49 protein-coding genes (1 of these 49 running past the window's edge) are annotated in these 57,671 nt (G+C 41.4%); 32 read left to right on the top strand and 17 right to left on the bottom strand.

Features of this window, described 5'->3' with window-relative positions; all coding sequences use genetic code 11:
• From nuoK to AC1W6K_RS03045, 10 genes are all read left to right on the top strand, one after another.
• Positions 1-241: the 3' portion of an NADH-quinone oxidoreductase subunit NuoK gene (gene nuoK / locus AC1W6K_RS03090; RefSeq protein ID WP_377983055.1), read on the top strand. Its footprint begins 89 nt before the window's first position; 241 of the gene's 330 nt are visible here — the last part of the coding sequence; its start codon lies beyond the left edge, outside the window; its stop codon occupies positions 239-241.
• Between the two features lie 30 nt (positions 242-271).
• The gene (gene nuoL, locus AC1W6K_RS03085; RefSeq protein WP_481946408.1) at positions 272-2,152 is read left to right on the top strand and encodes an NADH-quinone oxidoreductase subunit L; all 1,881 of its coding nucleotides are present in this window, start codon (positions 272-274) and stop codon (positions 2,150-2,152) included.
• Positions 2,153-2,173: 21 nt separating this feature from the next.
• Complete coding sequence (locus AC1W6K_RS03080) at positions 2,174-3,625, top strand: complex I subunit 4 family protein (RefSeq protein ID WP_481946407.1); 1,452 nt, start codon at positions 2,174-2,176, stop codon at positions 3,623-3,625.
• 21 nt (positions 3,626-3,646) lie between these two features.
• Positions 3,647-5,044, top strand: a complete 1,398-nt coding sequence (locus AC1W6K_RS03075; protein WP_481946406.1) for an NADH-quinone oxidoreductase subunit N — start codon at positions 3,647-3,649, stop codon at positions 5,042-5,044.
• A gap of 12 nt (positions 5,045-5,056) precedes the next feature.
• On the top strand, positions 5,057-5,548 hold the full coding sequence (locus AC1W6K_RS03070) for a GtrA family protein (RefSeq protein ID WP_481719313.1): 492 nt from the start codon (positions 5,057-5,059) through the stop codon (positions 5,546-5,548).
• Positions 5,549-5,755: 207 nt separating this feature from the next.
• Positions 5,756-5,929 (top strand): hypothetical protein, encoded by a 174-nt coding sequence (locus AC1W6K_RS03065; RefSeq protein WP_377983060.1) that lies wholly within the window; start codon positions 5,756-5,758, stop codon positions 5,927-5,929.
• A gap of 60 nt (positions 5,930-5,989) precedes the next feature.
• Entirely contained in the window at positions 5,990-6,610 is a 621-nt protein-coding gene (locus AC1W6K_RS03060) for a hypothetical protein (RefSeq protein ID WP_481946405.1), read from the top strand.
• The gene (porU, locus tag AC1W6K_RS03055) at positions 6,582-9,812 is read left to right on the top strand and encodes a type IX secretion system sortase PorU (RefSeq protein WP_481946404.1); all 3,231 of its coding nucleotides are present in this window, start codon (positions 6,582-6,584) and stop codon (positions 9,810-9,812) included. The genes AC1W6K_RS03060 and porU overlap by 29 nt, the downstream gene beginning before the upstream one ends.
• A gap of 102 nt (positions 9,813-9,914) precedes the next feature.
• Positions 9,915-11,087: a type IX secretion system outer membrane channel protein PorV gene (gene porV / locus AC1W6K_RS03050; protein WP_481719316.1), complete on the top strand. Its 1,173-nt coding sequence runs from the start codon at positions 9,915-9,917 to the stop codon at positions 11,085-11,087.
• Between the two features lie 77 nt (positions 11,088-11,164).
• Positions 11,165-12,436 carry a M16 family metallopeptidase gene (locus tag AC1W6K_RS03045; RefSeq protein ID WP_481719317.1) on the top strand — a complete coding sequence of 424 codons (1,272 nt, stop codon included), beginning with the start codon at positions 11,165-11,167 and terminating at the stop codon, positions 12,434-12,436.
• On the opposite strand, the gene AC1W6K_RS03040 is transcribed toward AC1W6K_RS03045, so the two are convergent.
• Together AC1W6K_RS03040 and AC1W6K_RS03035 are read right to left on the bottom strand one after the other, a co-directional pair.
• On the bottom strand, positions 12,433-13,341 hold the full coding sequence (locus tag AC1W6K_RS03040; RefSeq protein ID WP_481719318.1) for a PfkB family carbohydrate kinase: 909 nt from the start codon (positions 13,339-13,341) through the stop codon (positions 12,433-12,435). The genes AC1W6K_RS03045 and AC1W6K_RS03040 overlap by 4 nt on opposite strands.
• Positions 13,342-13,352: 11 nt before the next feature.
• On the bottom strand, positions 13,353-14,522 hold the full coding sequence (locus AC1W6K_RS03035) for a hypothetical protein (protein ID WP_481946403.1): 1,170 nt from the start codon (positions 14,520-14,522) through the stop codon (positions 13,353-13,355).
• Between the two features lie 128 nt (positions 14,523-14,650).
• Between AC1W6K_RS03035 and cysS the strand changes: the two genes are divergently transcribed.
• From cysS to typA, 5 genes are all read left to right on the top strand, one after another.
• Positions 14,651-16,141: a cysteine--tRNA ligase gene (gene cysS / locus AC1W6K_RS03030; RefSeq protein WP_481946402.1), complete on the top strand. Its 1,491-nt coding sequence runs from the start codon at positions 14,651-14,653 to the stop codon at positions 16,139-16,141.
• A gap of 2 nt (positions 16,142-16,143) precedes the next feature.
• Entirely contained in the window at positions 16,144-16,884 is a 741-nt protein-coding gene (locus tag AC1W6K_RS03025) for a rhomboid family intramembrane serine protease (protein WP_481719321.1), read from the top strand.
• Between the two features lies 1 nt (position 16,885).
• Entirely contained in the window at positions 16,886-17,737 is an 852-nt protein-coding gene (locus AC1W6K_RS03020) for a rhomboid family intramembrane serine protease (RefSeq protein WP_481946401.1), read from the top strand.
• Between the two features lie 58 nt (positions 17,738-17,795).
• Positions 17,796-19,754 (top strand): 1-deoxy-D-xylulose-5-phosphate synthase, encoded by a 1,959-nt coding sequence (gene dxs / locus AC1W6K_RS03015; protein ID WP_481946400.1) that lies wholly within the window; start codon positions 17,796-17,798, stop codon positions 19,752-19,754.
• A gap of 114 nt (positions 19,755-19,868) precedes the next feature.
• A complete protein-coding gene (gene typA / locus AC1W6K_RS03010) occupies positions 19,869-21,677 on the top strand; it encodes a translational GTPase TypA (protein WP_481946399.1) in 1,809 nt (602 codons plus the stop codon).
• A gap of 16 nt (positions 21,678-21,693) precedes the next feature.
• Here typA and AC1W6K_RS03005 read toward each other — a convergent pair whose 3' ends face one another.
• The 8 genes from AC1W6K_RS03005 to AC1W6K_RS02970 all read right to left on the bottom strand — a co-directional run bounded on the left by AC1W6K_RS03005 (position 21,694) and on the right by AC1W6K_RS02970 (position 28,251).
• Positions 21,694-23,580, bottom strand: a complete 1,887-nt coding sequence (locus AC1W6K_RS03005) for a ComEC/Rec2 family competence protein (RefSeq protein WP_481946398.1) — start codon at positions 23,578-23,580, stop codon at positions 21,694-21,696.
• A gap of 84 nt (positions 23,581-23,664) precedes the next feature.
• Positions 23,665-24,237, bottom strand: coding sequence for a nicotinate (nicotinamide) nucleotide adenylyltransferase (gene nadD, locus AC1W6K_RS03000; RefSeq protein WP_481719326.1), 573 nt, complete (start codon positions 24,235-24,237; stop codon positions 23,665-23,667).
• Position 24,238: 1 nt separating this feature from the next.
• Positions 24,239-24,805, bottom strand: a complete 567-nt coding sequence (gmk, locus tag AC1W6K_RS02995; protein WP_481946397.1) for a guanylate kinase — start codon at positions 24,803-24,805, stop codon at positions 24,239-24,241.
• Positions 24,806-24,820: 15 nt separating this feature from the next.
• Positions 24,821-25,093, bottom strand: coding sequence for a phosphohydrolase (locus AC1W6K_RS02990; protein WP_395783032.1), 273 nt, complete (start codon positions 25,091-25,093; stop codon positions 24,821-24,823).
• 77 nt (positions 25,094-25,170) lie between these two features.
• Positions 25,171-25,755: a sigma-70 family RNA polymerase sigma factor gene (locus tag AC1W6K_RS02985; protein WP_481719329.1), complete on the bottom strand. Its 585-nt coding sequence runs from the start codon at positions 25,753-25,755 to the stop codon at positions 25,171-25,173.
• 89 nt (positions 25,756-25,844) lie between these two features.
• Complete coding sequence (locus tag AC1W6K_RS02980) at positions 25,845-26,354, bottom strand: hypothetical protein (protein WP_481719330.1); 510 nt, start codon at positions 26,352-26,354, stop codon at positions 25,845-25,847.
• 1 nt (position 26,355) lies between these two features.
• A complete protein-coding gene (gene mreC, locus AC1W6K_RS02975) occupies positions 26,356-27,195 on the bottom strand; it encodes a rod shape-determining protein MreC (protein WP_395783038.1) in 840 nt (279 codons plus the stop codon).
• Positions 27,196-27,225: 30 nt separating this feature from the next.
• Entirely contained in the window at positions 27,226-28,251 is a 1,026-nt protein-coding gene (locus AC1W6K_RS02970) for a rod shape-determining protein (protein ID WP_481946396.1), read from the bottom strand.
• Between the two features lie 322 nt (positions 28,252-28,573).
• On the opposite strand from AC1W6K_RS02970, the gene AC1W6K_RS02965 reads away from it, so the two are divergent.
• Positions 28,574-29,500 (top strand): AraC family transcriptional regulator, encoded by a 927-nt coding sequence (locus AC1W6K_RS02965; RefSeq protein ID WP_481719331.1) that lies wholly within the window; start codon positions 28,574-28,576, stop codon positions 29,498-29,500.
• 53 nt (positions 29,501-29,553) lie between these two features.
• Here the strand turns inward: AC1W6K_RS02965 and AC1W6K_RS02960 are convergent, their stop codons facing one another.
• Entirely contained in the window at positions 29,554-31,119 is a 1,566-nt protein-coding gene (locus AC1W6K_RS02960) for a pseudouridine synthase (protein WP_481946395.1), read from the bottom strand.
• A 124-nt stretch (positions 31,120-31,243) separates the two neighbouring features.
• On the opposite strand from AC1W6K_RS02960, the gene AC1W6K_RS02955 reads away from it, so the two are divergent.
• Positions 31,244-33,250 carry a CHU_0125 family OmpA-like outer membrane integrity protein gene (locus tag AC1W6K_RS02955; protein ID WP_481946394.1) on the top strand — a complete coding sequence of 669 codons (2,007 nt, stop codon included), beginning with the start codon at positions 31,244-31,246 and terminating at the stop codon, positions 33,248-33,250.
• A gap of 1 nt (position 33,251) precedes the next feature.
• Positions 33,252-34,589, top strand: a complete 1,338-nt coding sequence (locus AC1W6K_RS02950; protein ID WP_481946393.1) for a dihydroorotase — start codon at positions 33,252-33,254, stop codon at positions 34,587-34,589.
• Here AC1W6K_RS02950 and AC1W6K_RS02945 read toward each other — a convergent pair whose 3' ends face one another.
• Positions 34,590-35,258, bottom strand: a complete 669-nt coding sequence (locus tag AC1W6K_RS02945; protein ID WP_481946392.1) for an outer membrane beta-barrel protein — start codon at positions 35,256-35,258, stop codon at positions 34,590-34,592.
• An 81-nt stretch (positions 35,259-35,339) separates the two neighbouring features.
• Between AC1W6K_RS02945 and AC1W6K_RS02940 the strand changes: the two genes are divergently transcribed.
• Together AC1W6K_RS02940 and AC1W6K_RS02935 are read left to right on the top strand one after the other, a co-directional pair.
• Positions 35,340-35,948 (top strand): ribonuclease HII, encoded by a 609-nt coding sequence (locus tag AC1W6K_RS02940; protein WP_481719336.1) that lies wholly within the window; start codon positions 35,340-35,342, stop codon positions 35,946-35,948.
• Positions 35,949-35,973: 25 nt separating this feature from the next.
• Positions 35,974-39,927, top strand: coding sequence for a S8 family serine peptidase (locus AC1W6K_RS02935; protein ID WP_481946391.1), 3,954 nt, complete (start codon positions 35,974-35,976; stop codon positions 39,925-39,927).
• Here the strand turns inward: AC1W6K_RS02935 and AC1W6K_RS02930 are convergent.
• From AC1W6K_RS02930 to fcl, 3 genes are read right to left on the bottom strand one after another with little or no spacing between them, the layout of a single operon-like run.
• Positions 39,917-40,903: a YhdH/YhfP family quinone oxidoreductase gene (locus AC1W6K_RS02930; RefSeq protein WP_481946390.1), complete on the bottom strand. Its 987-nt coding sequence runs from the start codon at positions 40,901-40,903 to the stop codon at positions 39,917-39,919. The two genes, AC1W6K_RS02935 and AC1W6K_RS02930, sit on opposite strands and share 11 nt — an antisense overlap.
• A gap of 5 nt (positions 40,904-40,908) precedes the next feature.
• The gene (locus AC1W6K_RS02925) at positions 40,909-41,649 is read right to left on the bottom strand and encodes a class I SAM-dependent methyltransferase (RefSeq protein ID WP_481946389.1); all 741 of its coding nucleotides are present in this window, start codon (positions 41,647-41,649) and stop codon (positions 40,909-40,911) included.
• On the bottom strand, positions 41,649-42,587 hold the full coding sequence (gene fcl / locus AC1W6K_RS02920; protein ID WP_481946388.1) for a GDP-L-fucose synthase: 939 nt from the start codon (positions 42,585-42,587) through the stop codon (positions 41,649-41,651). The genes AC1W6K_RS02925 and fcl overlap by 1 nt, the downstream gene beginning before the upstream one ends.
• Before the next feature lie 124 nt (positions 42,588-42,711).
• Here fcl and AC1W6K_RS02915 point away from each other — a divergent pair, with 124 nt between their 5' ends.
• The 4 genes from AC1W6K_RS02915 to can are packed head-to-tail and all read left to right on the top strand — an operon-like array spanning position 42,712 to position 46,151.
• Positions 42,712-43,638: a toxin-antitoxin system YwqK family antitoxin gene (locus tag AC1W6K_RS02915; RefSeq protein WP_481719341.1), complete on the top strand. Its 927-nt coding sequence runs from the start codon at positions 42,712-42,714 to the stop codon at positions 43,636-43,638.
• Complete coding sequence (locus tag AC1W6K_RS02910) at positions 43,638-43,961, top strand: hypothetical protein (protein WP_481946387.1); 324 nt, start codon at positions 43,638-43,640, stop codon at positions 43,959-43,961. The genes AC1W6K_RS02915 and AC1W6K_RS02910 overlap by 1 nt, the downstream gene beginning before the upstream one ends.
• A 37-nt stretch (positions 43,962-43,998) precedes the next feature.
• Positions 43,999-45,519: a SulP family inorganic anion transporter gene (locus tag AC1W6K_RS02905; RefSeq protein WP_481946386.1), complete on the top strand. Its 1,521-nt coding sequence runs from the start codon at positions 43,999-44,001 to the stop codon at positions 45,517-45,519.
• Positions 45,520-45,521: 2 nt separating this feature from the next.
• Positions 45,522-46,151, top strand: a complete 630-nt coding sequence (gene can / locus AC1W6K_RS02900; protein ID WP_481946385.1) for a carbonate dehydratase — start codon at positions 45,522-45,524, stop codon at positions 46,149-46,151.
• 51 nt (positions 46,152-46,202) lie between these two features.
• On the opposite strand, the gene aspS is transcribed toward can, so the two are convergent.
• Positions 46,203-47,966, bottom strand: coding sequence for an aspartate--tRNA ligase (gene aspS / locus AC1W6K_RS02895; protein WP_481946384.1), 1,764 nt, complete (start codon positions 47,964-47,966; stop codon positions 46,203-46,205).
• Between the two features lie 105 nt (positions 47,967-48,071).
• Between aspS and crtD the strand changes: the two genes are divergently transcribed.
• Together crtD and AC1W6K_RS02885 are read left to right on the top strand one after the other, a co-directional pair.
• Positions 48,072-49,541, top strand: coding sequence for a 1-hydroxycarotenoid 3,4-desaturase CrtD (gene crtD, locus AC1W6K_RS02890; protein WP_481946383.1), 1,470 nt, complete (start codon positions 48,072-48,074; stop codon positions 49,539-49,541).
• Between the two features lie 24 nt (positions 49,542-49,565).
• Positions 49,566-50,045: a DUF4293 domain-containing protein gene (locus AC1W6K_RS02885; RefSeq protein ID WP_481946382.1), complete on the top strand. Its 480-nt coding sequence runs from the start codon at positions 49,566-49,568 to the stop codon at positions 50,043-50,045.
• A 1-nt stretch (position 50,046) separates the two neighbouring features.
• Here the strand turns inward: AC1W6K_RS02885 and AC1W6K_RS02880 are convergent, their stop codons facing one another.
• Positions 50,047-51,012, bottom strand: coding sequence for a KpsF/GutQ family sugar-phosphate isomerase (locus AC1W6K_RS02880; RefSeq protein ID WP_481946381.1), 966 nt, complete (start codon positions 51,010-51,012; stop codon positions 50,047-50,049).
• Positions 51,013-51,099: 87 nt separating this feature from the next.
• Between AC1W6K_RS02880 and AC1W6K_RS02875 the strand changes: the two genes are divergently transcribed.
• From AC1W6K_RS02875 to AC1W6K_RS02850, 6 genes are all read left to right on the top strand, one after another.
• Positions 51,100-53,415 carry a RecQ family ATP-dependent DNA helicase gene (locus AC1W6K_RS02875; RefSeq protein WP_395783078.1) on the top strand — a complete coding sequence of 772 codons (2,316 nt, stop codon included), beginning with the start codon at positions 51,100-51,102 and terminating at the stop codon, positions 53,413-53,415.
• Positions 53,416-53,419: 4 nt separating this feature from the next.
• Positions 53,420-54,706: a phosphoribosylamine--glycine ligase gene (purD, locus tag AC1W6K_RS02870; protein WP_481946380.1), complete on the top strand. Its 1,287-nt coding sequence runs from the start codon at positions 53,420-53,422 to the stop codon at positions 54,704-54,706.
• A gap of 23 nt (positions 54,707-54,729) precedes the next feature.
• The gene (locus AC1W6K_RS02865; protein WP_481946379.1) at positions 54,730-56,112 is read left to right on the top strand and encodes a PSP1 domain-containing protein; all 1,383 of its coding nucleotides are present in this window, start codon (positions 54,730-54,732) and stop codon (positions 56,110-56,112) included.
• Positions 56,113-56,118: 6 nt separating this feature from the next.
• Positions 56,119-56,601 (top strand): gliding motility lipoprotein GldH, encoded by a 483-nt coding sequence (locus AC1W6K_RS02860; RefSeq protein ID WP_481946378.1) that lies wholly within the window; start codon positions 56,119-56,121, stop codon positions 56,599-56,601.
• A 2-nt stretch (positions 56,602-56,603) separates the two neighbouring features.
• Positions 56,604-57,086: an Lrp/AsnC family transcriptional regulator gene (locus tag AC1W6K_RS02855; RefSeq protein ID WP_395783086.1), complete on the top strand. Its 483-nt coding sequence runs from the start codon at positions 56,604-56,606 to the stop codon at positions 57,084-57,086.
• Between the two features lie 75 nt (positions 57,087-57,161).
• On the top strand, positions 57,162-57,671 hold a 510-nt coding region (locus tag AC1W6K_RS02850), incomplete at its 3' end, for an efflux RND transporter periplasmic adaptor subunit (protein WP_481946377.1).

The raw sequence follows: 57,671 nt of genomic DNA, 5'->3' as shown, positions 1-57,671 counted from the left end.
AGTTTTGACCCGCCGCAATGCAATTATTGTATTCATGGCCGTTGAACTCATGCTGAATGCTGTCAATTTATTGTTGGCCGCATTTTCATCTTATTTTTCAGATCCAGCAGGTCAAATTTTTGTCTTTTTTATCATGGCAGTTGCCGCGGCTGAAGTTGCTGTAGGCCTAGCCATTATTGTTATGATTTACCGAAACATTCAAAGTATTGATATCGGTGTGCTTAATAAATTAAAAAATTAATTCCAGCACACATTCAATCAGCCTAATCATATGTCATTATTCTATTTAATTCCCTTGCTTCCGTTTATTGGTTTTCTCATAAATGGACTCGCATTCCCCAAATTGAATAAGCAATTAGCCGGTATAATCGGAACCATTCCACCTGTAGTGGCATTTGCTTTATCCTTGCAATTATTTTTAAATTTTGACGGTCAAACGCAGATTTACACATTAGCCGAATGGATGAAATTAGGCGAATTGTCTATTCCATTTGCGTTTCAAGTGGACCAATTATCCATTTTAATGCTCCTTATTATCACGGGTGTTGGAACGTTGATTCATGTGTATTCGATGGGCTATATGGCACATGATGCGGGTTTGGGCAAATTTTTTGCTTTCCTAAATTTGTTTATCTTCTTTATGTTGATACTTGTTTTAGGCGCAAATTTCGTCGTCATGTTTATTGGTTGGGAAGGTGTAGGATTATGCTCCTATCTATTAATCGGATTTTGGAACCAGAAAAATAGCTATGGTGATGCGGCGCGTAAAGCGTTTATCATGAACCGCATTGGCGACTTGGGATTCTTGGTGGGTATTTTCTTATTGATACAAAATTTTGGCACAACAGATTACACCTCCATTTTTACATCCATTAACGAGGGCAATGTACCTGATAATGTAGGATTAATCGCCTTCTGCTTGTTTGTTGGCGCAATGGGTAAATCAGCTCAGATTCCATTATTTACATGGCTACCGGATGCCATGGCGGGCCCTACACCGGTTTCGGCATTAATTCACGCGGCAACCATGGTAACGGCAGGAATTTACATGGTTATTCGAGCCAATGTGTTGTTCGAATTGAGCCCAGAAGTATTGCATTTTGTAGGATGGATTGGACTTGCTACCGCTTTACTCGGTGCAGCTATTGGTTTATTCCAAAACGACATCAAAAAAGTATTAGCCTATTCTACCGTATCCCAATTGGGCTATATGTTTATGGGACTCGGCGCCTCAGCTTACACGGCTTCTTTCTTTCACGTCATGACGCATGCATTCTTTAAGGCATTGTTGTTTTTAGGGGCGGGTTCGGTTATTCATGCGATGTCCGACGAGCAAGACATTCGGAAAATGGGTGGATTAAAAAGCCACTTGCCTATAACTTACGTCACATTTTTGTTAGGCACAATTGCCATTGCGGGTATACCTCCTTTTGCAGGTTTCTTCTCTAAAGATGAGATATTGGCTAGCTTGTATCATCACGATCCAATCATGTGGTGGTTGGCGATTTTAGGTTCAGCCATGACGTCATTCTACATGTTCCGCGTATTTATTTTAACATTCTTTGGTGCATTCAGAGGTTCGCAAAAACAAGCAGATCACTTGCATGAATCTCCATGGACAATGACACTGCCATTAATTATTTTAGCCATATTCTCTGTGGGAGGTGGAATCATCAACTTGCCTCATTTTGCTGGCGGGAATGAATTCTTAGCTCATTGGTTAGCCCCACTGCTTCCTGCAGCTGGTGAGGCAGCTGAAGTTAATTTCTTAAGTTTAGAAGGTGGCGCGCCATTATTGGCCGCATTTTTACCTGCGGCGCTGGCAATCTATATTTTTGGTATGCAGAAATCTGTACCAGGATCGGATGCATCAGTTACTGGAATTCAAAAGGTTATATACCATAAATTCTACATCGATGAATTGTATGATATGCTTATTGTTCGGCCAATTAGCCTCTTGAGTAATTTCTTGCATCAAATTTTCGAGTTTTTAGTTTTGGATCTACTAGTAGAGGGTGTGGGTAAAATTGTCCAGTATGCATCCTCAGAATTCCGACGGATCCAAACGGGAAACGTAGGCTACTATATTTTTATGATTGTTATTTCGGTAACTGTCATTTTATTTTTGGGTCTAAAGACTTGGATTTTATAATCTTTAATCGACGCTAAAGGCATGTATTTACTTTTTATACTTTTATTTCCACTTGCATTAGGTAGCTTTTTACTAATCGCCAAACCTAAAAATGCATTTGTCATTTCCCTAACTGGGTCGATCATTGAGGCGATTATAGTTGCTTATGTGTTAATTCAATCAAGTCAGTCCGCTAATGCCATCGCTATTTCCTATCCATGGATTCCAGAAGCAGGGCTTTCGTTTTCACTTTGGGTGGATGGAATTAATGGGATATTGATTGGTTTAATAGGTTTATTGATTCCGTTTATCATTGGGAGCACGGCAAATACGGACAGAGCTAATAACCCCGTCTACCAAGGGTTGATTTTGACAATGCAGACTGCTTTGTTGGGTTCATTCTTAGCGAAAGACGCATTCTTATTTTATTTTTTCTTTGAAGCTTCTTTGTTGCCCATCTACTTTCTATCTGCACAGTTTGGCGGGGAAAATCGAATCGCAATCACGTTTAAGTTTTTTGTCTATACCCTTTTTGGTTCGCTATTCTTATTAATTGGTTTAATCTACGTGTATCTGCGCACACCAGGAGCAGTAGGTTCCGCTGATATTGATGTCTTAGTTGAGACGGCGCGTAGTTTACCTGCGACTTCTCAAAACTATTTGTTTCTAGCATTCTTCATTGCGTTTGCAATCAAGATGCCTATTTTCCCTTTCCACACTTGGCAACCAGATACCTACACGACTTCCCCAGCGCAAGGAAGTATGTTGCTGGGCGGAATCATGTTAAAAATGGGGACTTATGGTGTGATTAGACTCGTATTGCCCATGTTTCCATTGGGAATGATTACGTGGGGAACTACGGTAACAATACTTTCGGTGATTGGTATTATATATGGTTCAATCATCGCAATCCAACAAAAAGATGCGAAACGCCTCATTGCCTATTCTTCTTTTGCACACGTAGGACTTATGTCGGCAGGGATATTAACCGGCAGTTTAGCTGGAATTCAGGGTTCATTATACCAAATGCTTTCGCATGGTATTAACATTGTAGGATTATTTTTCATCATCGAAATTATTGAGCGTAGAACAAAAACACGCGAACTAGCCCAATTGGGAGGAATAACGCAGGCATCTTTTGTTTTAAGTGTTGCCTTTGTTGTACTAAGTTTAGGTTCGGTTGCCTTGCCGTTAACGAATGGATTTATCGGCGAGTTTCTATTATTGAAAAGTGTCTTTGATCTTGACATGTGGATTGGGATTATTGCCGGAATTACCATCATTTTGGGAGCGGTTTACACGTTACGCTTGATTCAAAAAAGCATGTTTGGTAATGTTTCACGCATCACAAAAGAATTTGAGGATTTAACATCAGCAGAAAAAATGGTCTTAGTACCGCTAGTAATACTTGTACTTGTGGGTGGAATTTTTCCGCAAACCGTACTTAATTACAGCGCTGAAAGCGTGGAGAAATTAACGCAATTACTTAACTAAGATCTATATAACGCATCTATTATGACGGCTATTATTGCTTTATCAATTTTTGGAATTAGTAATTTATTTTTGGGCTTTTGGCTTTCACGAAAAACCATTCAAACATTCACGTTAGGTTTTTTAGCCCTTAGCATGGGCTTAACAGTGGCGGATTGGAATCATGAATATCTGTGGTTCGGTAATATGTTCCGCTCGACGAACACCTCTATTAATTTTAGTATTATTATTCAATTAGCTGCGTTTTTTGTGGTCGCATTTTCGAATGCCTTCGGACAAGATGACGAGCATACTCACCCGGCTGAATACTATGCCATCATGTTATTCTCGGTTGTTGGTGCCATCTTAATGGTTTCCTTCGACCATTTAATCATGCTGTTCGTTGGCCTGGAAATCCTTTCCGTTTCCATGTATGTTTTGACGGGCTCCGACAAGCGTAATCTTCGATCCAATGAAGCAGCGATTAAGTATTTATTAATGGGTGCTTTTGCCACCGGAATTTTACTATTTGGCATTACCTTAGTTTATGGAGCTACGCGCTCATTTTATATTGCCAATATTGCAAACGCAATTGCAAGTACCCCTAAAGAATCCATGCCAACCTTCCTGTATGCAGGAATTCTTTTGATGCTTGTAGGCATGCTATTTAAAGTTTCAGCGGCTCCTTTCCATTTTTGGACGCCAGATGTATACGATGGCGCACCAACAATCTTTACGATGTTTATGTCGACAGTCGTAAAAACAGCTGGATTTGCAGCTCTTTTCCATGTTTTTTCAGGTATGTTCGGTGCTTTGTATGCAACGTGGGCATTACCGGTATATTTCATCAGTATGTTAACGCTGGTGATTGGTAATGTGACGGCGGTGTACCAACAAAGCATGAAGCGCATGTTAGCCTATTCGAGTATTTCGCATGCGGGATATATGCTGATGACCATTTCAGCGAATCAATCATCGACAACCTCCACCATTTTATATTATTCGTTGGCTTACACCCTAGCCACAGTTACCACCTTTGCGATTTTTAAAATCGTATCGGAATATCAAACAGGCCGCGTTGAAAAACCAGAAAATTTTCAAGCATTTGAAGGTTTAGCGAAACAGAATCCATTGTTGGCCTTCTGCTTGACCATATCACTATTATCGCTTGCAGGCATACCATTGACGGCTGGCTTTTGGGGAAAGTTTTTTGTTTTTGCAGACACATTCCACCGCAACATTACCTATTCAATTATCGTAGCCGTATTAATGTCGGCCGTAGGTATTTACTATTATTTCAAAGGAATCATTGCCGCATATTTTAAAAAGAGCGAGATGGAAGTAATTCATATTCCTAGATTGTATCAAGTAGCCTTAATCATGAGTACCTTGGCGACATTGGTACTCGGTATTTATCCAACAATTGTGAAATCGTTATTTTAAGACGCCAAAGATTTGAAGAAGCAATCAAGCCTATTTAATCGAAAAGATTTAGTCGCATATTTTATTATTGCGGGGATTGGGGCATTGATTCAGCTTTTAGCAGGTGGTTTATTAAAGGATTGGTTTCGCATGTCGTACGAGTCCACCATTTTACCCGCGTATTTTATTTCTTTAATTGCGGGCTTTATCCTTACCAAATTATTTGCCTTTAATGCCCGGCAGACGAAACAAACCCAACGCGAAATGATTAAATTTTTGCTCGTTGCTACCTTTTCCGGATTTGTAACTTGGTTTTTTAGCGTTACACCCTATTCGGTTATTTCGCGCAACTACGCAGATTATTTTATTCAAATACCTTATTCGATTAAACGCATCAATGTCACACAGGTTTCGACCACGGTAACTGGCATGGGATTTAGTTTTGTGTCAAACTATGTTTTACACAAATCCTTCACCTTTAAAAGTAGTGGCTTTTACGACCGATTTAAGGATTTAATTAAGTAAAACACCGCATTTCTGAGGGATACCTGCCCAACACCTTAATTTAAACTTAATTTTCCAAAGATTGAATGTGGCCATTAGGCCGCAAAAGGGGGATTTTTGATAAAAAATTATCCAAAACTTAAAATAATCTTAAAATTTTAAGCAATTCTTTGGGTATTCTAATTTTTCCTACTACTTTTGGGACTCAAACCTTAAAATATTACAAAAATGAAAAAAGTATTCGCTTTAGCTTTCGTTGCTGGTATGGTAACTTTAGCATCTTGTGGTGAGAAAAAAACTGAGGCTGCTGCTGATTCAGTTGCTGTTGATACTGCTGCTGCTGCACCAGTTGATTCTGCTGCTGCTGACACTGCTGCTGCTGACACTGCTGCTGCTAAATAATTTTAGCCAAGCTACAGAAAAGAGTCCTTCACTTGTGGAGGACTTTTTTTATTCCCTCGAATGACGAAAAGCAAAAAAATAGAATCATTCTTTGATCACTTCCCTCCTGAAGTGGCCGAATATTGCTTTCAATTATGGCAAGACCATCCATTCAACTTTATCGTCTCGAAAGCACGCGGCACAAAGCTTGGCGACTTTCGCTACTCGCCTACAAAAGGGTATCAAGTTACAGTAAATCACAACTTAAACCCGTATGCATTTTTAGTCACCTATATCCATGAAGTGGCACATCGAGTAACTTATGATATCCACAAAAGCAACGTAAATCCGCATGGGATCGAATGGAAACGGAATTTCTATGAACTATTTGAGCCTATTTTAGATGAGGAATTATTACCTGCCTCGCTCGTTCACGTACTTAGGAAATACCTTCAGAATCCGGCGGCTACCTCTACGGGTTATGCCCCACTTGTTACCGTATTAGCATCATTCGATACACAACCAGCGATAGGCACTCGGCTTATTGATTTAGAAGAAGGATCTGTGTTCCAACTAAAAAACCTGATCCTCATCAAAGGGAAACTTCGCAGAACACGTTACATTTGTCAGGATTCTCAGTCAAGAAAAAATTATTTAGTTGCCAAAAACGCATATGTACAACCGCAAGAACCTTTGGTCTAAATTCCGATTTATCGGCATTTTACTCATTGGCCTCCCGCTTGCTTCATTTGCCCAATCTATATTAAAGCAAGGCACTTGGCACCGGATAGCGATTGCTAACTCCGGATTCTATCGAATCGATCAAGCGTGGTTGAAAAAACATCAAATCACCGGCAATTCACAAAATTTCGGTTTGTACACCTCTGCACCAGGCATGCTTCCACAAGATCCAGCCAAAGCTCCCACGAATAACTTATTTCCGGTTCCGATTGCAATAGAAGGAAATGGCCAACTGATATTTTGGGGAGAATCCCCGAACCAACTTCAATTTGATGTAAAATCCGCTTCCTGGAACCAAGAAACGAATACGTATTCAGACTCAAGCTATTATTATTTACGTATAGACGACCCAAAGCCGCTTCGCATTACCACGCTAAAACCACCAAAAGGAATCGGGAATCCATTAAACTTCGCCCATACCTTATCCCACTACGAACCTGAAAAATATAACCTAATTCAATCTGGACGGACATGGCTTGGAGATGCATTTTTCGGAACAGGAAATTTAGCCCTGCAATATGTGATTAGAGATGTCCTAGATGGTACATCTGCTGAATTAAAAGCACGTTTTTATGCTGGCGGAACCACCCCAAGTAAATTCACGCTCGCCATTCCAGGTAATTCCCCTATATCAATCGAAATTCCTGCTATTTCAGGAAATAGGTATGACCAAAAAGCATTTTTTGCGGATGTAAAGCAACCCATAAAGATGAATTCTTCCGGCCCAAACTGGAATTGGAACATCGCGTATCAAACTACTTCAGGAGCTGGATATATAGACTACATTCAATTTGCCTACAAACGAAAATTCAATGCGACTACTGACCAGCCTCTATATTTATTTGCCAATTCCCGTGACACAACGGCTAATGTGCAAATACCAAATTTACAAGCTTCGAGCCTTCTTTGGCTGAAAAATGGTCAAAATGAATGGCAACAAATACAACCTCCCGGAGCAGAAATGGAAATTCGTTTTTCCCCAGGCAGCCAATTAGCCCTTGGAAATTCAAGCCTAACAGCATATCCTGTTTGGCGAGAGCGGATTTCGAATCAGGACCTCTTAGCCCAAGACCCCAAGTTGCAGCTTATTATTATCACAAGTCCACCTTTGCAACAAGCAGCAGAAAAACTAGCAAAATTCAAGTCGAACATCCAAAAAATACCCACTCAAATAGTCTCAACAGCTCAAATTTATCACGAATTTTCAGGAGGCAAACAAGATGTGAGTGCTATTCGAAATTACCTGAAGGCTTTGGCAAGTCAGACGACCTTGCGTTATGTGTTGATTTTAGGAGATGCATCCATCGACTACAAAGGTAAGTCTACCGTAGCTAGCGCCTTAGAAAAAAATAGCTACGTCCCTACCTATCAAAGCCTAGAATCCACACAGCCCTTAGTAAGTTATTCGTCTGACGATTACTTTGGCATCATAGATTCGCAAGCGGGAGATTGGGAGAATACACAACCGAATCTCCAACTAGCCATCGGCCGAATTCCAGCAAAAAATCCGATTGAGGCCAACATGTTTATTCAAAAATTAATTGATTACCAATCTAAACCTTCACCCGCAACTAGAAGACCCTACCGGTTTAGTTGGGTCGCTGATGACGGCGATTTCTCCATTCACATGCAGGATGCGGAGGATTTTTCGGCTTACATCCAAGCAGGAAAATTTGCAATTGATTATCAAAAAACCTATTTGGATCAATTCCCGATGGAGGTTTCCAACGGCCAATACACCTCTTCCGCTGCAAAAAAACAAGTTCTTTCCTTATTTACACAAGATGCTGATTTCATCCACTTCATCGGCCATGGGTCAGAAAGTGGTTGGACAGATGAAAAGATCCTGACAAACAATGATATCATTGGCCTAAAAAATAGCCAACACCTTCCTATCCTGTTGACCGCAACTTGCCAGTTCGGTCGGTTCGATGATCCGAATCAACTTTCAGGGGGAGAACTCGCCTTACTTTCTCCACAAGGGGGCTCCATTGCGCTAATCAGTACAACAAGACCTGTATTTCAAAGTAGCAATTACATTTTCGGAAAAGCCTTTTACAAATATGTATCCGCTAATATGAAATCTTCTAACTACCGATTGGGGGATTTATTTCGAGATACAAAAAATGATAGCAAAACGGGAGTCATTAACCGCAATATAAGTTTGTTGGGCGACCCGAGCAGTCCATTACCCTGGCAAAGTAATGCCTTAACAATTGCGCCTGATGGGCCAAATTATTTGGTCAAATCAGAAAGCGAAACGGAAGGCCCATTAATTGCTTATTATTATGCAGCCAATACGGGTGCAAAAACCTTGGGAACGAAAGGCGCTGCATTTAGCTATGAATTACCAGGAAAGCTTATTGGAAAATCCACACATGCGCTAAAACAAGGAATTTCGTCCATTTTCGCTAACAGTCTACCCACATCGAAAAGCCAAATGGAAATGAAGCTTATTGGTCAAGCGAAATCAGGAATTGCTATTTCAGGGCACCAACTAGTCCAGCGAAAACAGATGGAATTGACAGATACAAAGCCTCCCGTAATTCAGATTACGTTTCCGGATGAACCAATTCAAGGGGTCTTTTCGGCAAATCCAATTTGTCAGATTACTATTTCAGATGACCAAGGGCTACAGTGGCAAGGGCCAAAAAATGAAATTGCTTATTTAACTTTGAACGATACATTACAAATCCCCATGCTACCGTATTGGGAACCCAGATTGGACACACCCAATCAAGGCAGTTTGCGTTACATGTTTACAAACCTGAAAGCTGGCTTATATGATTTACGGGTGAATTGTTGGGATAGTAACAATAATGCGAGCCTACAATCGTTTAAATTTACAGTTGGCGAAAATGCTTCTACTTCCCAGCGTTGGAAATTATACCCCAATCCTGCACAAGATAAAATGACATTCAGGACGCAACTTAATCGAGTGTGGAGCTCAGATCGATATGAACTTGAAATTTATAATTTGGTCGGTGAGCGAATACTTCAGCAAACAGGTGATTTGATTCCAATGTCGGATCAAGAAGCTGGATTTGAATTTTCAGTGAATACGCTTGGTACAGGTGGAATAGGCTTTGTTAAGCTAAATGTACTTGATAGTAAAGGTAAAATCATCGAAACCGTTAAATCTAAAATATTGACCCTAAAATAAATTTTGACAAAGATTTTTTTTAAATTTCAAACATTTACCTTAAAAATAACTATTTTTGAATCTAGCTTTAATGCTAAGAGACTCTCTTATAAATTTTATACAATGACAACGAATTATTCGATCATCCAAAAAGTAGTTTTTACTTTAGTTGCTGTATCTATTAGCACGCTAACCTTTGGGCAATTACCAACTACCGTTTTAGGCCAAACGAACGCAGGTCGCGTTCCTACTCCAACCATGTTGTTTTTAAATGTTTCTCCTGATGCACGTTCTGCAGGTATGGGAGACGCAGGTGTTGCCATTTCATCCGATGTTAATGCAATATATTGGAATCCGGCCAAATTAGCGACAGCAGATAAAGACCTAGGATTCGCTATTTCATACACCCCATGGTTACGTAATTTAGTAAATGACATGGCATTGTATAACATTGCGGGTTACAAGAAAACATCGAAAGATCAAGCTTTCGGATTCTCAATCAACTATTTTGATCAAGGCCTTTTCCAAGCTACTACAGCAAATGGAACAAGTGCTGGTAATTTCAATTCCAAAGAATACGCACTAACCTTAGCGCATGCTCGTAAATTATCTAATGCATTATCGTTGGGTGTTAATTTAAAATATATCAATTCAAATTTAACTGGCGGCTACCAAGCGGTTAGTTCTCAGATGAAGCCTGCTCAAACAGTTGCTGCTGATTTAGCATTATATTGGAACTCCGTAACAGAGAAAAATTGGAACTTAACTTATGGTTTAGTTTTATCTAACATTTCAGGTAAAGTTTCTTATGGTGGTTTAGATAAAAACTTCATTCCAACAAACCTGCGTGCTGGAATTGCCGGAGTTAAGAATATCGATGAGAAAAATAAGTTAACCTTGACGTTAGATTTAAACAAATTAATGGTTCCAACGCCACAGTCGGTTGATGCAAACGGAGCCATAACAGGTACAGATCCTAACAACACAACAGCTATCGGAGGAATTTTCGGTTCTTTGTTTGATGCTCCGGATGGATTTGGCGAGGAGTTAAAAGAAGTAACGGCTTCATTAGGTGCTGAATATCTTTACAATAATACATTTGCAATTCGTGGTGGTTATTTCAACGAAAGTGCCATGAAAGGTGATCGTAAATATTTCACGATGGGTATAGGGTTTAAATTAGACCAAAAATATGGTTTTGATTTTGCTTATTTAGTTCCTACAGGATCTAGCAGCCCACTCGCTAATACATTACGTATTTCTTTATTGGCAGCAATCAATCAAGAAAGAAAATAAATTAACGCTATTCATTCATCAAATGACATCTCTCGGGATGTCATTTGTGTTTTAAGCCTACCTCCAACTTCCCCTACATGCTTGATCGGACACTTGCTCCCCCTGCCTATCCCATTGATTGGATTCAGTTTCCTACCACAAATACATACACAACTAAACAAGGTGTACCTATCCATTCGATATCATTAGGAGAGCAGCCCGTATTTAAATTCGAGTATACAATTCATGCAGGCGCGAGCGAAGCAACAAAGGCTGGCGTGGCAAGTATTACATCCATGTTAATGAAGCGTGGAACGCAACAACATACGGCACAAGAGCTAAATCAAAAATTTGATTTTTATGGCGCATTTTGGGATGTTCAATCAAGCTTAGATCATGCGACCTTCACCGTATTCGGATTAACCAAGCACTTCGAATCATTGATGCCATTGGTTTTTGAAATCATTACCCAAGCCACCTTTCCGAGAGATGAGTTTGAAAAAGAAATTGCCATTGAAATTCAAAAGAATAAATTGAATTGGCAAAAGACAGCTTTTAGCGCTAGTCAAATCTTTCGCTCACAATTGTTCCCCAACGACCCCTATGGGCGCGTAAGCAATGCGGAAAGCCTACAAGAAATTACACGAGAAGAATTAGTGGGGTTTCATCAGACTAATTGGTTAGGCCAACAACCAACCATATTCCTTTCGGGCCAAATAAGTGCGGAGGCCATAGCATGTGTCGCCTCGTTAGTTGACCTATCCATTACGCCAAAAACAGCCCTTTTTGAACGCCCAGTACTAGTTTCACCACGTGCCACACGCACGCATGAATCACGTGAGCAGGCACTTCAATGTTCGATTCGAATGGGTCAAGTGAGCATGAATCGCCAGAATCCAGATTATTACAAATTCAGTGTTTTGAATACGATTCTAGGTGGATTTTTCGGATCGCGATTGCAAAAAAATATTCGTGAAGAAAAAGGATTCACGTACGGAATTTCTTCTTCATTAGTCCCCTTAAAGCGAGCAGGATATTGGGTAATAGGCACTGATGTCAATAAAGAAAATGCGGCTGAAACTTGCAGTGAAATCAGAAGAGAAATCCAAGAACTTCGTACAAATTTAATCCCATCAGACGAACTTGAGATTGTTAAAAGCTATTTGATGGGTAGTTTTACAGGAGAGCTTACGCAGGCATTTGATATTGCCGACAAGCTAAAAATTATCTATTTGGAAGGACTGCCAATTGATTTTTATGATCATTTCCAGCATCAAATCATGGCATGTACCTCAAAAGATTTGAGAGAACTAGCAAATCAATACCTAGATCCCTCAAATCTTCACGAAGTTATTGTAGGTGCAATTTAAAAACGCGCTAATTCACGGAACTCATTCACCCGACCATCTAAATCCTGGTCAGTGATTTCCAACAAACGTTCCGTACCAAATTTCTCCACACAGAAAGATGCCATGGCTGATCCATAAACGATCGCCTTACGCATATTCTCAAATGAGATATCATCTGTTTTTGCTAAGTAGCCAATAAAGCCCCCTACAAACGTATCGCCAGCACCTGTTGGATCAAATACCTCCTCAAGTGGTAAAGCTGGGCAGTAAAACATGTCCGAACCTTGGAACAATAGCGCACCATGTTCTCCTTTTTTGATGATAAGGGTTTTAGGTCCCATCGCCATAATTAATTTCGCAGCAGTGCGCAACGAATATTGCTCAGATAATTGGCGTGCCTCCTCATCATTAATACAAAGCACATCAACCATCTTAAGCACACGTTTTAAATCATCCATCGCTACGTCCATCCAAAAATTCATGGTATCCATCACCACCAACTTAGGTCGTTTTGAAAGACCTTCTATTGCTTCGATTTGAACTTGAGGCGTTAAGTTACCCAACATCAAGTATTCACAATCTTGATAGCTAGCAGGAATCACAGGTTTGAAATCAGCTAATACATTTAAGTCGGTCACCAACGTATCCCGAGAATTCATGTTATTATGGTATTTGCCAGCCCAGAAAAAAGACTTTTCCCCAGCCTTAATTTGAAGACCATCTAAGTTAATTCCTTTGGACTCCAGCGTATCCATGTATGCTTGTGGAAAGTCGTCGCCTACCACAGCTACCACATTTACTTTGGGTTGGAAAAATGCGGCTGATAATGCAATGTAAGTACATGATCCACCGATAATTTTATCCGTTTTGCCATAAGGCGTTTCAAGCGCGTCGAACGCTACAGTTCCAATTGTTAATAAACTCATAAGGGATGATTTTAGCCAACTTTAGCACACCGACTAAACGGCTGATTGGGGTTAAAAAATAAACGATAAGTAATATATGTTTTATCGTTTGTCGCGCCTAACTGCGAAACAAATCGAAGCATTTTCGGATTAAAATCCCCGACCCAATTCATGTCCATGGTTGTGTAGGGATAAAATGGATTTTCACGTGCAGCCGTACGAAAACGTAGTGCAATGGCAGATTCGACGCCTTTTCCCTGATGTTCCGGAACCACACCAAAAATCAATCCACATGTACGGGTAAGCGTACCGCGGAGCTTTAACAATACGAATTTGATCATCCCCCAAACATTTAATTTACCATTTAAATGTTTAACGATTTGATTCAAATCTGGGATTACAATAAAAAAGGCAACTGGCTCTCCGGCTGGCCCATAGGCGAACCAAAGTAATTGTTCGTCGATGATGGGTTTCATTTTCTGCACTAGTTTCTGTGCTTGTTCGGAGGACATGGCAGAAACGCCTGGAAACTTAGACCATGCTGCATTAAAAATGATTCGAAAATCTTCTGCATATTTAGGCAGATTCGACTTCTCGATATGTTTAAACGTATAATCCGGATTCTGATAAATTCGTTCTGCTTTTTCTTCGATTCCTGCAGTCACATTTGCTCCCGTGATGGAAGAAACAAAAACATGCTGCTTGAAATAATCTTGAAATCCGTAGGCTTCAAAATATTCAATGTAATAAGGCTTCGTCCAAGGCATTTTATACGTTGGCTCATACGCCCAGCCCTGAACCATCAAGCCCCAAAAGCTATCACGTTCCCCAAAGTTAATCGGCCCATCCATGCCCTCCATCCCCTTCGAAATCAACCATTGCTTGCAGGCATCAAATAATTTAAACGCCGCGGTCTTGTCTTCGATACATTCAAAAAATCCCATCCCACCCACGGGTACTTCATCGGAGGATTTCGAATAAAATGCTGCGACACGACCAATGGTTTTTCCGGTGTCATCGAGCAATATCCACCGAATAGCCTCACCGTTTTTAAACTGTGTATTTTTTTTCGGATCAAATATTGACTCAATATCATTGTCTAACGGACGAATCCAATTCGGATCTGTCGCATATAGGTTGACCGCAATTCTTAAAAATTCTAGTCTAGAAGCTCTATCGTCCCCTATTTCCTTTAAAACCATATTGGCGAAAGTATTTTTTTACCAAAAACATACAAAGATAATACAATTCACAAGCCCCTCATTTGTTTGGTGAATTAAAAGAATCCGATTAATTTTAATCCCTTATACAGAACCCACATCCGGTATTCATGCAGCCACTCAAAATATACAATACCCTAAGTCGAGAGAAGGAAGTTTTCGAAGCGATCAATGCGCCACATGTGGGGTTGTATGTCTGTGGACCTACCGTCTACAATTATGCGCATTTAGGCAATATTCGAACATTTACATCCTTTGATATTCTTCACCGATACCTCAAAAAAATCGGTTACTTAGTGCGCTACGTACGCAATATCACCGATGTCGGCCACTTAGTGGGTGACGGTGATGAAGGCGAAGATAAAATTGGCAAAATGGCCAAATTGGAAAAGTTGGAGCCCATGGAAATCGTCCAACGGTACACAAATGATTTTCATGAAGTTCTGCAGAAATTCAATTTATTACCTCCTAGTATCGAACCTACTGCTACGGGACATATTGTTGAACAAATTGAAACAACAAAATCCTTGCTTGACAAAGGCATGGCTTATGAATCCAATGGTTCTATTTATTTCAATATTGAAGCTTACAACAAACAAGGGGGCGATTACGGTAAATTATCTGGACGTATTTTAGATGACCTTTTAACTGAAACACGTGATTTAGACGGCGTAGGCGAAAAACGTAGCCCACTCGATTTCGCACTTTGGAAAAAAGCATCCCCCGAACACATCATGCGTTGGCCATCCCCTTGGGGTGACGGATTTCCAGGCTGGCACTTAGAATGTACCTGCATGAGCCACAAATATTTAGGTGACACCTTTGATATTCACGGCGGTGGCATGGATTTGAAATTCCCGCACCACGAATGCGAAATTGCCCAGGCTAAAGCCGCTTATGGCCGCGCACCAGTCCGCTATTGGATGCATACAAACATGCTGACGGTTAACGGGCAGAAAATGAGTAAGTCGCTTGGTAATTCATTTTTGCCGAACGAATTAATTACAGGAAACCACCCATTATTGGAACAGCCATATAGCCCGATGACGGTCCGTTTCTTTATGCTGCAATCACAATACAGAAGCACGTTAGACTTCTCAAACGATGCCTTAAAAGCCGCACAAAAAGGATATAGGAGAATGGCGAATGGATTGCGCATCATAAAATCAATGGAGTTCCCAAGCGATACAATTGAAGCCGTGGATACGTCAATCGAAGCTGAAATACAGGCCGATATACAAGGATGCTACGACGGGATGAACGATGATTTAAATACTGCTGTAACAATTGCCAACCTATTTTCGTTAGTAAAGAAGATTAATCAATTGCACACGGGACAATTGAGTTTTGCACAATTGGGAGCTACGAATTTTGATTTGATGAAGTTGCATTACATCAGTTTCATGGAAGATGTTTTAGGCTTGTTGGAAGAGTTTCCTGCACAACAGGATCAGCTAATTAATGGCATGTTGAAATTGTACCAAGACTTTAAAGCTAATCGTCAATACGATAAAGTAGATGAGATTCGGGCTAGTTTTAAGTCCATGGGGCTACTTATTAAAGATATGAAAACCCGCATCGACTGGGGATACGAAGAATAATTATGTTTAGAGAATTAACACCAAACGTCCGATTACTAATTCTAATTAATGTGGGCATGTTTCTTGGCAAATCGTTTTTGCCAGACGAATACTTAAGCCTTCATTATTTTGGGGCCAAAGATTTTTACATCTTTCAGGTGGTAACCTACATGTTCGTTCATGGAAGTTTCATGCATTTATTAGGGAATATGTTTGGCCTGTATATGTTCGGATCATTATTGGAACGCATATGGGGTGCTCAGCGGTTTCTTTTCTTTTATTTTTTCTGCGGTATAGGCGCCGGATTACTTTATGTTGGCATCCAACATTTTGTAGATTTCGCAGAAATCCGTCGAGCGACGGAATTAGTTCTCAGTAATCCAAGTTCATTTAATTTAATGGACTATGCACAGCATTACGCCGTCATCGGTTCTCCACAGGGTGTAGCGTTAAATACGGAATGGATTCATGCCAATTATGACGAATACATTAATCGAAGTATTTTAGGGGGAGCCTCAGGATCTATTTTTGGCATATTAATGGCGTACGGGTACCTATTCCCAAATTCAGAAATGTTTTTGTTCCCACTTCCCATTCCCATCAAAGCCAAATATTTTGTCAGCTTCTATGGATTATACGAGCTCTATCAAGGCATACAACAATATGAAGGAGATAATGTGGCGCATTTCGCACATATTGGAGGGATGATTTTCGCGGTGATACTTTTAAAAATATGGGGCACTAAACGAACTAATTTTTATTAAAATGCAAAGCATTTGGAGTGATATAAAATTAATTTTCCAACAACCCAATCGGGGGTTGATGCAACTCATCGTGATTAATGTTGGGGTATACATTGCCTTAATGTTGACGAAAGTAACTCTCATACTGACAGGTAAATCGGATTTTTTTGAAGGCTTTCTTGAACAACTAAGTTTATCCTCCAGATTCGCAGAATTCAGCCATAAACCGTGGACTTTTTTAACCTATTTTTGGGTGCATGTGGACCTGATGCATGTGGTGTTTAACATGCTTTTCTTGTATTGGTTCGGTCAAATTTTACAAGATTTTTTAGGTCAAACGAAGACGATTCAATTGTACTTTGTAGGCGGCTTAGCAGGCGCAGTAACCTACATTGTTGTTTTGAATACCATCCCATTTTTCATCAATCAGGGTCCAATGTATTTAATAGGAGCCTCTGCAGGTGTATACGCAATCGTTACAGCTGCCGCGACATTACGGCCAAATTATACGGTTCATTTATTTCTAATCGGACCGGTTGCTATTAAATATATATCTGGATTTTACGTGATATGGTCTGTTCTTGAAAGTGTTGGATCTAATGGTGGGGGAAATATTGCACATCTCGGAGGGGCACTAGCAGGTGTTTTTTTCGTAATTTACACCAAACGTGTACAAAAACCTTCCCAACGAATGGAAAAAATAATGTCCTATGTTACGGTAGCCGCTCAAAAAACAGTTAGCGTAAGCACATCAGAAATCGTTGAAGAAGAGGAACTTAACCAAATTTTAGATAAAATATCCAAATCAGGTTTTGATAGTTTAAGTAAATTAGAAAAAAAGAGATTATTTCAGGCTAGTCAAAAAAACGAATAAGCCTGAAAAACATTTTTACCTTTGTGTTGTTAAACTTTCACTTGAATAAATTATTATCGTGTCTACCCAATTCCCAGCAGGGCCTTTACTGAGTAAGATTCAATCTCCATCGGATTTGCGCAAGCTTTCCGCGGATCAGCTACCCGCTGTTTGCCAGGAATTGAGACAATTCATTATTGACCATGTTTCCGCCAATGGAGGGCACTTCGGAGCTTCTTTGGGTGTAACTGAGTTAACCGTCGCACTGCATTATGTCTTCAATACCCCAGATGACCAGTTGGTGTGGGACGTAGGCCACCAAGCGTATGGACATAAAATTTTAACGGGCCGACAGCCTGTTTTTCATACAAACCGACTGTTTGGAGGCATCAGTGGTTTCCCAAATCGTTCGGAAAGTAAGTACGACGCCTTTGGAGTAGGACATTCGAGTACGTCCATTTCTGCAGCACTGGGAATGGCAGTGGCATCTCGTTATAAAAAAGAATCGCAACGCCAGCACATTGCCGTAATTGGAGATGGTTCAATGACAGCAGGTATGGCATTCGAAGCCATGAATCATGCAGGCGATATTCCTAACAATATGTTAATCATCTTGAATGACAACTGCATGGCGATTGATCCCAATGTAGGTGCACTAAAGGAGTATTTAACAGACATTACAACATCTCATACCTACAATAAAGTAAAAGATGACGTTTGGAATTTGTTGGGTAAAATGTCGAGCTTCGGTAAATCCGCACAAGAAATTGTATCGAAAATCGAGAATGGATTAAAGGCTACATTGCTCCAGCAGAGCAATCTATTTGAGTCCTTAAATTTGCGGTATTTTGGCCCAATCGATGGACACGATATTGCTAACTTAACGACCGTTCTTAACGATTTAAAGGATATTCCGGGTCCCAAAATTTTACATTGCATCACAACGAAAGGAAAAGGATATTCCTTAGCGGAAAAAGATCAAACCCTTTGGCACGCACCGGGTAAGTTCGACAAAGTGACCGGCGAAATCCATAAAAAGACATTTGATAATCCACAGCCTCCTAAATACCAAGAGGTTTTTGGTCATACGTTACTTGAGCTTGCAGAAAAAAATGACAAAATCATGGGAGTGACACCTGCCATGCCGTCAGGATCTTCCCTAAATATTATGATGCGCGCAATGCCAGACCGCGCATTCGATGTAGGAATCGCAGAGCAGCATGCCGTTACATTTTCTGCCGGTTTAGCAACCCAGGGATTAACCGTTTTTTGTAACATTTACAGTTCATTCATGCAACGCGGATACGACCAAGTCATTCATGATGTATGTATCCAAAAACTACCTGTCATTTTTTGTCTCGATCGAGCAGGACTTGCTGGGGCAGATGGTGCAACGCACCATGGTAATTTAGACCTCGCCTACATGCGCTGCATTCCCAACATGGTTGTGGCAGCGCCACGTAATGAGCAAGAATTACGCAATATGATGTACACGGCCCAGCTCGATTCATTTAAGGAATTAGGGACCGCCATGACCATTCGTTACCCCCGCGGAGAAGGCGTAATGCCAGTATGGAGGACTGATTTTGAAGAAATAGAGTTAGGTAAAGGCCAACAAATTTTAACTGGAAAGCAAGTGGCCGTATTGTCCATTGGTCACATTGGGAATGAAGCCGAAAAAGCTTGTCTTTTACTACGCGAACAAGGCTTAGAACCAGCTTTATACGACATGCGTTTCGTCAAACCACTCGATGCAGCCCTATTACACACTATTTTTAAGTCATACCCCCATGTTATCACCGTAGAAGACGCCTCAATCGTAGGTGGTTTCGGGTCAGCCATTGCTGAATTTATGGTTGATAACCAATATACGAACCAATTAATCCGTTTAGGAATTCCAGATACCCTTATTGAGCACGGAGAACAATCCGAATTGTATCACCTTTGTGGCATCGATTCCAAAGGAATTGCACAAAAAATAGCTGAACTATTTCAAGCTAAATCCACCCAAAAGGTCTTCCAGTCCGTGACCCACTAAATTCACTGTCTCTGATTTTTAATCAATTAGCACTTTTCAAAGAAATTATACATACCTTTGCACCTTGAATTTCCCAATTAAAGGATTTTCGTTTCATTCAACGAATACATTTTTATGCAAAGCATTCGCAACATTGCCATCATTGCCCACGTTGACCACGGTAAAACGACCCTAGTTGACAAAATCATTCATGCTTCTAAGATTTTTAGAGAAAATCAAGAATTTGGAGATTTGATCCTTGATAATAACGACTTAGAGAGAGAAAGAGGAATTACGATTACGTCCAAAAACGTATCTGTTCGTTATAATGGAGTGAAAATCAACATTATTGATACACCTGGTCACGCCGACTTTGGCGGTGAGGTAGAACGTGTTCTATGTATGGCAGACGGTGTTATCTTGTTGGTGGATGCCTTCGAAGGCCCAATGCCTCAAACACGTTTTGTATTATCAAAGGCCATAGCTTTGGGATTAAAACCAATCGTTATTGTCAATAAAGTAGATAAAGAGAATTGCCGTCCAGACGAAGTTCACGAAAGTGTGTTCGACTTGATGTTTAACTTGGAAGCATCGGAAGATCAATTAGATTTCCCATGTATTTACGGTTCTTCGAAACAAGGATGGATGAGTACTGATTGGAAACAACCAACAGACAATATTATCCCCTTATTGGATGCAATCATCGAGCATATTCCAGCTTCTAAAGTTCAAGAGGGTACTCCTCAAATGCAGATTACTTCGTTAGATTATTCTTCATTCGTAGGTCGTATTGCGATCGGTCGTTTAGAGCGTGGTACTTTGACAGAGGGAATGCAAATCGCGCTTTGTAAAGCAGATGGTAGTACGAAAAAAATGCGAATCAAAGAGCTTCAAGTTTTTGAAGGTCTTGGTAAAGTTAAAGTTGACAGGGTAGAATGTGGTGAAATATGTGCCATTACAGGTATTGAAGATTTCGAAATTGGTGACACCGTTGCTGATGCAGAAAATCCAGAGGCTTTAGCACGTATTGCGATCGATGAGCCTACGATGAACATGTTGTTCACAATCAATAATTCCCCGTTCTTTGGTAAGGAAGGGAAATTAGTTACCTCGCGTCACATCCGTGATCGTCTGTTCAAAGAGACGGAGAAAAACTTAGCCCTAAAAGTTTTAACCACAGAAAGTGAAGATAAATTTTTAGTTTTTGGCCGTGGAATTCTACACTTATCGGTGTTAATTGAGACCATGCGTCGTGAAGGATATGAGTTACAAGTAGGTCAGCCGCAAGTTATCTTCAAAGAAGGTCCAAATGGTGAGCGCTTAGAGCCTATCGAATCATTAGTCGTAGACGTTCCGGCTGAAGTGGCTGGTAAAGTAATCGAATTAGCGACGCAAGGAAAAGGCGAATTGTTGATTATGGAACCGAAAGGTGACTTGCAACACTTAGAATTCAATATTCCATCACGTGGTTTGATTGGATTGCGCTCGAAAGTGTTAACTGCTACTTTTGGTGAGGCAATCATGGCCCATCGATTTATTCAATATGAAGAGTTTAAAGGTGCGATTCCTGGGCGTATTAACGGGTCTTTAATCTCGATGAATACAGGTCCTGCGATTCCATATGCAATCGATAAATTACAAGACAGAGGGGTATTCTTTATTGATCCAGGTGAAGAAATTTATACAGGGATGGTTGTAGGCGAGCATAATCGTCAAAACGACATCGAGGTAAACCTTCAAGCAGCGAAGCAATTAACAAATATGCGTGCTTCGGGTACGGATTCAAATACCAAAATTGCTCCTAAATTAAACTTCTCATTAGAAGAGTGTATGGAATTTATCCAAAAGGATGAATACTTAGAAATTACACCTAAATCCTTACGTATGCGTAAAATTTGGCTAGATCCAAACGAGCGTAAACGTAACGAGAAGAAACCTAGCTAATTCAATTCAGGCTGCCTCACAAGGGCAGCTTTTTTTTGAAATTAACCGCAGGGCCTTCACTCAAAAATGTTACCCCGCGAGAAGGTAAACCTCGGATTTGACTCAACCGATAGATACTTGGCCTACGTACAAAATACCAATGAGACATCGGCCAAAATCTTAACCATCGCAAATCTTTATTTACTTGATCAGGCTCGATAATCAAGTCGGTGACGACATGCGAACCCGGCGCACAAGGTTTGCTCGCCACAAAAAAGCTTCGCCCCGCATACTTCCAAGCACGCGGTAGATTCCGCGATATGGTGTCTTGAACGTGCGAGGATGCCAGCAAAGGAACAATGTTCGATTGCACCCAAGACGGAGCTATCTGTCCATAAGGTACCGCATGCGCTCCAGCTACCTGAACAGCTATAGCCCGATTCTCATGAACTGTAACGAATAACTCATCTTTAGGCAACCAACTTATTCGCTGAAAAGTTAAACATAGAATCACCGCCCCCATCAAAAAAATCACCCCAATTGCACGCCTATACCACCAAATCGCGAGTAAACATACCAAGAAAAAATAGGCAATAACCTCCCAAAAACTTAGTTGGAGCAATGCGATTACCGGATGAAAATAATCGGCAACAAAAAACAGTAGCCCATGAAAACATTGGAAACAAAAGGAAAGTAAATAACCCAACCAAGAGAAATTAAATGGGCTTAATACCAGAAATATAAAACCGACAGCTAACGTGATACTTGATAAGAGTATTAAAAGCGGGTTGAGTAGAAAAAAATAGAATGGATGTGGGAATTGATGAAAATAATACAAAACCAAAGGCCAAGTAAGTATTTGAGCCGCAATCGCCACACACGTAACTTCCCATAATTGATTGACTAGCCAGTATTTACTTGTATACCCATTTTTCATCTTAGACTGAAACAGGATCAACCCAAGAACTGCAGCATAGGACAACTGAAATCCAGCATGAAAAATGAATTGAGGATCCCAAGCCAAGAGAACTAAACAAGAAAATGCAAGCGTATTGACGGGGTGATGATTTTGACGAAATGACTTAGCCCCCAAAATGACAGAAAACATCCAAGCGGAACGCAAAACAGGTCCAGAGAAGCCCGTCAAACCAGCATAAGCCCATAGAAAAAGCATAATCATCAAAAAATGTATCCACGGCCAGCGGCGTAAAAAGCCAAAAATAAATGCTAAACCTAAATACAGAAAACCAACATGTAACCCCGAGACCGACAAAATATGTATTGCCCCTAAAGAAGCATAGCGCTGCATCGTCTCAAAATCAATGGTAGATGCTACACCCAAAAACATCGCCTCCGCAACATCGCGATCGACTCCCACGGGAAGGGCACGCTGAAGGGCCCTTTGAAAATATTTTTGACTACGCGTCAACCAATCCCACGAATTTCCTACGATACCCCATTGCTCCCATTGGTCGTTTTTGACATATATTTGCCCGCCTACCCCCTTTTGCGCAAAGTATGCCGACCAATCCATACCGCCAGGAAATATAGGTGCTGGCATAGGATTTAAATAACCAATGACTAAATAAGTAGCTCCGCGCTGGGGTGGGCGTGCCGACTTCTCAAAATAGACGCGCCAAAATCCGGAAGCGGAATACCATGTGCCCTGATCACGCAAAGCGAGCGCACGACCTACAACTAACCATGTTTTCGCCTTTTCGATGGGTGCCTCCACTACCTCCACCACACATGCACGCATGGCTGGATCGGGGGCTAGGGAACAAGGAATTTGTACTTGATCAAAACGAAAAATACTGAGGGTAATTAATGCGAGTGCGAACAAAAATTCAGCTTGAACAAGACTTAAACAAAGGCCTAACGTGGCTAAAGGAGCCCAAGCCCATTGCGGACAAAATTGTGCCATCAGCGTTCCGAGAACCCAATAAATCAATAAACGAACGTAAGGAAACGGACTAAAAAATGAATACAAGACCTGAGGCGAAAAGGCCTAAAGGTAGAATTTTTTAATATCGATTTGTTGCTCCACTTGATCAGGAACTAGATATTTTATGGATTTCCCACGTTGAATACACGCGCGAATATAAGTTGCCGAAATCTGTAAAACAGGTGCATCAATTCGTGTAACATGTTTGTGATGCCACAAATCACTCATTTGTTCCTCCCCTCTTGGATAAACGAAAAGACCATAATAATCAAGTATTTGGTTATAGTTTTTCCAGCGGGTAAACTGTTCTAAGTTGTCGCCACCAAGTATAAGCGTAAATGTATGATTTGGGTGCCGTTCTGACAGATGCGTGAGTGTATCAATCGTATACGATGGTTTACGCAGATGAAACTCAATATCACAACTCTTAAAATTAAAATTCGCCTCAATTGCACGCTCTACCATATCAAGCCGATCAAATTCATGCAATAAAGTCTTACTTTTCTTAAGCGGGTTTTGTGGTGATACAACAAACCAAATTTGGTCCACATCCGTTTGATTCAATACGGCTTGTGCAATGATTAAATGGCCATGATGAATGGGATTGAACGAACCAAAAAATAGGCCAATTTTCATACTATTTCGTAAGATTGTCAAATAGGCGTTGGGCTTCTTCCACCGCATTTTCTAGCACATCGTTTACCAAAACAACGTCAAATTTATCCTGAAAAGCCCATTCAAACTTCATTTTAAATATACGCTTGGAAAGCGATTCTTCTGTTTCAGTCCCGCGCGAACGAAGCCGCTCTTCCAAAATATCTAGCGAGGGCACTTTAACAAAAACTGCCAAAGCCCGCCCTTTATAATATTTCTTAAGTGCTAGGCCTCCACGGACATCAACATCAAAAATAACATGTTTCCCTGACGCCCAAATACGTTCAATTTCAGATTTCAAAGTACCATAATAGGCCCCTGGATACACCTCTTCCCACTCGACAAAAGCTCCTTCATTAATTTTGTCACGAAACTCATCGGGTGTTAAAAAATAATAATCTTGTCCATCTGTTTCTGCACGACCTCGTTTATCTCGGGTACACGCAGAAATAGAAAATCCCAGATTGGAATTATTTGCGAGTAATTGTTTAACAATTGTTGTTTTTCCCGAACCGGAGGGCGCAGAGAATATGATTAATTTACCTTCCAAGGTTATTGATTTAAGCTAACAAAATAAGGGAATTAAGATGGAAATAAGGATTAAAACTAAAAAAAGTTTTGCCTCAATGCGCGTAAATAAGTCCGATGGACAAGAGACGGAACATTTAGTTTTAATCGCGTTTTTCAAGGATTGTTCTAAGTTGTACCCTTCTTGACAAGGTAAACACTGATCTTTATTAGCCAAAAATTGCGCCTCTTCGGCTGATGTTGCTTCCTTATCTAAGATTCGTTGAATCACCTGAAGGCATTCTTTATGATGTGTGCAACTCGTTTTCATACCCTATAGCTTACATTTTGGACTCATACCTAACAATGGTCAAGGTCATTTTAGTTCGTTTATTCAATGACAAAGTGTCATACATATCCTTTTGATCTAGCATAGGTAGTCAAAGCCTCTTTAAGTAAAGTCCGCGCACGATGAAGTCGCGAACGCACGGTGCCAATCGGGATATTCAAAATTCGAGCCATTTCTTCATAGCTAAATTCTTCAAGATCACAGAGTATAATGATCATGCGAAAATCGACAGGTAGGGCTTGAATCGCCGCCGTAATTTCATCGCCAAGCATTTCATTAACAGTTTCTGCCTGCAAATCAGCTTGAAAGGCAGGTTCCGAATCTTCATCCCCTGTGATTGATTGCTCAACCCATTCAAACTCAACTTTGGATGGCCCCCGTGATTTTTTACGGTAATCATTAATAAAATTATTCTTAAGTATGCGAAATAACCAGGCTTTGGCATACGTCCCTGGCTCGAAGGAATGAATAAAGCGGAAGGCTTTCATGCAGGTATCCTGTACCAAATCACGCGCCTCATCCACGTCATTCGTTAATTTTAATGCGAAATTGTACATCGCATCCATGTGTGGAAAAAACTCTCGCTTAAAAGTAGCATGCGCCACAGTTGGAGAAATTTTAGAATTTTCTACTAGAATATCCATAAGTTAGGCATTTAGGCAAAATTTTGCGTGCACTAACTCTTGCAATTCCGTATCCAAAAAAATTCGAAGAAATAATCTGCCAAAAAGACTTATTGGTCCCGATTGAAAAATTCCAATAACCCAAATACGAGTAACCCTAAAATAGCTGAACTGAAGGCGCGAACTAAACTAAGGCCAAACATTGCAAGGTCACTCGCTTCAAAAAGAAACAAAATCAAATGATGCGATACGAGCATTAAACCTACATACGGAAAAAACCACAGCCATTTCATTTCAGATAACGAGATTTCAGACCGTTCATCATAGCCATTTGCAGGTGTTAAAATCCGAAAAAAAGTAGGCCGTAACAAGGCAACTAGAACCGTCCCAAAGGCGTGTAGTCCATGGGTATTATAAAACACATCTATGATCCAACCAGAAAAAAAAGCAACCACAAGTAATAATGGAGTGGCAATACGCATGGGCGCTTTGATAATTCCCCACACGTAAATAAAGCAAAAAGCTACATTGGCAAACGCAATATCCCGCAAAAATAAAACCTGCAAAGCCATTGCTGCCATTGCCCCCAAAAACCACTTCACCGATAAGCTCGTATTCATGCTATTCCGCTTTAGGTTTATTTTGCTCCAATTTAGCTTGTTGGTAAGCTAGTCTGTTCTTTATCACATACACATATGTCAACGTAGAAAACTGTGTGAGCAACATTACTTTTATGTCATGAAATGTATCATCCTTTTCAATCCCTACTTTCGCAACGATCCCAATGGGGACGTTGGGAGGAAAAACGGCATTGTAATCAGAAGTAACAACAGTATCCCCTTTGACCACTTTCTTATATTTTGATACATCCATTAATTCACCTACTTCCGCTTGGTAGCCAGACCACTTCATATAGCCCAATTCCCCTGAAGATTTCAATTTAGCAGAAACGGTATTACTCGTATGTAATACGGAAACAATCAGCGACAAATTTTGAGTACACGACATGACTTTACCCACAATTCCCGTGGATGAAATCACCGCCATTCCTGGTTTAATTCCATCCGCAAGTCCTTTGTCGATTGTCAAATAATTTTGAGCCAACTGCGTCGTTTGATCCATCACTTTGCAGGCAACAGCTTGATAGCGATTTAATAGCGCCGCACTCGCAAAATAAGGTATTTTCCCAGTTGGTTGCTGCTGACTACGCAACTGCAATAATTGCGTGTGTAATCGTGCATTTTCCGCGGCTAACTGCGCGTTTACAATACGTAATTGGTGATACTTTTTAACCTCCTGAGTGGTAGATAAAATCGAAGCAGCCCACTGATTAGTGGTATTAAAATACCAGGTATGCTGGTATGAATTATAACTAAAAATCGCCCAAAGATTCACAATTTCCAACACCAAAAACAGGAGGAATGTCCGCTGTCTCAGTAGGAATTGGAACAATTGATTCATGCCAAACGCAATTAAAAATGAATGGAAAATCTAGGTAATTAAAACTGCTTTGTATTTTTCCAAGTTTTTCAAGATTTCTCCCGTACCGCGTACTACCGCCTTCAACGGATCATCAGCCACGTGTACTTTTAATTGAGTCTTCTTTTCTATACGCTTATCCAATCCGTGTAACATCGCTCCTCCACCGGCTAAGTGAATTCCATTATGGAATATATCCCCCGAAAGTTCAGCTGGAGCACGTTGCAAAGTTTCCATGATGGCTACCTCAATTTTCGTAATCGAACTATCCAATGCGTAGGCAATCTCCGAGTAATTAATTAAAATCTCCTTAGGAATACCCGTCATTTGATCACGTCCACGAATCTCAAAATCTGCTGGAGGATTATCTAATTCCGGTAATGCAGCGCCAACTTGTATTTTAATTTGTTCAGCAGAACGCTCTCCGATAACCAACTTGTGCTCACGCAATAAATAATCTTTAATGTCACGTGTGAATTCATCTCCAGCAACACGAATCGAATTTTCAACGACAATTCCACTTAAGGATATGATCGCAACTTCGGTTGTTCCACCACCAATATCAACTACCAACGAGCCATTAGGCTGCTCAATATCAATACCAATACCAATAGCTGCAGCAATAGGCTCATGAACCATGTAAACCTCGCGAGCGCCCGCATGTTCAGCTGAATCCTTTACCGCACGCTTCTCAACTTCCGTGATACCTGATGGTATACAAATTACCATGCGCAATGCTGGAGTGAAAAAGGAATTACCCTTGTCCATCATTTTAATTAAACCGCGCATCATTAACTCTGCCGCTGTAAAATCAGCAATAACGCCATCCTTTAAAGGACGAATAGTTTTAATATTATCGTTGGTTTTTTCGTGCATCATCATGGCTTGACGACCAACAGCCAACACTTTATTTGTGTTCCGGTCGAGCGCAATGATGGATGGTTCATTCACAACCACTTGATCTTTGTGAATAATCAAGGTATTTGCAGTCCCTAAATCGATTGCAATGTCCTTGGTAAGGAAATTAAATAGTCCCATGGTGTTTCAAAAAAGGGCGTCAAAGCGCCGCCTAATTTCATAAAAAACAAATTTACAGATAAAAAATGACCTAATAATTTATTTTATTTCAATTTTCTGCCAACTCTAAAAATAATTATAAAAAACAGTCTGGCATTGATTTATAAAGTTCCCAAAGCCCTTAAACGAAGCTTATAGGTATATTACAATAATATACCTCAAAAATGATTTCTCATTTTTGTAAAATATTACGCTAAATATTTTGGAATTATTATCTGATTTATTAGTTTTGTCCAAGTTTTGAAAATCAAAGTAGCGTTTAGAGCCATTAATTCAGCATTTTATGGAAGATTATAATAAGATCATTGAGTCCCTTGGAGTTAAATTTATCAAGGCTCGTAACATTAGAATATTACAACCTATTCGCATCAAAAATTACTATGATGTAGAAAACTCCCTCTTGATTTTGTACAAAGGGGAGGTTTCATTTGGCGAAGAAGATACTCCTGTAGAAGAAGGTGACATGCTTTTTATTCCAGGCGGTAAGATGGTTAGCGTAACCTATGGTAACGCTGAAAAACCAAAGGCTGTCAATAACGAGGAATTCATGACACACCGTGAATTATATTTTGATCTGAATATGGATTCTTCCCTAATTGGGTCACATCATAATTCATTTGGTATGGTTGCTTTTGAGGCAAAAGTTTTTGATTCGGTCAATTTCTTTACCTCCTTAGATATTCCTCCTTTTTTGATTAAGAAGGACGAAAAACTAGCACAAACGATCAAGGAGATTTTGCTCGAAGATTTATCGGATGAAATCGGAAAAGGCCGTATTATAAAAATTAAAACGGAAGAAATTGTCATCGAAGTTATTCGCTACATTATCCAAAACCGTTTGTTCGTCGAGCAGCTAGCAACGAACAGTACGTATTTCAAAGATCCACGTTTAATAGATATTTTTGCGTACATCAAAGATCATATTGGTGGTGACTTATCCAACAAAGTGCTCGCAAATGTTGCGAACGTTTCCGAAGATTACGTTGGCCAATATTTCAAAATGTTGACCGGAATAAATCCACAAGATTATATTGAATACCAACGCATGGAAGCGGCCGTTGGCCTACTTCGCACGACTAAGAAATCCATCCGTGCGATTGGTTCTGAAGTTGGGTACAAAGACACGGCCTATTTCTGCCGTCGATTTAAAATGATGTTTGGTATTCCTGCAGGAAAAATGAGACGCCGCGAATCATTGATGAATATTTAATATATACTTCCAAATCAAAGAAAAGGCCCGATGAGAATCGGGCCTTTTCTTTGTTATAATAGGTACTTCAACTTCACTAACTCGCGCTCTGTTAGGTAGCGCCAACTTCCTCGAGGTAGATCTTTTTTAGTTAACCCTGCAAAAGTTGTTCGGTCCAATTTAGTCACTTCATAACCCAAGTGTTCAAAAATACGACGAACAATGCGGTTTTTACCTGAGTGAATTTTCACGCCAACGACATAGCCATCGGGAGTTACTTTCGCCAAATCATCTACTTTAACTTCACCATCTTCTAAAGTTAAACCGGCCTTAATTTTCTCAAAGTCCTCATCCGTAAGCGGTTTATCTAATTCGGCTTGATAGATTTTTTCAATCTCATTTGATGGATGCGTCAATTTATCCGCTAATTCGCCATCGTTTGTCAATAAAATTAAGCCTGTTGTGTTTCGGTCCAAACGACCTACTGGATAAATACGTGCTTCGCCCGCATTTTTCACTAATTCCATAACAGTCTTACGATCTTGAGGATCTTCCGTCGTCGTTAAGAAATCTTTAGGCTTATTTAATAATACATAGGCTGGCTTCTCACGGTTTAATCTACGATTTCCATATTTCACCACGTCAGTCGGGTTCACCTGATAACCCATTTCCGTTACTACTTTGTTGTTCACTTTGATTTCACCCGCCTCAATCAACTTATCCGCATCTCGTCGCGAACATATACCCGCATTGGCAATGAAACGATTTAAGCGAACCTCATCTCCTCTTCGCTCCGTTTGAGCAATTTTCTTTTGAATTTTGGCAGGAGCGCGCTCCTTATAACGATCTAATTTATATTGTGGGGTAAATGCAGGAGCTTCATCATGCCGATTTCTACTTTTGAATGTTTCTCGTTGCGAAAATTTAGTTTTTCTAGCACCATCTTCACGTGGGGTAAAAGAACGACTTTCCTCTCTTGGTTCAAAACTTGGTTTTAATTCGCGCGTAGGTCGAGGCTCGAAATCTCCCCCGTCGCGGCGGTATGGTGTAGGCGTATTTTCTCCTCCGTCAAATTCTTGTTGTGGCGTCCTAGGAGTAAAAGGTTTTCCATTATATGCACGGCGCTCACCACCTTCCTCACGTGGTGCGCGAGGCGTGTACGGGCGATCACTAGATTCTTCCCGGTTGTAAGGACGACGTCCCCCATCATCTGCACGTGGTGCACGAGGTGTGTACGGACGATCACTTGATCCTTCCCGGTTGTAAGGCCGGCGTTCGCCACCTTCTGCACGAGGTGCGCGAGGTGTGTACGGACGATCGCTTGATCCTTCCCGGTTGTACGGTCGGCTTTCTCCACCTTCTGCACGTGGTGCGCGAGGTGTATACGGACGATCGCTTGATCCTTCCCGGTTGTACGGTCGGCGTTCGCCACCTTCTGCACGTGGTGCGCGAGGTGAGTACGGACGATCGCTTGATCCTTCCCGGTTAAATGGTTTACGCTCTCCTCTTGACTCGCTACGCGGGCCTGTCGAACTATCTCCAAAATTTCTTGCTGATGATCTACCTTCAGATCTTGATGCGGATGCGTTACGCGCTGCATCTGAACGACGGTTGTCGTCCTTTTGAATTCTTTTTCTCATAAAATATGCAACATCACTGCTGTATTAATTCGGAATAATATTCCTTACCTATTTGATAATTTCTACAAATGTACATGAAAATAATGAGCATAGCTTATTACATTTGAAAGTTCTTATTTAAGCTATGCCTCGATTCATATCAAATTTAGCCCTTCCATTGATTTATGTCCTGATTATTTCAATCGGGTCCGGCTGCAGTTTCATGCAATCAGTTACACAAAAAGGACAAAACTATTTTGAACGAGGAGAGTACGATTGGGCGATTCAAACTCTAAAACCTTTAGCCGCCAAAAATAAGCTTGATAATCAATCCGCGTATATAATTGGCGAATCGTACCGCCTCTCTAACCGCATAAGTAACGCGCTTCCCTATCTCGAAAAAGCTTTAACAGCCGGAATACCAGACGATTTACTCAGCTATCATATCGCCATGGCCGCTAAGTCTACGGGTGACTATGCCAAAGCCAAAACTTACCTTGAAAAATTTTTACTCGCTAAACCCAGTCGGCCTAATCAAATAAAAGCCGAAATGGAATTAGAAAACCTAAGCAAAATTCCTGATTTAATTAAGCAAAAAAGTCTTGTTCAGGTTTATCCAATCATTGGAAATACAGCTCAAACTGAATTTGCTCCGGTTTTACAGGGGGCCAACTTACTTTTTACAAGTTCTAGTAAGCCGCTGATTTACAAGAATAATGGATTACCCTTTTTGGGTTTAGTGACTGCCCCTTTAAAATCCGAGCTTGAGATTGGCACACCCACATTTTTCAGTAAACAAATCTATTTAGAAAATGCGAATGATGGCACCCCAGCCTTTTCAAACGATGGTAAAAAAATGGTTTTTGCGCGCGGAAATACGGGCAAAAAAGATGCTTCACCAGATGTAGATTTATTCATTTCTACCAAAATTGGGGATTCATGGTCAACACCAGAACGACTGGCTATATCTGATTCCGTCGCCTGGGATGGTAGTCCGTGCTTTTCAACCGATGACCGGACCCTATATTTCAGCTCAAACCGAAGAGGTGGAAAAGGTGGGCTCGATTTATACCGCGTAAATATTGATAATTCGGGGAGGTTTGGCCGGCCGATCAACATGGGATCGACCATAAATACCCCAGGAGATGAAGCATTCCCACAAGTAAGTGATGCCGGTAAATTATATTTTGCCTCTGACGGACACCCTTCGATTGGAGGTCTGGATTTATATGTGGCCAGTCGGAACGAAAATGAAATCGTTGTTGAACACCTTGGCACACCTCTGAATTCCATTGGGGATGACTTTGCCATTTGCTTCTCTGATTCTACTTCTGGATATTTTAGTTCAAACCGACCAGGTGGCAAAGGAGACGACGACATCTATTATTTCAAATCACCTCAAGCTGAGAATACGTGGTGGGGAATCGAAGATCCCCAAAAACTCAAAGAAAGCCCCATTAACAAAACAGTCGCTTATCATTTAAAAACGCGTGTCGTAAATTTAGAAGGGCAAGCAATTCCTGGTGCGAGCGTTAGCATCAAACGCGAAAATGAAGAAGCTCAGGTATTCAGCTCCGATAAACAAGGGTATTTGCCCATTTTTGACCTACTGGAAACAGATGAGCTGAACTTTAAAGGATCAAAAGAATCCTACCTAACCGTTCGAAACGCATTCTCCATGCAAGGTCGCAACATTCCTGTAAGCAAGCTCACAAAGGACCAAACAGATACAACGTATACATTCGAATTAGCGATGGACCAACCGGAAGTAGGCCAAGAAATTTCCCAATTATATGGAATCTCTTCCATCTATTACAATGTAAATAAATCAGATATTAGGCCAGATGCCGCACAGGAATTAGATAAAGTCATCTATTTTCTAAATGATAATCCACAAATAAATTTAGAATTAGGTGCGCATACAGATGCTAGGTCAACAAAAACCTACAATCAGAAATTATCGCAAGCGAGAGCTGAGTCTGCAGTTAACTATATTTTAGCTAAGGGAATTAGTCAAACACGCATAAAACCTAAGGGTTTTGGCGAAAGCCAATTGCTGAACGCGTGTGTGGATGGCGTAGATTGTCCGGAAGAGATGCACCAACAAAACCGTCGGACCGAATTCAGAATTACCCAAATCAAAATCGATTAACATGGCTCAGTATCTGTTGCAGAATGCCCAAATAGTCAACGAAGGAAAAATTACTTCGGGAGATATCCGAATTAAGCACGGACGTATTGAACAGATTGCATCGCAAATTAGTGCCACACCTGCCGATTCGGTAATTGACTTGACGGGCAAATATATCTTTCCCGGGATGATCGATGATCAAGTTCATTTTCGAGAGCCTGGTTTGACACATAAGGCGACAATTGCGACTGAAGCGCGTGCCGCAGTGGCTGGTGGCGTAACTTCCTTTATGGAAATGCCCAATACTATTCCCAATGCATTGAATCAAGAACTTTTAGCTGATAAATACCACATAGCACACGAAAATTCGTTGGCCAACTACTCCTTTTTTATGGGGGCGGCGAATGACAATTTAGAGGAAGTTCTTCGGACCAATAAACAAAATGTGTGTGGAGTTAAGGTATTTATGGGCTCAAGTACGGGAAACATGTTGGTGGACAACATGAAAACACTTGAAACCCTATTTGCGAGTAGCGAAATGTTAATTGCGACACATTGCGAGGATGAGTATACCGTGCGCGCGCGTTTGGAATTGTTTCGTTCGAGGTATCCGGAGGATGCTCCATCCTTCATTCATCCATTGATTCGAAATGAAGAGGCATGCTATTTATCGTCCTCTATGGCTGTGGACTTAGCTAAAAAGTCAAACACCCGCTTGCATATTCTGCATATCAGTACTGCGGAGGAGCTTGCCTTATTTGAAACGGGAAAAGCAGTCAAAGATAAACGCATCACTTCCGAAGCCTGTGTTCACCACCTGTGGTTTGATGCATCGGATTACGAAACCTTAGGTGACTTAATCAAATGTAATCCGGCTATAAAGGAAGTGCGACATCGCCAAGCAATTCGGGCAGCATTGCAATCCGGAGCAATTGATGTTATCGCAACGGATCACGCGCCACATACGTGGGAAGAAAAACAACAAGGATATTGGAAATCACCTTCAGGTCTGCCTTTAGTACAGCATCCACTTTTGATGCTACTCGAAATGTCCAAAGAAGGTGTCTTGAGCCTAGAACAAATCGCTGAAAAAACGGCTCACCATGTGGCAGAATGCTTTCAAATAACGGAGCGAGGATATATTCGCGAAGGTTATTGGGCTGATTTAGCCATCGTCGATATGCAAACTCCATATACCGTTTCTAAGTCAAATATTGAATACCAATGTGGATGGTCGCCCTTGGAAGGACACATTTTTCCGCACAGCATCAGCTACACATTTGTATCCGGCCATTTAGCATACCAGGCAGGCAAATTTGATCTTTCGAAAAAAGGGGAACGTTTATTATTTACGCGTTAACTATAAGATCTCGTCGAAAAAGACACGCATGTAAAAACCAAGTGATTGATTGCGCAATTCGCCGGGTTCAGTAGAAATATTCATTAAGCCCGTTTGATACGTAAGACCAAAGGAAACAAAGTTTTGTGTTACCACACCAATACCCACTTTAAAGCCCATATCTAAACGGCGAATATCCCGAGAAAAACTTTCACCGGTAGTTGTAACCGTAGCAAAATTTCCTGCCGCTGTCTGTGCACGCTTCTCATACGTTGAATTATCCCACAAACCTATGCCCAAATAAGGGCCTCCCCAAATAGAATAGCCACTACCAAACTCAGATAAACTACCTAGCTTGAACTCGAAATTTGGGCTTACGTCTAAATATTGGGTGGTAATGTTACGTTTGGTATATGCCGAATCAGAAAAACTGGTCTTACCACTGAAACCTCGCTGTGATAAGGTTAACTGGGGGCTAAAATTCACTCGGGATGTGATTGGATACTGAATACCAATTCCTAACTCCAATGAGGGCTTGAAATAGTAAGATTCATTTGAAACGCCGCTGCCTACAAATCGCGCCGACTTTGCCTCTAAATGGAAAATCTTTTTCGGCTTGTATTTTTGAGCGGAGATTTGGCCAACGAATGCAAAAATGACAATAGTAAGCAGTGTAATTTGACGTAACATAAGGATACCTTTGGAAATAATCTTCAATTTTAACCCATATTTATGTAATCACCAAGTATTTTTGATTAATGGGTACATTATATGCAAAATAAAGTGAGTACGCTTTTATCATATTATTCACCGAATGGGATTGAGGCTGGACTTGACGAAGCGGGTCGAGGGTGTTTAGCAGGCCCTGTAGTCGCGGCAGCTGTTGTTTTACCCAAAGACTTTTATCATCCCTTATTGACCGACTCGAAAAAACTATCAGCCAAGCAACGAGAAACGCTCATCGAAGTTATAAAAACAGAATCCATAGCGTATGCAATCGCCGAAGTAGACCATGCAAAAATTGATGAAATCAATATTTATAAGGCCAGCGTACGCGCGATGCACCTAGCGGTAGAACAGCTTTCCATTCGTCCCGATCATTTGTTGGTGGACGGAAACCGCTTCATCGAATATCCATTTATCTCACACACCTGCATCGTTAAAGGGGATTCGAAATTTTTTTCCATTGCAGCCGCTTCGATATTGGCCAAAACCTACCGCGATCAATGGATGCGCGAGGCAGCACTCCAATTTCCAGGATATGGATGGGAACGAAATGCAGGGTATCCAACCTTAGAACATAGAAAAGCTGTACTAAAAAAAGGATTTAGTCCAATCCACCGAAAAACCTTTCGTGTGGAAATAAAAGAAATAAGCTAAATTAGAACTTTACTTTAGTAACAACATGCAGTCGAAGGCCTCGCCTCAATACCTAATCTGGTTGCTTTTTACCCTACTCTTGGTCGGAAATAGGCCACTTTTTGGTCAAGCCAAGTCGCTTTATCGGCTAGATGATCAGTTAAGTAAACGACAAGCCAATGCAACAGCATTCAGTAAATCGAGCGACAGTTTATTCCAAAAAAGTCAGGCACAAGCTAAAATTAGGGGGCTTCATTTGAGTGAGGACCTCGGTGAAGGGATGAAAATTGTGTTCCAGCAATTTAATGAAATCGGTGAAGCCATGTATATGACCCACCACTCCAACCGGTTCGCGGGGCAGATGACACGAACGGATCAGCTCTATCGAGGTGGTTCATTAGGCCTCTCTTTAAGTGGCGGATCAGATACACTTTCGGGATGGCTGGGGATTTGGGATGGAGGAACACCCTTAACTACCCACCAAGAATTTACCGGCCGAATCACGCCACAAGAATCGGCAATCAACTCTGATTCGCACGGCACACACGTAGCTGGGACATTAATCGCGTCAGGAATTAATAGCTCAGCACGGGGCATGGCTTTTGGGGCTAATCTAAAAGCTTGGGATTACACGAACGACAATTCCGAAATTAGCGCCGCATCCCTCAAATTATTAATTAGTAATCATTCCTATGGGTATCAAGCTGGCTGGGTATACGATTCCACGAAATCCAAATGGCAATGGTGGGGAAAAGATGAGGTTAGCTCATCTGAGGATTATAAGTTTGGTTTTTATGATAGCAATGCACAAGCCCTCGATCGCATCGCATACAATGCTCCCATGTACCTAATGACCAAATCTGCGGGGAATAGCCGCAACCAAACTGGTCCTGCCCCTGGCACCTTTTATTTACTCCGAAATACGCGGGATTCATCGTCTGTTTCACGAGCAAAAAATGATGGATATGACATCATCTCAACAACAGGAAATGCAAAAAATATTTTAACAGTAGGTGCAGCTGAGCTAAGTACGCAAGTGCCAATGTATGGCTCAGATGTTCAAATCAGCGAATTTTCAAGTTGGGGCCCTACAGACGACGGACGAATTAAACCAGACGTTGTAGGCATAGGGACCGATGTTTTATCCACAACAAATACAGGTAATTCTTCATATGCCTCATTGACTGGAACCTCCATGGCATCTCCACAAGTTGCCGGATCACTCTTTTTATTACAACAATTATACAATCGTCTAAATAAAGGGGTATTCATGCGTGCCGCAACACTAAAAGGGCTAGCGATACATACCGCGTTGGACATCGAAAATGTGGGCCCAGATTATAAAAGCGGTTGGGGTTTGATTAATGCTGAAAAAGCTGCCATGGCCATCCAAAACAAAAATGGTGCATACCGCATTACTGAGGGGACTTTGGCCAGCGGAACAAAACAAACCTTTCCGCTCATCGCTTCCGGTAAAGGGGATCTCGAGGTAACCCTTTCATGGACTGACCCTGAGGCAAATGTACTTTCAATAACACCCGAAAATCTGAACAATCGTAGCCCTAGGCTTGTCAATGATTTAGACATCCAAATTCAAAGTCCGAAAGGAATTTCTCTCCCCTACATTTTAGACCCAGAAAATCCAGGAAATCCCGCTACCACAGGAAATAACTTCCGCGATAACGTGGAGAAAATCCGCGTAAACGGTGCCATCCCAGGCCAAACATATACCTTAACCCTTTCCCACAAAGGCGTTTTAAAAGCCGTTGAGAATGTTACCAAACAAGATTTTAGTTTGATCATGTCGGGCATCGGAGGAACAGGGTATTGTGTCTCTACGCCCACAACCAACAATAACAACATAGCTAAAACTAAATTTGGGGCCATAGAATTTAGTGAGGCGGGAACAGTGGATTTTACCCAAAAAAGAATTCAAACGGAACAAGGGTCACAACTGGATTGTCAATTTGATTTCGCAACAGCACAATCAAAAGAAGTAATCCTACTAGCTGACTGGAATCAAGATGGGGACTTTGACGATGCGGAAGAAACCATTAAATCCTTCCAAGCTAACCTAACTTATCGCGAAAGCCTCAGCATTTCGTCGTTGGCAACCGCCGGTAATTTTTACCGCATGCGACTCATTTCGAGCACGAATGGACGTCCGAGTACCTGCGGCAACTATGCTGCCGGTGAAACGAACGAGTTTTTACTGGAAATCACCCAAGCTTCAAAAGATATCGCAGCTATTTCACTGAATAGCACGACCGGATTTAACTGTGCCACAACAGGGTCTACCACCCTACAAGCGAAAATTAAAAATGTAGGTAGCAAGGCACAGTCGCAAATTCCTCTACGCGTACGTGTGCTTTTAAATCAAGTAGAAATAGGCCAAATGACCGGCACGGTTCCCAACCTCGCTTCAGGAAAAGAAACGTTAGTTTCAGTCAGTGGGCCAATTTCATTGCAGCCAGGAAAAAATTACCAATTTGTCCTTCAATCGAACCTTCCCAATGATCAATTTGCCGGGAATAATGAGGTCTCCATTCAATATCAAACGGAAAGCCCAATTGCCCCTACCGCAACTGGAATTAGTTGCCTAGGAGCAAACAACTTAACATTAAGTGCAAATAGCGGCAATCCACTTTGGTATGTAAATAACACACTAATAGGCGCAGGGTTAAAAGTTTCCGCCACTCCCGGGCAAACCTACTTTGTGGCAACGGGGGATTTTAAAGGTGATTTTGGGCCAACGACCAAATCGGCATTTGGTTCAGGGAGCTACTTTGAAAATTTTGGCCCAACTCCAATCTTTGAAATTAAAACCCCGGTAATTTTAACAACGGCACGTGTATATGTGGGCACCTCAGGTACCATCACATTCTCTGTATTAAATAAGGATACTGGCGAATTAATCTATTCCATCGCCAAAGACCTCGTTGCTACTCGGACACAACGTAATTCCACTAGAATAAACAGCCAGTTAATTGATGACAAAAATGATCCCGGCCAAATTGTCGAACTTAACCTCCCATTTCCGAAAGCTGGTAATTACATGATTTCACAAAATTGTAGCAATGGAGCAAGTATTTTCCGAAGTAACCGCTCCTTGAATGATACAATTAATGCCCCCATCAACTTAGGTTACCCTTACTCAATCCCATTTGTCCTATCCATGACAGGTGCTTTATTCAATGGAGCACCCATCACATCGGGTTTTTATTACCTATATGACATGAAATTTAGCTCATTAGGTTGCCCAAGTCCTCGGGTAAATGTGCCCCTAAGCCAACTGAAATCTCCGGTCATCAGCTTAGATAAAGTCGGAACGAAAACAATCTGTAGTGGGACAAGTGAAACGCTTAGCGCAGTCACAAAAGATAACGCAGATTTAAGTTGGCAATTCAATGGAGTACCAACAGGTCAAACGGGACCGAATATCACGGCATCAAAAAATGGGACCTACCAAGTTTCAGCTAGCTTTGGGGGTGTTTGCCCAACACTTTCAAATACATTCACCCTGAATGTCACAAACCCCGTATCGCCGCTTGTATCCTATGCAGATGGCTACCTGAATTCGACAACGGCAGGAACAAATATGCAATGGCTACTAGATGATAAAAAAATCACAGGAGCTACCGAAGCGAAATTTTTACCAACCCAATCCGGAGCCTATCAAATTCAGTTAGTTGATATCAATAAATGCTTGGCCTTATCAGATAAGATTTTTGTTAGTATTTTGGGTCAAGAGTCAGAAAATCCATTCACTCAAATTACGGCCTATCCGAATCCAACACAAGGTGGAATACAAATGGGCATACCAACGCGTTGGAAAACAGTAAGCGCGCGCATCGAAATAGTGGATTTAACCGGAAAACGATGGCTGGAAAAGCCTTTGAACAATGAATTTATTGATCTTCGTAGCATACCTGCTGGGGCCTATTTCATCCAATTCATCGGTGTGCCCGGCCAAAAAACCATCAAATTCATTAAATTTTAACTAGGTAACGCCCGGATGAGCGACCAGCTAAGAGCTCATTAAGGATTTGAGGTGCTTCGGAAAGTGAAATTTCAGTCGTGAAATCATCCAATGCAACCGACCAGTCTTTTGCCAATAATTGCCATATTTCTTGCTTCCGAGCTAAAGGGGTATCTGCCGAATATATGCCAATTAAACGCGCTCCACGAAGAATAAATGGATAAACTTGCAAAGGCAAATCAATGCCTGCCGCCATTCCGCAAGCAGCGATAACACCATCGTATTGTAAACTTTTCAACAATTTTACGAGTACCTCTCCGCCGAGCACATCAATCGCTCCGGCAAATTGCATGGGATATAATGCCCTTGGTTTCTCGGACAAAAAATCTTGTCGGCGCACAATCCGCTTCGCCCCCAAACCCAATAAAGTATCATCCAATTCAGGTTTGCCACACATGGCGACTACATTAAAATGCAAGTGCGTTAATAACTTGACAGCAATCATCCCTACACCACCTGAAGCTCCAGTCACTAAAATTTCTCCGGATTCAGGTCTAAGACCGTTGCCTACTAAAGCTTGGACTGCCAAACCAGCCGTAAGTCCCGCGGTTCCAATTTGCATCGCAGAGCGCGCATTGAGACCTTCGGGCATTGCAATTACCCAATCCCCCGGTACAGCAACAAATTCAGATAGCCCACCATGACTATTCATTCCTTGGTCAAAACCTGTTACCAAAACGTGATCCCCGGCGCGAAAAATTCCACGCTTATCTGAGACCACCGTTCCTGCGGCATCGATCCCTGGAATATGTGGAAAATCACGTGTTATGCCGCGGTGGCCACTCGCCGACAGCGCATCTTTATAGTTTAGGGATGAATAGCTTACTCGAATAAGTACATCTTGTTCGCCTAACGTACTAAATGGCAAAGTGTGCACTGATGTTTCGAATTTTCCATCAGCCATTTCTGAAGTCCAAAGTGCTTGAAAAGTTTCCATAGCATTTATTTTTTCACCCAAATGAAAACCATTCGAGGAGAGGTATTTTCATCGAATGGCGCAAGGGAATAATCTCCCATTAAATCTACTAAAATTAGCCCGGACTTGGCAGCATACGTGAAAAAGTCCTGTTTCGGAATCAATTCAACTTTTTCCTCAAACTGAAAATCCCTACCCTCGTCTGAGAACTTAATCGATTTATATAAATAACTATTTGACTCCCAGCGTTTAATTGAAAACGTAATTCCGCCATGCTGCACCTCTTCCTCGCGCACCAAATTAGCTAACACATACGTTGGGTTGAAAAAGTCCATAACTAAAATTCCTCCGGACTTTAATGCATCTGCAAAGGCGTGAAAAGCCAATAAATTATCCGATTTTTCATCAAAATAACCAAAGCTTGTAAAGAAATTAAAAACCACATCATAGCTGAGGCGCTTGGGCACAGGCACGCGAATATCGTGCACAAAAAACGTTAGATTCTCAGAAGCTAATTCATTCGCCACTTGAATATTTATGGGGGACAAATCGAACGCATCTACCTGAAGGCCCAATTGTTCGAGCGTTTTGGCATGGCGTCCTTTTCCGCAGGCAGCATCTAGCACGTGGGCACCTACTTGAATTTGCAAATGTATTTGCAACGATTGAACAAACATGGCTGCTTCCGCTTCGTCACGCTCCGCATACAAAGTGTGGTAATAGGGCGAATCAAACCAGGCACTAAACCACTCCAGCTCTTTTTCCATTATTTGCGAATCGTAACATTCGCCAAAAAATCTTGATAGGCTAATTTAATACCATCAACAAGCTCAATATGATGTTTCCACCCTAAACCGTGTAACTTATTCACATCCATCAGCTTACGAGGTGTGCCGTCAGGACGTGTGGTGTCCCATTTGACCGTTCCGGCAAAGCCAACGATCCGTTGGACTGTTTCTGCCAACTCCTTAATCGTCACATCAACTCCGGTACCAATGTTAACTAATTCGGCGTCATTGTATATTTCCATAAGAAACAAACATGCCTCGGCTAAATCGTCTGCATACAAAAATTCACGCATTGGAGCCCCCGTACCCCATAATTCCATCGACTGATCACCACGTTCTTTAGCTTCGTGAAACTTTCGAATCATTGCCGGCAAAACATGTGAATTTTGCAAATCATAATTATCATTCGGGCCATATAAATTGGTGGGCATCACTGAAATAAAATTACAACCGTATTGGGCTCGGTAAGCTTCGCACATCTTAATGCCTGCAATTTTGGCAATCGCATAAGGTTCATTGGTCGGCTCTAAGAGTCCTGTCAATAAATAAGATTCTTTAAGTGGTTGAGGGGCTAATTTGGGGTAGATGCACGAAGATCCAAGAAACATTAATTTAGTTACCTGATTCACATAAGCGGCATGAATGACATTATTTTGAATAGCCAAATTTTCATAGAGGAAGTCGGCGCGATACATATTATTTGCTACAATCCCCCCCACTTTGGCCGCTGCTAAAAAAACATACGCTGGTTTTTCGCTTGCAAAAAAGTCCGCAACGGCTTGTTGGTTCCTCAAATCTAGTTCCGCCGAAGTCTTTAAAATAAGGTTTTGATATCCTCTTTTTTCAAGTGACCGAACGATGGCAGAACCGACCATCCCGCGGTGCCCAGCTACATATATTTTTGCGTGCTTTTCCAATGCGTAATTTGATTATTTAACTTCTTGTCATAAAAAACGTTACAAAAATACACAAACTACCCGAGGGAAACATTTAAATTCCTATTTTTGGAAAATTTTTTTGGACGTTGAACGTTCCATACATATGAAATTTAATGGTGCCTTTTTTTGTTTATTACTCTCCATTTGCTTCCTAAGTGAAGGGCAAGACAAGTCTATTTTTTCAAACAATAAGCCCTTAACTGATACGACGAAAAAATCAAGTGGCCTGTTTGGTGGTCGACTAGGTACAGGGCTAGAACAAGGATTAGAATCAGCCAAAGCACTTAAAAACGAAAGTCAAGCGATTTGGGAAGATGTAAGCCTAAAAGCAAGCATGACAGCCCGGCGGTTGAAAAAGAAAGTACAACTTAAAGATGAGTACGAGGGGACTAAAACAGAACGTAGAGTTGGAAGTTACGGTACAGGTGGAAGAGCTACCATTGAAGAATTCAATGTTGTCAAGTATGTCGAAGATGAATCTGTAAGCCCCTATGTGCAGGAGATTTGGTGGTACGATCCCGGCCAATCTCGCATCGTAAATACACCATTAAAGGAAAACCAACGCGCACAAATTTGTCATGGTTCGTATCGAAAAATAATCAATGAGGTGCTCGTTGAAGAGGGCTACTTTTACATGGGGGCGAAGAATGACCGATGGGAAGCCTATGATTCAGAAGGTATACTTTTGACGAAAAATTATTTTGACCGTGGATTTCCTGCAGGGTCCGAGATTAGTTATTTTGATGCGGCTAAGCTTAAAATTAAAGAGGTTATTCCGTTCGTTTATGGGAAGTCAACAGGCCAGTATTTACTTTTTTATCCGTCTGGGAATTTAGCGATTGAGGGGAAACTAGACGAAGGTGTTCGCGTAGGTAGATGGCGTGAATTTTACGAATTTGGATCGGGAGGCCGATTAAAAAAGGAAATGCGCTATGGAAAAGATAAATTTGAGGATATTGAACCTATTGTCGTTCAGGAACGCGATGAAAAAGGCAAAATAACGAATCAGACCAAAATTAAATTCGACTAATGCGTGCGATAATCACTTTATTGATTTGCTTATTGACCTTCTCGCAAGTACAGGCGACGACGTATGCGCGTGCCTCCGCGCCATGTCAACTTACAACGCAATCTGATCATCATTCGAAGCCCGTAAATCAAAAACAAGAGAATCAAGAGGAGGATGAAATAACGGATGAGGATGAGGATTTTTCAGATGAATCAATTTACTCAATGGAAGGCAGCATAATCCCAGATTCTTTTTGTAAAAATATTTTGATTAATTTTTATTTAGTAAGGAAAACAAATGCGCATGTAAATCCGATCCTAACCCCACCCGATCGCGTGCACTAACCTAACTAATTTTTCATTAATTAAAATATAAAGACATATGAATCATTACATACAGTCCTTTCTCAAAGGAGATTGGAAATCGGGCATTGCTGTATTTTTAGTCGCCCTTCCTCTTTGCTTAGGGATAGCACTTGCATCAGGCGCACCCTTGTTAGCTGGCCTTGTGGCAGGTATCGTGGGAGGAATTATCGTTTCTCTTTTATCAGGATCTGAGCTATCTGTCAGTGGACCAGCCGCTGGACTCACGATTATCGTGGCGACTGCTATTATTGATCTAGGTTCATTTCCTGGCTTTTTAGTTGCAGTCATACTTGCCGGTGTAATTCAAATTGCTCTTGGTCTGCTGAAGTTGGGGAAAATCGGCGGATTCTTCCCTTCCTCTGTCATTCGAGGCATGTTAGTTGCAATCGGAATTGTCATTATTTTAAAGCAAATTCCACATGCCATTGGAGACGATTTGGACTTTATTGGCGAATTAGAATTTAACCAAAAAGATGGGAAAAATACCTTTTCAGAAATCTTAGCCTCCTTTGCTACCCTGAAAGTTGGGGCCTTACTCATCTCTGCGATCGGGTTACTTATTCTGTTTTCGTGGACTAAGCTAGGTGAAACTTTTCGCTTTATGAATGCACTTCCTGCCTCCTTATTTGTGGTTTTGGCGGGAGTGGCGATAAATGAAAGTTTTGCTTTGGGGGCGCCAGACTGGTATTTAGGAAATTCAAAAGACCACATGGTCAACCTGCCCATTTTTGCTTCGACTGAGGATGTTTGGCATGGATTAGTCTCGCCTGATTGGAGTTTTATCACAAATTCCAAAGTGTATTCCATCGCCTTGACATTAGCTATTGTCGCTTCGCTAGAATCCTTATTATCCTTAGAAGCGACAGATTCATTAGACCCTTTAAAAAGAATCTCCTCACCAGATAGAGAACTTTTAGCTCAAGGGGTAGGAAATGTAGCTAGTGGATTATTAGGTGGAATTCCCATCACTTCAGTGATTGTACGCTCCTCCACAAATATCTATTCGGGTGGAAAAAGCCGTATGTCCGGCTTTTTCCACGGTATCTTGCTTCTCGCAGCGGTACTTGCTTTGCCGTTATACCTGAACAAAATACCATTGGCCTGTTTAGCAAGTGTTTTATTATACACGGGCTATAAACTTGCCCACCCTTCCGCTTTTAAAAAGGTAATTGCAGAAGGTTGGAAGCAATGGGTTCCCTTTTTAGTCACTATCGTCGTAGTCGTAGGTGTTGACTTATTGTGGGGTATTTTTGTAGGAACCTTGGTGGGCTTAGTCTTCGTCTTAGTGACGAATTATTCGTCAGTTTTCACCGTTTTCCAAAATGGAAATGACGTATTAATTAAATTCCAAAAGGACGTAACTTTTTTACACAAAATGGCCTTAAAAGAAGCGCTTCGGAGGATTCCAACGGGTTCTGAAGTGTTTATTGATATTTCAAAAGTGCATTTCATGGATCACGACATTAATTTACTTATTCAAGAATTTATCGCCACAGCTCACGAAAGAGGCATTGAGGCAGATTTAAAAAAGAAATAATCATGAAAGAATACAAAAAATTACTACTGAGTAACAAGGCTTGGGCTAGCGAAAGACTAGAATTAGACCCGACCTATTTTGACAATTTGTCGAAAACCCAAACCCCTCTTTTCCTTTGGATCGGTTGTGCTGATAGCCGCGTACCCGCAGAGGAAATTACGCATGCAGAGCCAGGTGACATTTTTGTTCACCGGAATGTGGCCAACATGGTCGTCCATACGGACATTAATTTATTGTCGGTGCTTCAATACGCCGTCGAAGTACTGGAAGTAAAACACATCATTGTTTGTGGCCATTATAATTGTGGTGGGGTGAAGGCAGCAATGACAAACCAAGATTTTGGCTTGATTAACAAATGGCTGCGCAACATCAAAGAGGTGTATGAAAAAAACTATGATGAATTACAAAATATTCAAGATGAGCAAGGACGGTTCAACAAACTAGTTGAAATGAATGTTGCGGAGCAAATTCAAAATTTAGCCAAGACGACAATTGTTCAAAAAGCGTGGAAGAATCGAAAACAACCACATCTTCACGGCTGGGTATTCGATATTCAACACGGCGAAATTAAAGAAGTAATTAACATCAATGCCGGGGAGTGGACAAGCCCTGTATTTCATTACGATTTCTAAAAAAAAAGAGGGGGCCGCTGCGCGGCCCCCTCTTTCATTATATTCACTAATCTAAACCGTGGTCTTAATCTTCAATTCATCCAACTGTGCTTGCGCCAATGGAGAAGGAGAATCGATCATCACGTCGCGTCCCGCGTTATTCTTAGGGAAGGCAATGTAATCCCGAATTGAATCCGTACCACCAAATAACGAGCAAAGGCGATCAAATCCAAAAGCCAATCCACCGTGCGGCGGCGCCCCATATTCAAAGGCATCTAATAAGAACCCGAATTGTGCTTGCGCTTCCTCCGGAGTGAATCCAAGAACTTCAAACATTTTCGATTGCAGGTCTTTTTGGAAAATACGAATCGACCCTCCTCCTACTTCCACGCCATTCACGACTAAATCATATGCATTCGCACGAACTTTTGCGAATTCCCCGGCTAACATCAACGGAATATCCTCTGGTTTAGGGCTAGTAAATGGATGGTGCATCGCAAACCAGCGATCTTCCTCCTCGCCGTACTCTAATAGTGGGAAATCAACTACCCAGTGAACTTTGTAATTATTCGGATCACGTAATCCCATACGCGTTCCCATTTCTAAACGTAATTCGTTCAATTGCTTGCGCACCTTGTCACCTTCCCCTGAAAGCACCAAAATTAAGTCACCTGGCTCTGCGTTAAAGGCCGTAGCCCAAGTCGCTAAATCTGCTTCTGAATAAAATTTATCCACCGACGATTTAACTACACCATCCGGTTGAACACGCGCATAAATCAAGCCTTTGGCCCCGATTTGCGGCCGACGAACAAAATCGGTTAATTCATCTAATTGCTTGCGCGTATACTCAGCAGCTCCTTTGGCACAAATACCAACTACCGTGTTCGCTGCATCAAAAACTTGAAAATCTTTGCCAGACGTTAAATCCACGCCTTCGCCTTTCAATTCCACAAACTTCATATCAAATCGAATATCCGGCTTATCCGAACCGTAATATTTCATCGCATCCGCATAGGTCATACGTGGCACTTGGCCGATGTCGAAGCCTTTCACATTTTGGAACAAATGACGAATCAATCCCTCAAACATATTCAGGATATCTTCTTGCTCCACAAATGACATTTCGCAGTCGATTTGAGTAAACTCAGGCTGGCGATCTGCGCGTAAATCCTCATCCCGAAAACACTTCACAATTTGGTAGTAACGGTCGAAACCGGAAACCATCAATAATTGCTTAAATGTTTGTGGAGATTGTGGTAAGGCATAAAATTCACCTGGATTCATGCGCGAAGGCACGACAAAATCACGCGCTCCCTCCGGAGTGGATTTGATTAATACAGGCGTTTCAACCTCAATAAAATCTTGCTTATCTAAGTAATTACGCACTTCGCGACCCACGTGGTGACGCAATTGCAAACTTGCACGAATCGGATTACGACGCAAGTCTAAATACCGGTATTTCATGCGGATATCATCCCCTCCATCCGTTTCATCCTCAATCAAAAAAGGTGGCAATTTGGCTGGATTTAATACCCGAATGCCCGTCACCTTTATCTCAATGTCGCCCGTGGGCATTTTGTCATTTTTTGCCAAACGTTCTACAACCACACCTATCGCCTCCACAACAAATTCACGGCCTAAACTACGGGCGATTTGTAACGCCTCTGGAGTCGATTTCCCCTCCTCTAGCATCAATTGCGTAATCCCATACCGGTCACGTAAATCAACCCAAATCATCCCTCCTTTGTCGCGCGTCTTTTGTATCCAACCACATAAAGTGACCGTTTGACCTACATGGCCCATGCGCAATTCGCCGTTCGTGTGTGTACGTAGCATATTTTAAATTAAAAATTCGTGCAAAATTACAGAAAATGAAATGGAGTGTAAAACATTTACCCGTTTATTCTTATTTAGTTAATTTAGAGCTTTAAAAATTAATCAGTGGCACAAATCGGAATCGTAGGATCAGGAATTGGAGGTATCGCTTTTGCGATTCGAATGGCATGCTTGGGCCAACAAGTTCACGTGTTTGATGCTAATGCCCATCCTGGCGGAAAATTAGCCGAAATCACGCTCGATGGCTATCGATTCGATGCAGGACCGTCGTTATTTACATTACCCCAACTCGTCGATGAATTGTTCACCCTTGCAGGAAAAAATCCGCGCGATTACTTTCAATATGAACGTCTGCCGGAAATTTGTCGGTACTTCTGGGAAGATGGCACGCGCCTGAATACACATCAAGATCCTGATAAAACTTCTAAAGAAATCGCCGAAGTACTTGGAGAATCAGCCACCAACATTCGTAATTATATCGCGGAGGCAGGAATAAAATACAACATCGTAAGTGATCTTTTTCTAGACAACTCCTTGCATAAATTAGCTACCTGGACAGGTAAAAAAGCACTAACGGGTTATACCAATTTACACCGCCTCGGTCTATTCGAGACCATGCACACGCATCATCAAAGTAGATTTTTAAACCCCAAAACAGCCCAGTTATTTGATCGATATGCTACCTATAATGGGTCTGACCCCTATCAAACACCGGCCACTTTATCCATTATTCCACATTTAGAGTACAATTTGGGTGCGTATTTTCCATCAGGCGGCATGATTGAAATACCTAGATCTTTAACCCGCTTGGCAAAAGATTTAGGCGTTGAATTCCACTTGGAAGAACCGGTGACCAACATTCGATGTGCTGGTAATCAAGTTACCGGGTTGGATACAACAAAAGGAACTTATGATTTTGACTACGTGGCTAGCAATGCGGATATTCGTCCCACATATGATCGATTATTACCTGAAATCCCCAAACCGAAAAAATTACTAAATCAGCCAAAATCAAGCTCAGGAATTATTTTTTATTGGGGGGTAAACCGCACATTCGATGAACTAGGTGTGCATAACATCTTTTTTGCAGAAAATTACAAACGGGAATTTGACGCAATATTTAAATCGCAAACGATGGACGAAGACCCAACGGCCTACGTCAATATTTCGAGTAAAGTAGCTTCAAAAGATGCGCCTACAGGTTGTGAGAACTGGTTTGTATTGATGAATGCCCCAGCAAATAGCGGGCAAGATTGGGACAATCTAGTCGCTGAAACACGTAAAAATGTAATCGCAAAAATTAGCCAAATTTTAGGGGTGGATCTTGAAAAACACATTGTTTCTGAGGACTACCTGGATCCCCGCCGTATCGAAACGCGCACCTCCTCTTCAGGTGGTGCCTTGTACGGAAATGCGTCCAACAATAAATTTGCGGCGTTTTTACGGCATCCTAATTACCGACCGAGCATCAAAAACCTCTATTGGATTGGCGGAAGTGTCCATCCAGGAGGCGGGATTCCTTTATGCCTCAGCTCAGCAAAAATCGCAGCCAAGCTATTTCAAGAAAATGCTTAATTTTGCATCAAATTCTTAATACGTATGATTCAGAGACCACAATCCCTTTTATTAGCCTTAGTAATTTTTGCCAATAGCCTTGCCACATCGACGGGCTGGCCAATATGGAGCAAAATAGGTGCATCAGGCCAAAAAGCAACCCTTTTCTTCAATGAATGGACAGTATCGCAAGGGGAACAAACTACTGCAACACACCCGACGATCGCGATTGCGATTTTAATCACCTTATCCACCATCATCACCTTAGTAACGATTTTTTCATTTAAAAATCGTGTCCGCCAAATGATGTTGGGCTTAGTCAATTCACTACTACTTGCAGGCGCGATGGCCTATGCTTTTTGGGTGATATTTAAAGAGGCGATGCCTACGTTTGAACCGGAAATTCAAGGAAAATATGGCTATGGATTTTACGCGATGGTGGTCGCGCTACTAGCAAATATGATTGCGAATCGGTTAATTCGGAAGGACGAAATGCTCGTGCAGTCTTCGAACCGCATGCGCTAATTTAGACGATTCCCTCTTTTAAAAGGTCGTGGATATGGACAAATCCCACGGCCTTTTTATTTGCAAGCACAATCAATTGCGTAATATTTAAGGATTGCATAATCGCCAATGCCTCCGTCGCATAAGCGTCTGAATCAATGGTTTTTGGGGTTCGATTCATCATATCGATGACCTGAATGGCTGACCAGTCGGCCTGCATTTCTAACATACGGCGCACATCGCCATCCGTAATAATCCCCAATAATTCACCGCCCTCTACTACAGCGGTGGCCCCAAGCCGCTTCGAACTAATCTCGTGAATTGCCTCTTTAATAGTTGCCGCAGGCACAATGGAAGGAAAATCATGCTGAGGATATAAATCAGAAACCTTCAAATACATCCGCTTTCCCAAGGCACCGCCGGGATGGTATTTGGCAAAATCCTGAGCGGTAAACCCCTTGCATTCCAACAAGCAAACGGCTAAGGCATCACCAAGGGCCAAGGCTACGGTCGTCGATGTTGTAGGCGCCAAATTCATTTCGTCCGCCTCTTGTTCTACGAACGCATGTAAAATATAGTTTGCCTGCTGCCCCAAATACGACTCTCTATTCGAAACCATAGCAATTAATGAAACGCCTAACCGTTTAATTAAGGGCACGAGCACTTTGATTTCAGGGGTATCACCGGATTTGGAGATGCAAATCACAGAATCGCCCGATTGAATCATTCCTAAATCACCATGAATGGCATCGGCCGCATGCATAAACAAAGCGGGCGTCCCCGTTGAATTCATTGTGGCAACAATCTTCTGAGCAATAATGGCAGATTTACCAATTCCCGTAAATACAATCCTGCCCGGGCGATCTAGCAAATGTTCAACACAGGCTTCAAATTCGGAATCGATTGCTTGACTTACGTATAAAATGGCCTTCGCTTCTTGCGTTAAAACTTTTTTTGCTGTGGATTGAATATTTTTGCTTAATTTCAATGTTAGTAAGGATTATAAGGGTTCAAAGATAAGACAATCAAAAAGAATTCCGCCAAGTAACAAAACACAAACGCCACGATCAATCGTATGACCAATCCCATTTCACCTAATGTTTTAAAAGAGCAACTAAAAAAGACATTTGGCTTTAGTCAGTTTCGAGGCGAGCAAGAGGCGATAATCCAAAATACAATTGCAGGAAACCATAGTTTTGTTTTAATGCCTACAGGCGCCGGCAAATCACTGTGCTACCAATTGCCTGCAATCATCATGCCAGGCACAGCAATAGTCATCTCTCCTTTGATTGCGTTGATGAAAAATCAAGTAGACCAAATGCTTGCATTTGGCATCAATGCTCAATTTTTAAACTCTTCATTAAGTCGGGCCGAAATCAATCGCGTCAAAGCAGAAGTGATTAGTGGTGTCGTCAAATTATTGTACATCGCGCCTGAGTCATTGAATAAGCAGGAGAATTTGAATTTCCTCCAACAAGCCAATATTTCATTCGTGGCGATCGATGAAGCGCATTGCATCTCCGAATGGGGCCATGATTTCCGACCCGAATACCGTAAGATCCGAACGATCATTGAGAATATAAATGCAAAATTACCAATTATTGCGTTAACGGCGACGGCGACTCCGAAGGTCCAACAAGACATCCAAAAAACATTAAATTTAGAAGATGCGACAGTTTTTAAAACGTCCTTTAATCGGAAGAATCTTTACTATGAAATTCGATCTAAGAAGGATATTGACAAACAACTGATCCGCTTCATTAAAGGTCATTCCGGAAAAGCCGGTATCATCTATTGTTTAAGCAGAAAGCGTGTGGAGGAAATTTCTGACCTGCTTTTGGTGAATGGGATAAACGCCCTTCCCTACCATGCCGGCTTAGATCCGCAGGTTCGTATAAGCAATCAAGAGGCATTTTTGAATGAGGAAGTAGACGTGATGGTGGCGACGATAGCCTTTGGAATGGGCATCGACAAGCCGGATGTGCGTTTTGTCATTCACTATGATGCGCCTAAATCGCTGGAAGGATATTATCAAGAAACAGGTCGAGCAGGACGCGATGGCCTAGATGGCACATGTATCTTGTTTTATACCTACGACGATATACTGAAGCTTGATAAATTCAATAAAGACAAAGCCGTTTCCGAAAAGGAAAATGCCAAATTACTCTTGAGTGAAATGGTCTATTATGCCAATTTGGGGGTTTGTCGGCGCAAGCAATTACTCAGCTATTTTGGCGAGCACATGGCTGAAAATTGTGGTTTCTGCGATAATTGCAAGCACCCAACGGCCACATTTAAGGTAGAAAAGGAAGTTCATTGGGTATTAGATGCCGTGAAACAAACGGGGGAAAGGTTTGATGCAGAGCATTTAGCGGATGTATTGGAAGGGAAAAGCAATCAATATACCCAAAGTTACGAGCATGAAAAACTGAGTTGCTTTGGGATTGGGGCAATAGCACCTTGGAATGTTATTGAACCGGAGGATGACGAGGATGACGAAGATGATGAAGACGGAGATGACGACGCGCCGAAAAAACCAAAGCTACTAAAGAAAACAAAAAGAGAGCCAAATCCGGAGAGCCAAAAATCACCTTGGATCTCGTTTATAAAACAAATGGTCATCTATGACTTACTTGCTAAGGACGTAGAAAATTATGGGGTCTTAAAGCTTAATGAAAAATCAGCGGCCTACGTAAAAGATTCGTATCCATTAACGTTTGCGCGTGATCATGATTATGAGCAAGAGGCGATAACGGCTGAAAATGAGGAAGAAAATGCGGCATTGGGCGCAAAAGCGTATGATAATGCATTATTTGAAATATTAAAAAACTTACGTAAAAAAGTAGCGAAGGAGAAAAACCTTCCTCCATATGTAATTTTCCAAGACCCATCACTAGAGGAAATGGCGACTACCTACCCGACAAATCAGGAGGAAATGGCGCAGATTACTGGTGTGGGAATGGGTAAAGTAGTCAAATTTGGAAAGCAGTTTATAGATACGATCATTCGTTATGTGGATGAAAACGAAATTGAAACTGCTAAAGAAGTGGTGGTCAAGTCGACGGTCAATAAATCAAAAATCAAAATTTACATCATTCAACAGGTTGATCGCAAGATTGATTTAGATTTAATTGCCGAGCAGAAAGAATTAAACATGTCGGAATTGATTGAAGAGATTGAGGCTATTTGTTATTCAGGAACCAAATTGAACTTGGATTATTTTATCAATCAAGTAATTGAACCGGATAAACAAGACGAAATATTCGACTATTTCTTATCGGCAGACACCGATAACATCGCACAGGCTCTGGATGAATGTAATATTGAAGATGTGAGTGAAGAAGAATTGCGTTTGATGCGCATTAAGTTTTTGAGTGAATTAGCCAATTAGATTTATGAATGTTTTAATTATCGGTTCGGGAGGTCGTGAGCACGCATTTGCATGGAAGGTTTCCCAAAGCCCATTACTTAGTAATTTATTTTTTGCTCCGGGTAATCCGGGCACAGCCACTTTTGGCACAAATTTACCTGTAGGCGTCGCTGATTTAGCGGGTATTGTTCAGGCAATCCGCGAAAATCAAATTGAATTAGTGGTTGTAGGGCCTGAGGAACCCCTTGTAAAAGGAGTTCGAGATTATATCGAATCACATGCCGATTTAACGCATGTGGGGATTGTAGGTCCAGGCGCGGCAGGTGCACAATTGGAGGGAAGCAAGGATTTTTCAAAAAAATTCATGCATACGTATGGCGTCCCTACGGCCGCTTCGGAAACATTCACAAAAGATACTATTGAAGCTGGTTTAGTCTATTTAGAAAACGAATCCTTACCAATCGTATTGAAGGCCGATGGGCTCGCTGCTGGAAAAGGGGTGATTATCGCCCAAACATTAGCGGAGGCGCAAAGCTCGTTGAAAGAGATGTTGTTAGACGCAAAGTTTGGTGCGGCATCCGAAAAAGTAGTCATTGAGCAATTTTTGCGTGGTATTGAAATGTCTGTATTTGTTTTGACAGATGGCGAAAATTATGTGGTCTTACCGGAAGCGAAGGATTATAAGCGGATTCGTGAAAATGATGAAGGATTGAATACGGGTGGAATGGGCGCTGTTTCGCCCGTACCATTTGCAACGGCCAAGTTCATGAGTGCCGTAGATCAAAAAGTGATTAAACCGACGCTTGCTGGATTGAAAAAAGAAGGTATTCCGTATAAGGGATTTATATTTATTGGTTTAATGAATCACGAAGGGGAACCCTATGTGATTGAATACAATGCAAGGATGGGTGATCCTGAAACCGAGGTAGTCTTACCTAGAATCGAATCGGATTTCTTATCTTTGCTACTTGCAGCTGCACGTGGCACTTTGCACGAAGAGAAAATTGAAATCTCGGAGCAATTTGCCGTTACGACAATGGTTGTCGCTGAAGGCTACCCAGAAGAATATCGGAAGGGAGACGTAATTAGCGGATTGGATTTAGTAGCAGATGCAATTGTCTTCCAAGCGGGAACGCGAGAAGAAAATGGACAAATTTTGACTAGTGGGGGGCGGGTTATTGCACTCACAGCAACTTCAAATACCCTGGAGAAGGCGATACAAAAGTCTCAAAGGGCGGCCCAATCGGTCCAATTTGAAGGTAAAAACTTTAGAAGAGATATTGGTCTCGACATCCTACGTTATAAAGGATAAGCGATCGATGGAATCAATAGCATATGGCATGTAAATCGTGTTCAACGGGATCTTGTGGATCCAAAAGTGTAGAAGGAGAAGTTTCGGGCTGCCAAAGTAATGGCGGTTGCGGCACAGGTGGGTGTAATAAGATGAATGTTTTTGATTGGCTGTCCGACTTGGATATCCCTCAATTTCAGCGTTTTCATATCGTCGAAATCAAATTCAAAGGAGGTCGTAAAGAATATTTCCGGAATTCAAATGGGCTGATGCTACACACAGGTGATGGTGTCATGGTTGAGTCCTCCTCAGGAATTCACATGGGAGTTGTTTCCCTGCAAGGCGAATTAGTACGCCTGCAATTGATGAAAAAGTCAATTAAAGACGATGATAATTTGAAAAATATCATCCGTATCGCTAGCGATAAAGATCTTGAAAAACATAACCAAATGATAGCGCGGGATATGCCTACGATGTATCGGGGCCGACAAATCATTGGGGATCTTAAATTAAATATGAAGCTTTCGGATGTTGAATTTCAATCGGACGGAACGAAAGCCATCTTTTATTATTCGTCGGAGGATCGCGTCGATTTTCGTGAATTAATTAAATTATTAGCAACGGAATTTAAAGTGCGCGTAGAAATGAAACAAATTTCTTCGCGACAAGAGGCAGGCCGCTTGGGTGGTATTGGTGTCTGTGGGCGTGAGTTATGTTGTTCGACATGGCTGACCGACTTTAAAAATGTAACTACTTCAGCGGCGCGTTATCAAAATTTATCGCTTAACCCTGTTAAATTAAGTGGCCAATGCGGTCGCCTAAAATGTTGTTTAAATTACGAATTAGAGACGTATATGGATGCACTGAAAAGCATCCCAACAATTGAAGGCCGATTAAAAACTAAAAAAGGGGAAGCTGTTTTACAAAAAACAGATATTTTCAAGCGCATGATGTGGTTTGGGATTGTGGGAGAAGAAGCAATCTGGATACCTGTTAGCTGTGACCGCGTTAAAGAAATCATTGATCTCAATAAAAAAGGAATCATTCCTGAGTCATTTAGTGACTTAAATCCAGATGCCCCGGTAGTTGAAAAGCCAACCTTATCCGAATTAAATTCGGATTTAGAGCGGATGGACAAAAAATACGGTGGTAAAAAACCAAGTTCTGGAGGCGGAAAAGGGGGCAATCGCGGAGGCCGTGACCGATTTGAAAATAGAGGCCCACGCCCTGAGCGTGGCCCAAGACCGGATAATCGGGGACCACGCCCAGATGCAACAACTCAACCGAACGTGAATGCAAATCCGACAGCAGAAGGTGGTTTGACAGATGCAACGGGCCAACCCAAACCCTTCAAAAAGAAATTTAAGAAGAAATTTAAGCCAAGACCACCACGTGAAGGGGGATCTCCTGAAGCCCCATCAGCCTAAAACGACATGAAAATAACCTCTAGTATTTTATGGGTTATGGTATTGATAAGTCTCCTGAGCAGCTCTTGTCAGTCGGACGCCGTTTTTGACCGAACTGAATCCTTGGTAGAAAATGGCTGGGTGCAGAAAAAACAAATCGTTTTTCCTTTCGAAATTAAAGACACCGTAACCGTCTACGATTTACGCGTCGCGATTCGGCAATCAAATGAGTACCCGTTTTATAATTTATATTTTAATTGTTGGGTTATCCAAGAACAACAAGGAGTTTGGAAAAAAGCTTTTGCTGAAGCGATACTCTATGATCCCAAAACAGGCAAGCCAAAAGGCGGCGGTTTAGGGGATATGTACAGCCACTCATATACTATTCTAAAGGGTTTGAAATTTCCACGTCGCGGAAAATACCGCGTAGCTTTGGAGCAGTATATGCGAACTGATACACTCAAAGGTGTCGTTTCCGTCGGCGCATCATTAGTCCCTAGCCCACTATAACAATGGCCAAGATAGACGATATTGATAAACAAATTTTGGCATTTCTACATGAGGACGCATTCTTGTCCAATAAGGAAATGGCGACTAGGCTTGGAATGAGTGCAACACCTATTCATGAGCGTATAAAACGGATGGAAAAAGAGGGTGTCATTACTGGTTACCGTGCGATGATTAATCCAAATAAATTAGGTAAATCATTGACCGTATTTTGCGATATCTCCTTAAAAGAACACGCGGCTGATTACCTCAAGCAATTTGAAACGGATGTCATGTCACTTTTAGAAGTACAAGAATGTTATTGTGTTTCGGGACACAGTGATTTTTTGTTGAAAATCGTGGTTTCCGACATGGATGAATACCGAAATTTTATTTTACATAAATTAGCCAGCATCAAGAATATCGGTAACGCTCAAAGCCATTTTGTGATGAATCAAATACAAAATGAGCAAATTTTACCTTGGCTTAATCAAGGAAAGAAAGAATAAACCTACAATTGAGGATAGCGCAGTTAGCTACACTCAGTAATTTTAAAATTGATTTAAACCGTTGACCATTAAACCATGAATAAAGTAACAAAATCGATCCTTGGAGTTTTGATCTTAGCGCTAGTTTTAGGACTTGCCTTTTATCCAAAAATCAAAAAAACGTTTAGCAAAGAGAAAACGCAGGATGCCAAAAAAGACAAAAATGGGAAAGGAGGGAAAACTGCCGTTGTCGTTACAGTGGTCAAATCTACCCGATTAGACGATTTAATTAGCTCGACGGGATCAATATTGGCGAACGAAGAGGTAGAAGTGCGTTCAGAAATCGCCGGAAGAATTATATTACTCAATATCAAAGAAGGCGATGCCGTCAGAAAAGGAACGGTATTATTCCGTATCAACGACGACGATTTACAAGCCCGTTTGCGCAAATTAGGTTTCAATAAAAAATTAGCCGAGGATAATGAGGCGCGCCAAAAAGTACTTTTACAAAAAGAAGCGATTTCCCAGCGGGAATATGACATCGCAGTTAACTCGGTCAATACGATTTCTGCTGATATTGAAGACCTAAAAGCCCAAATTTTAAAA

It is taken from the genome of Aquirufa sp. (assembly GCF_964796385.1).
The sequence above is the reverse complement of the archived record's forward strand: the minus strand, read 5'-3'. Positions and strand labels throughout refer to the sequence as shown.

Excerpts from the sequence above, each read along its gene's own strand:
- purD (WP_481946380.1), top strand. The coding sequence starts at position 53,420 with ATGAATGTTTTAATTATCGGTTCGGGAGGTCGTGAGCACGCATTTGCA.
- AC1W6K_RS03020 (WP_481946401.1), top strand. The coding sequence starts at position 16,886 with ATGCAAAGCATTTGGAGTGATATAAAATTAATTTTCCAACAACCCAAT.
- AC1W6K_RS03025 (WP_481719321.1), top strand. The coding sequence starts at position 16,144 with ATGTTTAGAGAATTAACACCAAACGTCCGATTACTAATTCTAATTAAT.
- AC1W6K_RS03065 (WP_377983060.1), top strand. The coding sequence starts at position 5,756 with ATGAAAAAAGTATTCGCTTTAGCTTTCGTTGCTGGTATGGTAACTTTA.
- porU (WP_481946404.1), top strand. The coding sequence starts at position 6,582 with ATGTACAACCGCAAGAACCTTTGGTCTAAATTCCGATTTATCGGCATT.
- aspS (WP_481946384.1), bottom strand. The coding sequence starts at position 47,966 with ATGCTACGTACACACACGAACGGCGAATTGCGCATGGGCCATGTAGGT.
- AC1W6K_RS03005 (WP_481946398.1), bottom strand. The coding sequence starts at position 23,580 with ATGGCACAATTTTGTCCGCAATGGGCTTGGGCTCCTTTAGCCACGTTA.
- AC1W6K_RS03075 (WP_481946406.1), top strand. The coding sequence starts at position 3,647 with ATGACGGCTATTATTGCTTTATCAATTTTTGGAATTAGTAATTTATTT.
- AC1W6K_RS02915 (WP_481719341.1), top strand. The coding sequence starts at position 42,712 with ATGAAATTTAATGGTGCCTTTTTTTGTTTATTACTCTCCATTTGCTTC.
- AC1W6K_RS03035 (WP_481946403.1), bottom strand. The coding sequence starts at position 14,522 with ATGGTTTTAAAGGAAATAGGGGACGATAGAGCTTCTAGACTAGAATTT.
- AC1W6K_RS02930 (WP_481946390.1), bottom strand. The coding sequence starts at position 40,903 with ATGGAAACTTTTCAAGCACTTTGGACTTCAGAAATGGCTGATGGAAAA.
- AC1W6K_RS02905 (WP_481946386.1), top strand. The coding sequence starts at position 43,999 with ATGAATCATTACATACAGTCCTTTCTCAAAGGAGATTGGAAATCGGGC.
- AC1W6K_RS02940 (WP_481719336.1), top strand. The coding sequence starts at position 35,340 with ATGCAAAATAAAGTGAGTACGCTTTTATCATATTATTCACCGAATGGG.
- AC1W6K_RS02875 (WP_395783078.1), top strand. The coding sequence starts at position 51,100 with ATGACCAATCCCATTTCACCTAATGTTTTAAAAGAGCAACTAAAAAAG.
- AC1W6K_RS02985 (WP_481719329.1), bottom strand. The coding sequence starts at position 25,755 with ATGGATATTCTAGTAGAAAATTCTAAAATTTCTCCAACTGTGGCGCAT.
- nuoL (WP_481946408.1), top strand. The coding sequence starts at position 272 with ATGTCATTATTCTATTTAATTCCCTTGCTTCCGTTTATTGGTTTTCTC.
- AC1W6K_RS03045 (WP_481719317.1), top strand. The coding sequence starts at position 11,165 with ATGCTTGATCGGACACTTGCTCCCCCTGCCTATCCCATTGATTGGATT.
- AC1W6K_RS02935 (WP_481946391.1), top strand. The coding sequence starts at position 35,974 with ATGCAGTCGAAGGCCTCGCCTCAATACCTAATCTGGTTGCTTTTTACC.
- porV (WP_481719316.1), top strand. The coding sequence starts at position 9,915 with ATGACAACGAATTATTCGATCATCCAAAAAGTAGTTTTTACTTTAGTT.
- AC1W6K_RS02925 (WP_481946389.1), bottom strand. The coding sequence starts at position 41,649 with ATGGAAAAAGAGCTGGAGTGGTTTAGTGCCTGGTTTGATTCGCCCTAT.
- AC1W6K_RS02965 (WP_481719331.1), top strand. The coding sequence starts at position 28,574 with ATGGAAGATTATAATAAGATCATTGAGTCCCTTGGAGTTAAATTTATC.
- AC1W6K_RS03080 (WP_481946407.1), top strand. The coding sequence starts at position 2,174 with ATGTATTTACTTTTTATACTTTTATTTCCACTTGCATTAGGTAGCTTT.
- AC1W6K_RS02885 (WP_481946382.1), top strand. The coding sequence starts at position 49,566 with ATGATTCAGAGACCACAATCCCTTTTATTAGCCTTAGTAATTTTTGCC.
- typA (WP_481946399.1), top strand. The coding sequence starts at position 19,869 with ATGCAAAGCATTCGCAACATTGCCATCATTGCCCACGTTGACCACGGT.
- AC1W6K_RS02860 (WP_481946378.1), top strand. The coding sequence starts at position 56,119 with ATGAAAATAACCTCTAGTATTTTATGGGTTATGGTATTGATAAGTCTC.
- AC1W6K_RS02960 (WP_481946395.1), bottom strand. The coding sequence starts at position 31,119 with ATGAGAAAAAGAATTCAAAAGGACGACAACCGTCGTTCAGATGCAGCG.
- nadD (WP_481719326.1), bottom strand. The coding sequence starts at position 24,237 with ATGAAAATTGGCCTATTTTTTGGTTCGTTCAATCCCATTCATCATGGC.
- AC1W6K_RS02945 (WP_481946392.1), bottom strand. The coding sequence starts at position 35,258 with ATGTTACGTCAAATTACACTGCTTACTATTGTCATTTTTGCATTCGTT.
- cysS (WP_481946402.1), top strand. The coding sequence starts at position 14,651 with ATGCAGCCACTCAAAATATACAATACCCTAAGTCGAGAGAAGGAAGTT.
- AC1W6K_RS03060 (WP_481946405.1), top strand. The coding sequence starts at position 5,990 with ATGACGAAAAGCAAAAAAATAGAATCATTCTTTGATCACTTCCCTCCT.
- AC1W6K_RS02855 (WP_395783086.1), top strand. The coding sequence starts at position 56,604 with ATGGCCAAGATAGACGATATTGATAAACAAATTTTGGCATTTCTACAT.
- mreC (WP_395783038.1), bottom strand. The coding sequence starts at position 27,195 with ATGAATCAATTGTTCCAATTCCTACTGAGACAGCGGACATTCCTCCTG.
- AC1W6K_RS02990 (WP_395783032.1), bottom strand. The coding sequence starts at position 25,093 with ATGAAAACGAGTTGCACACATCATAAAGAATGCCTTCAGGTGATTCAA.
- can (WP_481946385.1), top strand. The coding sequence starts at position 45,522 with ATGAAAGAATACAAAAAATTACTACTGAGTAACAAGGCTTGGGCTAGC.
- AC1W6K_RS02950 (WP_481946393.1), top strand. The coding sequence starts at position 33,252 with ATGGCTCAGTATCTGTTGCAGAATGCCCAAATAGTCAACGAAGGAAAA.
- AC1W6K_RS02955 (WP_481946394.1), top strand. The coding sequence starts at position 31,244 with ATGCCTCGATTCATATCAAATTTAGCCCTTCCATTGATTTATGTCCTG.
- AC1W6K_RS02970 (WP_481946396.1), bottom strand. The coding sequence starts at position 28,251 with ATGGGACTATTTAATTTCCTTACCAAGGACATTGCAATCGATTTAGGG.
- AC1W6K_RS02910 (WP_481946387.1), top strand. The coding sequence starts at position 43,638 with ATGCGTGCGATAATCACTTTATTGATTTGCTTATTGACCTTCTCGCAA.
- AC1W6K_RS02865 (WP_481946379.1), top strand. The coding sequence starts at position 54,730 with ATGGCATGTAAATCGTGTTCAACGGGATCTTGTGGATCCAAAAGTGTA.
- AC1W6K_RS02980 (WP_481719330.1), bottom strand. The coding sequence starts at position 26,354 with ATGAATACGAGCTTATCGGTGAAGTGGTTTTTGGGGGCAATGGCAGCA.
- AC1W6K_RS03040 (WP_481719318.1), bottom strand. The coding sequence starts at position 13,341 with ATGAGTTTATTAACAATTGGAACTGTAGCGTTCGACGCGCTTGAAACG.